Raw genomic sequence first — 56,424 nt, 5'->3', positions numbered from 1 at the left:
AAATATGCTCATAACACCAATGTTCCAAGGCTTGAAGTTGTTCATTATTGTCATGTTCTACATTCAAATTCAGTTGGGTAGACAATTCTTTAAAACGTATTGACATGATGGCCTCTCTGTAGACGATTATATATCCATTTGATCAATGGGCCTTTCTTCTTGTTCAGATTCAGATCGAGTGTTGTCATTAGTATCAGCAAATTTTCCCTTAAAAAGTTTGTAAGTCTGTGCGGCTTTTTTTTCATCTATAGCTCCATCTTTTGTTAGAGGAGCCTCCTTTTTTCCAAAAAATGTACGATGAGAAGCCATTTCGGTTAATACCTGTTTTGTTGTTGCTATCTTGCCCTGAACAATATTTCCTCTTTCCATGATCGGTACGTTTGCCAGGGCAGCTTCAATTCGACTTGCTTTTGCTTGCATGCCAACAGTAAAAAAGGAGCTCCTTACTCGCAAAGACTTAACTACTTCTTGAATCTCCTTTATGACTGGATTGTCTTTGACGATAGCAAGAGCAGAAAATAAATCATGTTCTATTTCTATAAATGATGCTTCATCGTTTTTCGTTTTTAGTTCTTCTCTTTTTTGTTTTATAAATTGCTTCATTGCAACATCGTTTTTACAGCATTTATATTTTTCAATATCTTGGAGAATCAGCTCACAGTTCGTTTGTAATTCATGCCGTCTTATCTCTTCTTTTATGTCTAGCAGGCTGGATTGTAGTTCTTCCTTAATTTCTGCCAGTTCTGTTTGCGTTGTTGCCGCTTTGATTTGCATCTTTTTTTCACGGATAAGGGCATCTATTTCTCTATCATTATGGCCAAGTTTGTAGAGTTCTAAGCCGTTTAGAAATTGACGGCAATCCTTTCTAGCTGTTTCAGTCACTTCTAATTCAGCTGCCATTTTCTCTTGCTGCAACAAATAGACCTTCTTTTGTTCTTGTTCCAATAATTCAGCCTTTATTTGGTGCAACTTAGAGATCGCCTCCTGCACTGTAATACGGTCTGATGATCGATAAGTTACCATCTCCTGGATGAGTTCTTTCAGTTTTTTTCCAGCTTCAGTTTGAAAGACAGGTGCATTGAAGTCTTCCTCTGTAAACTGGTGCTTAATTTGCCATGTGCCTTGGGATCCCAGTTTAAAGAAGGCTGTATGATCACAGCCAGTTAGAAATTGATACAGATTTTTTCCCAGCATATAGGAATGAATTTTATCCGCATTAAATCCTAATTCCCACATACCAAATTCAGGGGGATCCATATACTTTGAGGATGATAATGTGTGCCAACGATTTTTATCAGCACCAACCTCTACCCTGCCGCTTTTATCCGTAAATAAAAATGACTTGGAATCAGCTATCTTTAATGAGCCAGCTCTGCCTATGAGCCAGTTGGAGTTTTTCATATCAGGAAATACGCAACCGTCAGCCCTTATCCCTTCTATTATCTCACCCATCTGACTATAAATAGTTAACGCGGATTGAGTTCTATCATCGTCTGAGGTCTGTTTTCGGGCATAACTTAGCAGATCGCCACCTTCACAATATTCTGTAACGAGCAAAGTCCTTGTTGTGATCTTCCCTGTGCTCCTGTTTTCCGATCGGATTTGTCGCTCAACGGTAATCGGTGTTAGCACATCCTTTAAGGAGCGCTCTCGCAAATGAATATCGGGGCTTTTGGGTTGCTCCAGACGGTTCTCTACTTTTAAAACAAATCTTTCACTGCTCGTTAGCTTTTTTATTTCAAAGTTCTTAGAGTTTTCTCCACCTAAAAAACTGATGGAATAGCCACTTAAAAAGTTTCTGAATTCCATATAACCAGGTTCTTCAGGGAGGAATAGATTTTCGAATTTCGATTTATTGAAATTGGCACCTTTAGATAAAATTTCAATCATTCTATTGGCTTTCTGAGGTGCCATATTAGCAATGATTCGCTGTATCGTGCCTGAGGGCCATAAATCGGTTGTGATCTCTAAATGCTCTGCTGCTGTCTGAAGGTTAAAATTAAAAAACTGCTCTTTGATGGATGATAATAATTGAACGTTAATTTTTTCTCGGTAATCCTGGCAGGCTTCGATATAAACAGTGGGGAAAAGGCCGTCAATTCGTTTTTGCTCTCGGTATATTTCATTTAATAGGTTTAATTTTTTTTCGGGAATACTTTCCTGATTATAGGCTTCGATTAATTGATTGAGGTTCTTTAAATTTTCATTGACTTGGTTAACGAATCCCAAGAGCTCATAACTGGATACTTGAGTCAGTTCGAAACTGCTAACGGTGATTTCTGCAACGATAGGTATGGGAAAATAAGCGGCAAATGTTTTTTGACGAAAGTCCACACCCTGCTGACTACAAAATTCCTGTAGTTGATGATTATCGGTTCTGATAGCTATCGCTGCGGGAGTCCAGCCTTTACTACCTCGGGTATACACAGAAGCTCCTGCTTCAATGAGTGCTTGAATCACTTTACCGTCGGCTTCACTGCCTCTATCCAATTCTTGTTTTAACAAAATCTCTGAATTGACTATTTGGTTACTAATTAAAACCTGCCATGCTGGTTCACCAGCCTTATTGGTTGCTGAGAGACTGGCTCCTCCTGCAAGCATTAAGTTTACGATTTGCGGCTCAGTCGCATAAAAAAGAGAGGTCTTAGCATTTAAATTAGAGCGTCGATTAAAATCCGCCCCTTTTTCTTGCAGGGTTTGCATGACTGCAAAATTATTTTGTACCGCTGCAACATGCGCTGCTGTCCAACCACTGTGCTCTCCCTGGGTGTTAATTTCTGCTCCCATCTCAAGCAAAATGTTGATTTGAATCAGATCGGCTGCAGTGGTTTTATCAAGCTCTGTTTGTAAAGCTTGGTTTAATGCAAGTTGTCTCTGGGAGGAAAGAGCTTGTTTTGTCCCTGAAGGATTTAAATGAGCTCGCTCTAAGGTACGATCAATCTTGAATATTGCATCAATATCATCTCTGCAACGTTGCGGTATTTTTCCTTTGTAACTGTGATAACCGTCTAAAGCTGAAATCGCAGCTTGCAGGTTGTTATGGTCAGAAAGATTTAATTTTAACTCAGAACAGTTACCTGCCAAATCAAATCCTTCTGTTAGTGTTACCTCTTGTAGAAAAGGAAAGAGCCTTCTAGCGTAGTCTTCTATCTCTTTTTTTGCCGCTATCGAATTCTCCTCAAGTAAGAAGGCAAAACTAACTATCTTATTCTCTGGGTCAACGTCAATTCGTCCCAGTCTTTGCTTCCCTGTTTTTAGCTCGTAGGAGATAACCATGGGGAATTATTGCTAGTAAATATTAGTTTAATTATAGTTAAAGCAACCTTAAGGTTCGCTGAACATTGTGAGCCCTCTCATTTTTGATCACTTGGTCTTCTTGCTGGGACTGGATTTAATGATGAATTGCGATGTTGATGTCCTGATTATTGGTGGTGGTCCCGCCGGTGCAAGCACGGCCTTGTTATTAGCACGAGCGGGCTGGTCAGTTGCTGTCGTTGAGAAAAAAAAATTCCCACGGCCAAAAGTCTGCGGGGAATTCATTTCAGCGACAAGTGCTCCCCTTATGCAAGAACTTGGTATTCTGGATTTCTATGAAAAACATGCCGGTCCTGCAGTGCACAGGGTAGGTTGGCTTGCTGCAGATAAAATGATAACTGCCATAATGCCGCATGCAGATAATCATTTAAGCAAATGGGGAAGAGCACTCGCACGCGACAACCTTGATGCCATCTTGCTTGATGCAGCTCGCAGCGCGGGAGCTCAGGTTTGGCAACCGTGGACTGCTTCCGAATTGATTGATAAGCAAAGTCATTTTGTTTGCAAGATTGCGACGAAAGAAGATTGTACAGAGGTTTCCGCCTCTTTGGTGATTATCGCTCAAGGTTCTTGGGAAAAGCCTCTTATAAAGGGGATAGAGAGAGGACATGAGAATTCGGATTTATTGGCTTTCAAAACGCATTTTCGTCACTGTGCATTAGACCAGGATTTGATGTCACTGATTTCTTTTCCCGGAGGCTATGGGGGACTGGTGCATAGGGATAATCAGTCTGTCACCTTGTCATGCTGTATTCGCCGCGATATTTTACAAACGATTCGATTTGAAAATCCTGGTTTGCAGGCTGGTGATGCGGTTTTAAATTACATGATGTCGACCTGTGTTGGCATACGTTCTCTTTTTTCTTCAGCACAACGCTGTGATCCGTGGCTTTCAGTGGGTCCTTTGCGTCCTGGTATTCGAAGATGCTATCTAAATGGTGTATTTTACGTTGGTAATATTGCAGGAGAAGCTCATCCTATTATTGCTGAGGGAATTAGTATGGCCATGCAATCAGGATGGCTTTTGGCTAACGCTTTAATTAAAAGAGCACCTACCTCCTGCAGAAAGGAGCTGGCGCTGATTGGCGATAACTATACAAAAAGATGGCACAAACAATTTGCAAATCGCATTCGCGCTGCTGCTTGCTTTGCCCAAGTGACTACTCGGTCATGGCCCACAAACTTGCTACTATCTTTAGTCGATCAATTTCCTTCATTATTAAGCTTTGCTGCCACGTTAAGTGGTAAGACGAAAGTGCTGCCATTTAGTTAAGGGTTTTTCTACTCTCGAATTACCGCGGCTTGACCGCGGTATCCATGTCCAGACTGACATGATGGACCCCGCGGGGTCGATGCCGCGGGGATTCGAAATCATTTAACTTAATGGCAGTGCTCTCAGGGCGAAGCACCGTCTCGAAGCCTGTCTTGAGGCGCTCGAAGGACTCAGCTCGAACGGATAAAATAAAATCCGCAATAACCCTATTCTATTGTGGAATGTCGGATCAATTTTTCTTCAAGATAATCTGCCAACGAAAAGGCCAGCACCATTTAATTTGATAATCAGCGATGTTTGCTTTTGCTAGCAATGTCTTCAATTCGGCACGTGTGAAACCACGTTGGATAGAGATTAATCCATCATGGGTAATCAGGCGATTACGAAAAAGTAACGGACTAAAGCAGGCAAAAAGCCAGTAGGCTAACCGATGCCGATGCAAATCATTAATGATCACCATCCAGTTGGTCTTTTGATAAGCTTGTTGAAAGAAGGTTACCAATTCCTCGTCACTTAAATGATGACAGAGCAAGGTGGCTAGTAAAATATCAACATTCTTTATTGCTAACACCTCATGTAACTCTTGTGTTGCAAACGCTACCTTTTGGGCTAGTTCCCGGTTTCGCCAACGATTAAGCTCTGACTGTCCTTCAAGAATAGCATCGGGATTGATGTCAATACCCAGCATGTTCATATGAGGAAAGTAGTTGCTTAAGTGTAATAAAAACAAACCACTACCACAGCCAACGTCAATAAGCGTTGCTGTTTTGGGAGCAGGCTTAAGCAATTTTTGCGTGCTACGGAAAAAGCCAAAATATTTGTTCACCAAGAATAATTTTTTTAAACAATCTTTGTATTCCGTTTTGTCATAAAATTCATGACCAAGGTCTAAGAGCTCTTTTTCCTGGGAACGTTTAGTCATCATAACCTAAGATTATTCACAATGATTTCACCACGCATTCCAAACCATAACATGGAATGATGAGTGCAGATATATTTATATCTCCCAGGTTTGGCAAAGGTATGACTAAAACTTGAACTAGGCGCTATATCTCCGGAATTAAAACCGGCATCGGAGCTTTTAACGTCATGCTCATCGCTGCCTTTGTTTACCCAGGTTACTTTTTCACCGGCTTTGATTGTCAGTGTTTTGGGTGAGAAATAATCGTCCCTCACAATGACTATGTGGTTGGCGGATTTAGCCAGAGAAGGCTGTGATGTTAAAGCAATAAGCATTGCAAGAGCGCAGAAATTAGCACTTGGTAAAAGCGGGTAATCAACATGACAAATTCTCCGTAATATTTAGACGTCAGGGTACATTGCATTAGCTGCGGCGATATCCTTTTCACTTAGATGTTCTCTTTGGCCGATTTCTACACCATCAACTAAAGGGATAATTGTTTTTTGACCATTTTTTGAAAAAGCGTAGGGTCCATAGTGCATGATGGATTGGTAATCATATTCACCGAAATCGTTACCATCAGTTAAATGCTGATCAAAGTTATATTTGTGTTCTTCATCAATGTTTTCCCAAATGATCTGTATATAATTCGCCCTATCCGAGCGAGATTGTTCATGCCACAAGCCTAGCGCATGACCAATTTCATGAACGGTGTTCATTGTCGTACAACGTGGGGCTAAATTAATTTCTTGCCGTCCTCCTTCCCTGCCCACATAAGAAGAGCAGGTGGTACCAGCCGCAGGTATGAATGCAACGTAGTCATGATATTCGTAGCGATTTTTGCTCGTTAATTCAACAAATTTGATATTTGTTTTTTGTTGCCAATGGGCTATGGCTTGCAGCACAGCAAGCTTATTCATAAAAGGTAAATCTTCGGAAATCTCAAAAGGAACAACACCATTTGGCCACCGACTTCCACCCATTTTTAGAGTAATCATTGCTGCCTTTTTTGATAAATTGGCTACCTTTGCGAGAATAATATCGCCTTCACTTATGGCAAATCCGTCGATATTTTCATAAACAACTGGACGGGGACCATAGACTGGATCGGCAATCATCACCTTTCCTAGTGTTGCTGCCATAGAGTTTGCAAAGACAAGAGCATATAACATAAAAGAGATGAGCCGGAAATTAGACATAATCCTCTACCCTCATTAACAATCTCTGAAAGCATTTTATACATACAAAATTATTTTTTTAAAGAGCAATAACTTACTTTTACCAAGAACTAGTATTTTTGCAGTAATGTTTTATGATTAACAAACTTCATTTATGGAAAGTTAGAAGCCAGGAGGCTTAATGACAGAGTTAAATCCCTATCAACGAGCCAGAGAAGCATTTACAATTTGGTACCAGCAGCTTCAAGATAACCTTTTGCCAGAAGATTCTTGCTTAATGCACAGTTATCGACATTATTTTTCCGCGGAGCCTGAGTTTCTGCAGCGCTTAAGAGCGTTTGCTAAACAAGTGGCAACAGAGCTAGAACCGCTCGTTATGGAAAATAATCTTGATGTCAATCTTCCAAAAATTGAACACTATGATGCCATTGGTATTAAGCAGGATAAGGTTATTCACCATCCTTCTTATGTGGCTGCTGGGGATATTATTTACGGCTCAGGTCTTATGCATTATTTATTAAAGCCCGGACAAATGCGTAAGACGCTGAGTTTATTTTTGCTCTCTTCTCATGCTGGGGAAGCAGGGCATAATTGTCCCATCGCTTGTTCAGCTGGGATTATTCGTGTTTTAAGTAACCATTCCGATATAAAAGAAAAAGAAGCTTATATCGACAAATTAAGTCAACCATCCTTCAGCAAAAATTACACTGGAGCTCAATTTCTAACTGAAATTCAAGGTGGCTCTGATGTTGGTGCAAATGCTACATATGCTTATCAAGATGATCATCAGCAATGGCGGATTGTGGGAGAAAAATGGTTTTGTTCAAATGCTAATGCCGACTTAATCTTACTGACCGCACGTTTTGATCAACATTGTTCGGGTACCAAAGGCTTAGGTTTATTTCTGGTGCCAACTCGCTTAGCAAATGGTGAGCACAACCATTTCAAGTTACGACGTTTAAAGCAAAAAATTGGTACTCGCTCAATGGCAACGGGGGAAATCGACTTTGAAGATGCATTCGCCTATCCCGTAGGAGAAGTCAGTGAGGGCATCCATCTGGTAATGGAAAATGTTTTGCATTTATCTCGTCTTTTTAATGCTTTTTCAGTCTTGGGTATGGCAAGACGAGCATACCAGATAGCCTATTTTTATGCACTAAATCGCAAAGCATTTCAGCACCACATCATTGATTATCCGTTAGTTAAAGAGACTTTAGCTCAGATCAAAGCTGAAAATGTTGTGATGCTGGCAAGTGTTTTCTATATGATCGATTGTCAAGATGAACTCGACAAACACCCCCTCAAGGGACAAGAAAAAGAACAACAGCTTTTATTGCGAACATTAGCCAATTTAAATAAGTATTTTACCGCCAAACGCTCTGTGGAAAATATCCATCATTGCATCGATATTTTGGCTGGAAATGGAACGATAGAAAGTTTTTCTTCTTTGCCACGTTTACTGCGTGACTGCATTGTTTGTGAAAATTGGGAAGGCACACATTTCACTTTGTGGATGCAAACCTTAAGAGATATCCACAAATTTAAAGTGGATGAAATCTTCATTACCCATCTGTGGCGATTATGGGAGGATATTCCTGGGGATTTTGATGATAAAGCGCTATTGAAAGACAACATTAATGCCTTGGTTGACAACATTAAATCCATGAAAACCCTTGCTATGGATGAGCAAAGTTTACATGCTCAAACAGTGATCGAGCACATGGCAAGTCTAAATGCGGCGTTGACTTTGGTTCTTGAGTTACATGTTGGTAACCCACCCGCTTCTAAGAAAGCAGCATTAATCCTGTTCATGCAGCGTTATCTTGGTAAGAAGCAGCAAAAAGATAGTAAGTATATTGCATTACTGGACGCAGTATTGGGGTAGATCTTTGTAGTGAATATTGCCATTTTAACTCTTTATTGCCTATTCTTTATTAAAAGGATTGACAAGAAGTGAGTTAGCGTTGCTACATTAAGTCATACCTTTAATTTTGATTATTAGAATTTAAAAAGGGGGAATTAAGTGAACACTTCATCAATGTTCATGCAAAGAGTTAAGGGAATAGTCTTATTTACTGCTTATCTGGTTCTAATAGCATTTGCAAGCGATGTGCTAGCTGGTCAGAAGAGCTTCGGGAACATGGCAAGTAGTGTAACAGACTCTTTTACCAGTGTTGCCAAGTTGATTACTGCCGGTTCTTATCTTGCAGGACTTGCTTTTGCCATTGGTGCTATTATGAAATTCAAACAGCACAAGGATAATCCCACGCAAATTCCAATTGGTACGCCGATCTCATTGGTATTAATTGCTGCTGCTTTGCTTTTCTTGCCTTCGATCTTGGGAGTTACAGGTCAATCCCTGTTTGGAGAATCCGGTAGCGTGGCTGGTCCTACTGGAAGCCTCATTGGCGTTGGTAGTGGTTAGTTCGCGATCAGGAAGTCATTGGACTACTTCTTTAGACTTTCCTATTAGCGAAAGATGCTTCATCATGTCTCTCCTGCTCTGAGACGTGAGAGCTGCTTATGGTTATGGCTACAATACCAGCCTTTGTTGGTATATCATGACCCGCTTATCCATCACGGCATGCCACAACGGTGGAATAAGTGCTAGAAGTATCATACCTAGATAGCCAGAGGGAAGTTGCGGACTTTTCTCAAGATGCTGCAAGATCTGATAAGGATGTGCTCCATGAATGTGATGATCAGAGTGTCTTTGGAGATGAAAGAGAACCATATTACTTAACCAATGATTCGCATTCCAGGAATGGCACTCAGAAACACGCTCATAATGACCATTAGCCAATTTTTTGCGAACCAGGCCATAGTGCTCAATGTAATTAACAATTTCCAAAATGGTGAAAGCGACCAAAGCTTGCGCGAGGAAAAAGAATAAGGCTGCCCAACCACCATACAAGAAACAAGCGGTGGCTAGCGCTAGAGGAGCCAATATGATCCACCAAAAATGATTATGATAACTCCAAGTTGCATAGTCTTTTTGACTTAAACGCTTTTTTTCTAACCGTAAGGCAGATTTAAATGAGCCAATGATAGAGCGAGGCAAAAATCGATAAATGCTTTCACCCAATCGGGCTGAGGCAGGGTCTTCAGGAGTGGCTACCTTCACGTGATGTCCCCTGACATGTTCAATGAAAAAATGACCATAACATACTGTTGATAATAAAACTTTGCTCATCAATTGTTGTAAAGGGTCATTTTTGTGCATCAATTCGTGTGCGAGATTGATGCCGCCGCCACCAGTAATAAGTCCTATAGAAAGAGTAAAACCAAGCCACTCATACCAAGTCAGGGAAGTATGACTGATAAGGGCAACACTGATTAATAGGAGAGTAATTTGCACAGGAACATAAGCGAGAATAATGTTGGTAAAATACTGCTCTTGCAGGAGTTTATTTTTTTGCTCGTTATCGGGATTGTATGAATCTCTGCTTAAAAAATCCACAAGTGGAATACATGCAAACAAGATAATAGGGGTCAAAAGGTTGTAAAAACCGCCTGCCCAAAAACCAATCAAGGGAAGAGGAGTAATGAAGTAGAGCAATAAGAAACTTAATTTCTTTAACCAAGGCATATAACACCTCACTTCTATTAAAAATATTACCAAAATATGATGGAAAAATATTCCATTTTTACGCCTTTTTCTCCTGCAAAGAAAGAGCAAGTTTGTAAAGCTCATTTTTATTCCCTTTGGTTAAGAGAGCGGCTAGTTTGACGGCTTGCTTGAGGGGTAACTCTTCTAGCAAAAGCGTTAAAACCGCTTGTTCATCACCTTTTGCTTTTGTTTGTGGTTTAGCAGGAAGAATGAGGACAAACTCTCCTTTAATATGTGTGCTATTAGCTAGCAGCCAAGCGTTAATCTGGGGGCCTGTCCCGCGAATGAAGCGTTCAAACGTCTTAGTCAATTCTTTCGCTAAAACAAATTCATAGTGGTTGCCAAAAATGACAGTAATATCCTCGATGCAGTCAACGATCCGATGTGTAGATTCATAAAACACTAATGTGTGTTCACCTTGCATGAGCGCTGCAAGTTTACTTCTTCTTGCGGCTTGCTTGGCTGGTAGGAAACCAGCAAAAGTAAAGCTGTCACAGGGGACTCCAGCTGCACTTAATGCGGTGATAAGTGCACAAGGGCCGGGAATAGGAACCACTGGAATATTTTTTTCATGGGCAAGACGAACCAGCGGGAACCCGGGATCGCTAATAAGAGGGGTGCCTGCATCACTGATCAAGGCAAAGGATTTCCCTTTCTCCAAGTCCTCTATGATTTCTTGACTTCTCTCATCCTCGTTATGGGCATGAAGAGAGAGTAATGGTTTTTGAATGCCCAAGACATTAAGTAATTGCAGCGAATGACGAGTATCTTCTGCAAGAATGGTATCAACGGCAGCCAACGTGTGGAGTGCACGGCTCGAAATATCTTCGCGATTGCCAATAGGAGTGGCAACAATATAAAGAGTGCCGCTAGAGGTTGCTGAACTTTTTACCATAGTTTATTCTAATACGTTGCTGCGTTTAGGACCTATCTTCATGTTATCAAATTCGCTTTTTAAAATAATTTCTTTGCTTGTTTCAGTCATTTTGCTTTCCCAATGTACTAAAGTGGCTGAGAATCAAGCGCAAGCACGGGTAAAGCAACAGCCAACAACACCTTACACCATGCCAGCATCAGCCTATCTCGCTCTCGCAAAAAATCAGGTTGGTGATGAGCAACAAAATCTTTTACTCATGGCTGCAGGCCGTCAAATCTATGATGGTCAATGGCGCGATGGTTTGGATACGCTATCCCAAATCGGCGATAATTTATCTTCCACACAGGCTGCTGAGAAAAGCATTTTACTGGCAAAAATTGATCTGATGCGTGCACAAGCAAAAGCGGCCATAACCAAGCTTTCGGCAGTACGTGACGCTAACAGTTTACCTGCTTTTTATCAACTGCAATACCATAACATTTTAGCAAATGCTTATGAGTCTGTTGGTAATGCCACCGAATCAGTCATAGAAAGAATAAAGTTAGAACGTTTGATTCCAGATGAAGAGGGTCGTGCTAATAACAGTCGCATCTTATGGCTCACTCTGACGAAATTACCAGTGGAGGAACTGAATACGCTTGCCGTGGAAGCGAAAGATGGCTCGGATATTCAGGGCTGGATGAAGTTAGCGCTTATCGCCAGAGAGCACTCTGGCAGCACCGATGCTAGCTTGCAACGTGTCGAAGAATGGCAAAATCAGTATCCTGGTCATCCCGCGAATGCCATTTTGCCTGCATCTTTATCAGCCGTGAAACCTTATTTAAATCGTGCTCCCCGCCAAATGGCTTTATTGCTGCCATTGAGTGGTCCATTGGCAGGACCTGGTGGTGCCATTCGTGATGGCTTCATGGCGGCTGCTAATAGCAATAACAATGCCGCTAATGTACGTTTGTATGATACCGCAAACGGGAACGTTGCTGAGTTATATGAGCAGGCTTTATCAGAAGGAGCAGATTATGTCGTTGGACCGTTAAGTAAGCCTGATGTGGCTGCTGTGGCTGCTCTTGATCATCCTGTACCAACCTTACTACTTAATGATATGGAGACAGGTTTAAATAACAATGCTTATCGCTTTGGGCTTTCGCCAAGTAATGAAGCGAGACAAGTGGCGATTAGGGCCAGCAAAGGTGGTTATACGAAAGCCTTGATTATTGCTCCGGCTGGGCCATGGGGAGATGAAATTGTCGCCGCCTTTACTTCGCAATGGCAAACGATGGGTGGGGCTGTGGTGGATAAATTAAGTTATGCCAATAACAGTGATCTTAATATCTCTATACGTGCTTTGTTGCGTGTAACAGATAGCCAGGCTAGAGAAAAACGGATTAAACAATTGTTAGGGCAGAAGATTCAAGTTACCCCTAGTCGTCGTCAGGATTTTGACATGATATTTTTGCTTGCTTATCCTTCAAAAGCGCGGCAAATCATGCCTTTATTAAAATATTATTTTGCCGGCAATGTCCCTGTTTTTGCTACGTCGACTGTTTACAGTGGAAGCATTAATGCCATGAAGGACAAAGATTTAGATGGTATCATCTTTTGTGATATGCCATGGGTTTTTAATCATCAAATGGGAAGCAGGAACTGGCCAGAACAACTAAACAGCTACAATCGCTTATATGCTTTAGGTATGGACAGTTATGCTTTAGCTACACAGTTAAACCAGCTATTGCTCTTCCCCGCCATGGGTATTCATGATAAAAGTGGCGTGCTCTATCTAAATCGAGCCCAACAACTGGCAAGGATTCCTGCGTGGGGACAATTTAAAGGTGGTGTAGCGGTACAGTTGACGGACCATTCCTAAAACAGAGCCGCGACTATTAGTGATTTCGAATAGAAATAATCCTTAACTTAATGATAGTGTTGGTTGTACTGGGGTAGTTTGTTCTCGCTTTTAAAGGAAAATCATGTCAAAACGGATAGGAATTGCGGCTGAAAAGCAAGCACAAGCTTATCTCATTGCCCAGGGCCTACAGTGGGTAACCAGTAATTATCGCTGTCGTTGGGGCGAAATTGATTTAATTATGCGAGATGGGGTTTGCTTGATATTTGTTGAAGTGCGTGCGCGGTCCTCTATCGCTTTTGGCGGTGCAGCAGCAAGTGTTACCCATAGGAAACAGCAAAAATTGCTCAAAACAGCATCGTATTATTTGCTAAAACATGGGCTCGGCAATAAACAAGCAACCCGTTTTGATGTTTTGAGTTTAGAGGGCAGCGGGCCACGGATTAATTGGATTAAAAATGCCTTTGGTCTTGATTTTTAGGGTTATCTCGTAAGGTTGGAATAAATACCATGACACAGATGGAAGAGAGAGTCAGACAGCTTTTTGGCAATAGTATTGAAGGACAGATCGCGGTCGCTGATGCTTTATCCTCGGGGATAGCGAAAGCCGGTACGCGATTGGTCAATTGTTTGCTTAATGATGGCAAAATACTTTTATGCGGTAACGGTGGTTCGGCTGCGAATTGTTTGCATTTTTCTACTGCCATGATTAACCATTTTGAGGTTGAGCGACCTTCTCTGCCAGTGATTGCTTTAACCAGCGATATTTCATCTCTAACTTCTGTTGCAAATGATAGCCGTTATGACCAGGTCTTTGCTCGTCAAATTCACGCTCTTGGGCATGAAGGGGATGTGTTACTCGTTTTATCCACTTCAGGTAATGCGGATAATCTCTTACAAGCCGTAAGTGCTGCAAATGATCGTGGTATGGATACTATCGCTTTAAATGGACGTGATGGTGGTTTGCTAGCCAACCATCTGGGACCGGAAGACATTGAATTAAGAGTGCAAGTTGACAATGCTGCACGCATTCGAGAAACCCATTTATTCATTTTGCATTGTTTTTGCGATTTAATCGATCAATCTTTATTTGGTCAAATGTTGGGGTAGCCATGAAAATTCGTGCAATTATTTCTTTATTGATTAGTACATTACTTACAGGTTGTGTGGCTGCAGTGGTAGCTGGTGCTGCTGCGGGCCTTGTAGTCTATGACAGACGCAGTCTACCCATGATTGAAAGCGATGCTCGCATCTTTCACTTAATCCATACACGAATAGTAACTGATCCAGCGTTTAGTGATTCACGGATCCTGGTTAGCAGTTTTAATCAGGTTGTTCTTCTGGTGGGGCAAGCACCGACGGCATCCTTAAGAGTTATGGCTGAAAAAATTGCCCGTAGCACCCCCAACGTTCGTCGTGTTTATGACGAAGTGACAGTAAATTATCCTATTCCTCTTTCACAAAGAACCAAAGATACCTGGATAACAAGCCAGGTAAGAAGCTTGATGCTTACGAAAAAAGGATTGGAATCAGGATCAATTCGCGTGGTTACCGAGGATGCGGTTGTTTATTTGATGGGAATCGCAACGCACGAGCAGGCAGATCTAGCAGTAAGTGTTGCAAGACAAGTAGATGGTGTGCGCAAGGTCGTTAAAATCTTTCAATATATCGTGTGATTAAAATAGGGCGTATGAAAAAGCAAGGAAGTATGATTTTAGCCCTGAGCATAAGTGTCATGTTGCTTACTGGCTGCCTCAGTAATGTTTGGACTGGGGCGATGCTTGTATATGATCGTCACAATGTCTATAAAAAGGTCAATGATTATCAGCTATCTGCAAATGCTCATCATGAATTGTTTGAAGATAACCTTTTTGAACAAGAAGGTTGTGCTCTTGAAGTAGCGATTTTTAATGGTGATATTCTACTTGCTGGTCATGTCCCAACTCTTAAGCTAAGGGAAGAAGCCATTAAGCGAATAAGTAAGCTTTCCGGTTATCGGCGTATTTTTAACCAAATAGATATCCGTCATGATCCGAGTCATAATGTCGAGGATACTTGGATCACAACCAAAATTCGTAGCAAAATCTTCGCCGACTCCTCAATTGATCCTAAGATTTTTAAAATCGTCACCGCAGATCGTATTGTTTATCTTATGGGCGATGTTACCCCAGAACAAGGTCGACGGGTAATTGACATTGCTAGAAATACGAGTGGGGTGATTCGCGTTGTTAAGTTATTGCAGTACTATGTTCTAACTAACAAGGATCCCCATGAGCACAGATCATTGTACAAATAAGAGGAAATGAAAACATTAAGTCGTTGAAAATTAAACGTAAATGGTAAGTTGTGGTCTGAGAAAATTCTCTCAGACCACGGCGTGCTGCTCCAACCCAGGAAGTGGCTAACCTGGAGGATTACATTACTTTATCAATGGAATCGTCCTTTATCCAGTCGTTTACGTATTTTTCTTAAATTAAAAGCACGAGATAGCCCTGTAGAGCCAGTTGATTCGTCTTCTTCTACATGACCATTTAATTGAGCTGGATGAGATCGGCAGTGTTTTCGGTAGGGGAGGTGATTTTTATTATGTTTGTGGTAAAGGTTATCGCCGTAGCGATTGGACATCTTTTCCCGCATACTAGCAGCGGTGCGTTGTTGCTTTTCAGACATACGAACTTCCTTTATTTGCAAGGTTAAGATAAGGTAAAAAAACAAAACCCCTCTATTCAAAATATATACAATTGTTGATTAATGTGCCAGATAGCTTGGAAGAACTTGCAATATTTTAACAAAAACGGTATCGGCTTAGGGATGTAGAAAATAAGCAATTTCATCAATAAATTCACAGAGTTCAAATAAATGTGATAAAATTCAAATTGAATATCTTCATCAAAAGTGAAATGCTGCGAAGCGTTTCACTTGACGGGTTAATAATTCATTTAACAAAAAATCAAATGTTCATTCAGGTAAAAAAATGAAATATGTTGTTGCCGCTTTTTATAAATTCACGCCATTTCCTAACTATGAAGCGATGAAAGAACCTCTACTTTGCTTTATGAAACAAAAAGAGATCAAAGGCACAATCATTCTTGCTTCTGAGGGGATCAATGGAACAATTTGTGGTGAGCAAGAGAATTTATCCTTTTTTACTGGTCAGTTGCAACAATATCCTGGCTTGGAAACACTTGGCCTCAAAATCAGTTACAGTGAATTTAATCCTTTTGATAAATCCAAGGTTAAATTACGCAAAGAAATTGTCACCTTGGGGATAGGAGATATTGATCCCAACAGTATCCATAATACTCATGTGGAGCCTAAGGAATGGAATCAACTGATTTCTGACCCTAAAGTCCTAGTGATTGATACAAGAAACGATTATGAAGTGAAATTGGGGTCGTTCAAAGGAGCTATTAACCCGCAAACTGAAAATTTCAGAGACTTTCCCGAATTTGTAGAACAGTATTTAAGTCAACATAAAGATAAAAAAATCGCCATGTTCTGTACTGGTGGAATTCGTTGTGAGAAATCAACTGCTTATCTGAAAAAGATCGGCTTTGAGAATGTTTTTCAATTAAACGGTGGCATCTTAAATTATTTGGAAACCATACCCAAAGAAGAATCTTTATGGGAAGGAACCTGCTTTGTCTTTGATAACAGAGTTGCAGTAGACAGTGATTTACATGGTTTGGAAGTGGGCAGTATTGATCGTGAATGGAAAAACAAAAACAGAAAGGGGCATACGGTGTCTGAGGAGAGCAATGTAGAATAAATCCTGCTATGAGTTAATCTTATTTCTTTCTACTCGTACCCATTGTTGACCCAATGAACATTCCTAGCAAAAAAATAACAATAAGTAAGCCAATTAAGGGCATGATAAAGTCCGAACTACGAAGTAGGCTAAAGGAACTAATTTGGGTCATTTGAGAAATATCTTTGATGCCGTAAATGCATAATTCGCCTTTGGGCAAAGAGCAGAATTTGTCTGGGGGGCAGGTTTTGAGAATGTTTTGTTTTTCGCCCACCCCACATTTAATATTCGCCTGTTTAAGTAAGCCAAGCACAATCTCAGGGTGTTTGGTAACAATTTCGGGCATTATTATCTCCTATTATGCTTGACTCTCAAAGATGTCATTCTGAACTAGTTAAGATTCAGGAGATTCTTCGCTACGCTCAGAATGACTAAATATCAACGATATTGCTTATTCATAAAAATCTATTTATTTTTTGTTGCCAGAACTTTTTTGTCCGCCTTGAAAACTCTCGTGTAGGCCTCTGACTTGCTCTGATCTATCTCTAACCTCTTTTGATATAAACATTAAGCTGTCTTCAAAAATAGCAAAGCTTTTTTGCATGTAATCCAAAGCCTTATGTCCATTTTCTACAAAGACATTAATTTGTTTTTCCAATAATTCTTCTGGCTTACGTATTTTTGAGAGCTCTTCTGGCTTGAGATAACTAATACTCTGCAAAGTTCGCGCATTTAATTCCATCATGGCTTGTAGGGGTCTTTGTATACGATTCATAATAGAAGTCCAATTCGACATATAATCTTGTGGCATGATAATCTCCCTTTATGTTGCGGCGCACAATAAAAAAATAGTCTTTGTTCACATGCTTGTCAACTATCTTAAAAACGGCATGGAATGTTCGAGTATAAGTATAGGCGAATTTAAGGGGCTCTCTAACTAATTGACTTTATTTGAATAAGAGAAACTTCTTAACTACACTTTTTGTGTGTTGAATCTTAAAAATGGATAGGAAATTATTAGGGGCAGCGGATGAGCTTCAGCAAAAGAATAGAACGTCTTTCAACACATTTGCTAAAATTGCATCTATTATTCCTTCTATTTCTTGCCTTAGAATTTTGCTGGGCGAGTACGTTAATATGTAAAAGCCCTTACCGAGGTCAGACCATTACTGATACACAACTCAAGGCCATCATAAATATGCACCAAGAATGGCTACAATCGGATAAAAAAGACACTACAAAGCGAGCTAATTTATGTGATACCACGTTGGCAGGTTTAGATCTAAGCAAGGTTAATCTAAGTTTTAGTAATCTTTCTGGAGCCGATCTTAGCCGAGCCCTATTAAATGGCATTGATCTTTCTAATAGTCAGCTAGTCAAAACCTTTCTCCATGGGACGAATTTGACTAAGGCTGATTTGCACTCTTCCGATATGGCTCATGCTATCTTGGAGCATGCAAACCTGTCTAGCGCCAATTTAGCACATGTCAATTTACAGCAAGCTAACCTCACGCAGGCAAATTTAAACAAAGCCAATTTGTTACTTGTCAACTTAAGGGGTGCCAATTTAAGCGGCGCGGATTTAAGTGGTGCCGATTTGCAGTGGGCAATTTTAGATAATGCGGATTTATCTGGGGCTAATTTAACAAATGCTAATTTGGAGAATGCTAGTCTACAAGGGGCCAATCTGAAACATTCTCATGTTGAGAATACTAATTTCGCTAATGCCAATCTGAGAAATGCGATATATCAGCCGCAACTAAAAGGCCTTCCTAATTTGGATACCTTCCATATGGTAAAAAACTTCAAAGATATTCAATTTGCCGATCTTGCGGGTGGAAAAGCCACATTAACGAAACTTAAATTGGCATACATGGGGCTTGGACTGCGCTCTATGGAACGGACTATCGCGGCGACCATGATGTATCATGAAATGGTAGACTCGTGGCGCAGAGGAGGTTTAGGTTATCTGGAGGCTGCTTTTAATTATATTTTACTTTACATTACTTGTGATTTTGGTGCCGCACCAGGTAGACCGTTAAAAATTTTATTCATCAGCATTTTTCTATATGCCATCCTTTATCGTATTGCACTGTCTTTCCCCAGTCGGTTTTCTGGTATTGTTACTATCTGGAGCACAAAGCGATTTGTTAATTGGGACAAAACGAAAGCGTTTCATACTCGTCCACCGCAACTTACGAGATTAATAAGAATCTCAACACATAGAAAGAAAGAATTCCTCTATCAATTGCAACTGATTCGTCTTGCCTTATTTTTTAGTTTTATGAGCTCCTTCAGCATAGGCTGGCGAGGTGTTAATATTAGTAATTGGATTTCGCACTTGCAAGCCCGTGAATACACCCTAGAAGGATTAGGGTGGGTGCGAGTGGTGGCAGGTATTCAAGCGGTAATGAGTGCTTATCTAATCATTTTATGGCTCTTTGCTTATTTTGGTCTATCCTATTAGGGAACGTCCCTAGTGGAAGTGAGCAATATGTTGGTAGTGTTTTTTTAAAACAAGGAGTGGACGATGAAAAACATGAACAAAGTTGTAAGCTCTGCAATCAAAGGAGCGTTAGCATTGGCGGCAGTGAGTGCTACAGTGATTGCACCAAATGCCATAGCAGCTCAAAATTTAGAGAAATGCTTTGGTATTGCTAAAGCCGGAAAAAATGATTGCCAAACGTCTACACATTCTTGTGCGGGTACAGCAACCCAAGATAGACAAAAGGATGCATTTATTCTAGTACCGAAGGGTGTTTGCTCTAAAATAGCAGGCGGCAGCACTACCATGCCTAGTAGCTAAGAAGAAGGGTTAATTCTTTGAGCTATCATTTTACCCCCAAAAATCCTATCCCAGTGAAAGCTGGGATAGGGCTACGCGGACAGCATTATCAAGAGATCCTAGCAAAAGACCCTCAAATCGCATGGTTTGAGGTCCATAGCGAGAATTATTACGGTGAGGGAGGTTCCCCTCTACACTATCTACGAGCCATCCGTAGGAATTATCCTTTAAGTCTGCATGGTGTTGGGCTGTCATTAGGTTCTGTGGACAATTTAAATATTACACATCTTGAAAAGCTGAAAAGATTAGTTGATGAGTTTGAGCCGGGTCTTATTTCGGAGCATCTGTGCTGGTCATCTGTTGGTGGGTATTATCTCAATGATTTGTTACCACTTCCCTATACGGAAGAGGCGATGGCAAATGTTACAGATCATGTGAATCAGGCGCAAGATTATCTAAAACGACAGCTTTTGCTTGAGAACATTTCAACTTACTTGCAGTTTGCTCACTCCACTATTCCTGAATATGAATTCATGATGGAAGTGGTTAGGCGCACCGGTTGTGGCATTCTGCTTGATATCAATAACCTCTATGTCAATAGCATTAATCATGGCTGGAATCCACAAACTTATTTAGAACATCTTCTATCGCCCTCTATATTTGAGATTCATTTGGCGGGATTTACCAAGAATGAATTTGAGGATGATGCAATTTTAATTGATAGTCATAACCAGCGCGTTGCAAAAGAAGTCTGGAGCCTGTATGCGTATGCCATAAAGATTATAGGCCCAAGACCAACACTGATTGAGTGGGACAAAGATATACCCGCTTTGGAGGTCCTCATGGAAGAGGCACGGAAGGCTAATGAGATTTTGGAGAGCGCTCATGTCTATTCCTCTATCTAAATTACAATCTGATTTTAGAGATATAATCTTTCATGATGAGGAAACGGAAATCTATTCCTTTGTAAATGAAAATGGATTAACTGCAAAACGTCGCTTGCAAATTTATCAGAACAATATCTTTGAAACATTAACAGACACGCTTAAAAGCATTTACCCAACGATATTAAAATTAGTAGGCGATAATTTTTTTATCGCCACAGCGCATGAATATATTCACAATTATCCTTCCGAATCGGGAGATCTAGCGCAATTTGGTCGTATGTTCGATCATTTTTTAGCTGAGTTTTCACCGGCACAAAGATTAATTTATCTCCCTGAGGTTGCCCAATTTGATTGGGCCTGTCATGAAGTTTTTCATGCAGCTTTTCATGAGCCATTTATTTTAGCGAAATTAGAAGCAATCCCGGAGGAATGTTACGGTCAGATCAAATTTCAATTACATCCTGCTAGCCGTGTACTCTTTTTTCAATTTCCGATTCTGAGAATTTGGCAAATTTGTCAAGATGAAGAGAGTAATGATGAAGTGCGTTTAGAAGAAGGGGGAAATGATATTTTAGTGATAAGGAGACAATTGGGAATTGAATTTGAAAAACTGAGCAAGGGAGAGGCGGTTTTTTTGCATGCTTTACTGCAAGGAGCAATTTTTGCAGACGCTTGTGCTTTAGCATTGAGAGCAGACCCAGAGTACAACGTTAATACCTATTTACAAAACTGTTTAAGCAATGGGACCATTGTAGATGTCAGCGTATAAAAGGAGTTTTCTTATGGAGAGAGTGATCAATTTTTTTGAAGCGCTTATGCGAGGGCTAACGTTTTTATCGCCATTGGTTAATCTAGCAGTTCGCATTTACGTAGGATGTATATTTTGGCGGTCAGGGCTGGTAAAGATTGCCAGCATCGATTCTACGATCTGGCTATTTGAAAACGAGTATCACGTGCCAGTTTTATCGCCAGTGTTTGCAGCTTATTTAAGTACCTGGACGGAGTTAATTTTTTCTGCGCTGTTGATCATTGGTCTTTTTGGTCGATTTAGTGCTTTTGTTTTGTTTATCGTCAATTTAATTGCCGTGTTGTCTTACCCCTCATTAATGGCGGCAGGAGTAGAGTGGCATCTGGTTTGGGGATTGCTGCTACTGGTCATTATTTTTCATGGGCCTGGAAAAATTTCCTGCGATCATTTCATTTGGGGACAATTGAAAAAGAGATTTGGTAAAGAATCAGTAGAACATCATGGACGTCGGTAATTTTTACAACGATCTAACAAGCATAGCAGGTTGGGTCATTTTTGACCCAACACAATGCAGTCAATTAATCGGTTTGGGGATCATGGATAAGATTGCCATGAACAACCTGATGGATTTTATTTTCTAATGAGCTGATGAATTGTGTGACTTGCAGTCTTTGTTGTTCGTGCTGGCGCTGACAAGTAATCAATTCATGGCTGACATTGAGCGCTGCAAGCAGTAGTGTCTGGAATTCATCAAGTTGCTTAAATTTCTTTTTAGTTTGCAATAATTGCTGATTTAATTTTTCAGCTGCCTGTTGGAGATTTTCCATCTCACTGTCAGGACATTTTATTTCATAGATTTTATTCATTAATTTGATAGAGCATGATTTTGAAATGGTCATTTTTCTTCAGCCTATGCAGAGTGACAGTGTTTCTTAAATAGTAGCAAATTTTGGCTTATTGCAGCAAATGAGTCTATTTGCCCCTCAGATCCTGAGGACCGATGATACTAATGTATTAGGGACGTTCCCGAGTAAATAAGTGAATTTTTGGCTTGCTATAGTAAATCAGTTATTATTAACTATTTTTAATAATGAGTTGATTATGCCTATGGAAAATCAGGGCTTACACCTTCCTTCTTACCAGACGTTTATGGATAACATCTCTATCTTGAGCTTACCAATTTCTGGAAGTGAACTGCATGGTGTTATGTGTGGGTATATTTGCGCCGGGGCCTCCACTGCAGGCGAAGACTATTTGCGCGCTTTAATCGTCAAGAAGAAAAAAGATGATGCGACGCGTGCTGCAGCTCTTGCCATGTTTGATGTGTTTTCAATTAGCCAACAACAGCTTGCTAATTTTGATTTTGAATTTCAGCTCTTATTGCCTGATGAGGAAGAATCGCTAGCTACGCGTGCACAAGCATTTAGTGAATGGTGTGAAGGATTTACTCAAGGTATGACCTTGGCGGGTATTAGCTATGAGCAACTGCAAGAAGAGGAATCACAAGAGGCTTTGCAGCATATGCTTGAATTTGCCCAGCTGGATTATGAATCTTTGGAAGTTGGCGAAGAAGATGAGAAGGCTTTGACAGAGGTCAGTGAGTATGCTCGCATGGCCGTTTTGCGTATCTATGGGGACTTGCTCGATGATGCAAAGCAGCGGGGAGGCTCTTCCTCCAAAACGGCTCACTAAAATGGAAAGGCTAGCAATTTGTTTTGTGCAGAGGAAATAGTCGCAAGCGAGAAGGATATAACATGATCACCAAACAAGAGTACCAGCTAAGACGTAAGCAATTAGCAGCAAAATTACCACAAGGAGCGATTGCTATTATTCCTGCTGCGAGTGAAATTTTGCGTAATGGTGATGCGCACTACCGTTTTCGCCAGGACAGTGATTTTTATTATTTAACTGGTTTTAATGAGCCAGATGCGTTGCTATATATCCTTGCTGGGGAAAAAGGTGAAAGTTATTTATTCAATCGTCCGCGCAATGCTGCTCAGGAACAATGGACAGGCAAACGACTTGGTCAAGAGAACGCTTGTGACGTTCTTGGGGTTAGTGACGCTTATTCGATTGACGATCTAGATTCTCACTTACCTAATTTATTAAGCGATAGAACGGCGATTTATTATGCCATAGGACGCCACCCTGCTTATGAAAAAAAGATTTTGCAGGCTTTGCAAATTGTAAAAGGAAAAATAAGACGAGGTATTAAGGCACCTGAAATCGTTCATGATCTGGACTCCCTGGTGAGTGAAATGCGTCTCTTTAAAAGCGAGGCGGAGCTTGCATTGATGCGCAAAGCGGCTGAGATTTCTGTGCAAGCTCATAAACGAGCTATGAAAGCTTGTCGTCATGTGCAAACGGAATATCAACTTGAGGCTGAGTTAGTTTATGAATTCGCTCGGGGTGGTTGTCGCAGTGTCGCTTATGACCCCATTGTTGGTGGCGGAGCCAACAGTTGCATCCTTCATTATACCGAGAACAATCAGCCGCTAAGAGAAGGTGACCTGGTACTGATTGATGCTGGCGGTGAGTATCAGAATTATGCTGCAGATATCACCAGAACGTTTCCAGTGAATGGCAAGTTTAGCCCAGAGCAACGAGCCATTTATGAATTGGTGCTCAAAGCGCAAACAGCAGGCATCGCTGCCATTAAGCCTGGATTAGCCTGGAACGAGATTCAGAACATCATAGTGCGCATACTGACTACAGGTTTATGCGAGCTAGGTTTATTAAAAGGGGAAATCGATTCCCTTATCGCCAATGAAGCCTATAAACCATTTTATATGCATAATTCAGGACATTGGTTAGGTCTTGATGTCCATGATGCCGGGCGTTACAAAATCCATGGCGAATGGCGTTTCCTTGAACCCGGCATGGTAGTTACAGTAGAGCCTGGTTTATATATCAGTGCTGGTATGGAAGGTGTGGACAAGCGCTGGTGGAATATTGGAGTACGTATCGAGGATGACATTCTAGTTACTCGAGAGGGTCATGAAAATTTAACGGCTGCATTACCCGTCGATATTGCAGACATTGAGGCATTAATGCGTGATTGAGAAACAGGTAGATATTCTTATTATTGGGGGTGGGCTCACAGGGGCAATTTTGCAACTCGCTTTAGTTGGCAAGGGCTATAGCATATTGCTTATCGATTCGAATCGCTTTAGTGACAAGATTGATGCTAATTTTGATGCTCGCACGCTGGCGCTGTCTCCGGCAAGTGCAAAAATATTGGACATGCTGCAAGTGTGGCCTTTATTAGAACAAGACGCCACGCCAATTCACGCCATTCACGTTTCAGATCAGCATTATTTTGGGGCAACCCGCCTTCATGCGCAAATGGATAAACCCCTAGGTTATGTCGTGGAAATGCAATACATCAACCGTGCTCTCTATCAGCTTATTGAACAAGAAAACGTTTTGGCACCAGCGCAATTAATTGAGCTTGATAAACATAGCGGGCTGGCTATGGTTACCACGCAAGATGAAGAAGTTAGAATTCAAGCAAAATTGGTTGTAGCAGCTGATGGTGCGGATTCCACAGTGCGTCGACTTGTGGGATTAAGTGCTAAAAATAAAGACTATAATCAACATGCTCTTGTGGCCAATATAGAATTGGCACGCTCCCATAATTATCAAGCCTATGAACGATTTACCTCTGCCGGTCCATTGGCTCTTTTGCCTATGACCAAAAACCGGGTATCTTTAGTATGGGCCCAGGGATTTGAGGCAGCTAAACGGTTGACAACAATAACTGAGAAGGAGTTTTTGCGGGCGTTGCACCAAACTTTTGGTTATCGGTTAGGCCGTTTTTTAAGAGCCGGACAACGGACGCTTTTCCCCTTACGTCAAGTGGTGATGCAACAACAAACGAGATGGCCTTTCGTCTTTGTGGGTAATGCTGCCCATGCCTTACACCCAGTGGCAGGACAGGGTTTTAACCTCGGCTTGCGTGATGTGGCAACCTTAGCTCAATGCATCGTTCACAAGGGTCTTGATGAGGGTATGCTAAGGCAATATGAAGCGATGCGTCAGCATGATCAGCGCTCTATTATTGCTCTAACGGATGGGCTGGTTAAAATTTTTACAAGCCGGTTGCCTGGTATGGCCTTTGCTCGCAATTTGGGACTGATTGCCATGGATAATTTTTCTGTACTAAAAAAAGGCTTGAGTTATTACACACGTGGGTTTGCAGGCATAACCCCAGACTTGGTTTGTGGTATTGACCTTCATGTTGAGGAAGCAAAATGACTGGGCACTTTGATATCATGGTCGCTGGTGGTGGTATCGTTGGCTTAACCGCTGCCCTTGCAATGGCATCACGGGGATTTAAAGTGGCTGTGCTCGATGGCAGTCCACTTACAACGGACTGTAAAGAGTTCGACCCTCGTGTTTATGCCATCAATCTTGCCTCACAAGAACTGCTAGAAAAACTAGGAGTTTGGCAGCAGTTAGACAAATCTCGTCGCTCACCTTACAGGCACATGCATGTTTGGGATGCTATGAACAAGGCATCCATTGATTTTGACGCGCGCATGATCGTAGCTAATGCTTTAGGTCATATACTTGAAGAGTCCATCCTCAAAACCGCGTTATTAAAACAAGTAGAAGCACAAGAAAAAATCACTGTTTTTGCTAGAACTAAAGTCGAAAAGGTAGAGCAGAAAGAAGAAAATATTGCCATTGAAAGTACTAGCCATACATGGACAGCTCAATTATTAATGATCGCTGATGGTGCTAATTCTTTCTGCCGTCAGCTTCTCAAAGTGCCTTTAATCACCTGGCCTTATCATCAAGAAGCGATTGTTGCTTTGGTGAACACGGAAAAACCCCATCAACAGACCGCTTATCAAGTCTTTAATCCAGATGGTCCTTTGGCATTTCTCCCGCTTGCGGATGACCATTTATGTTCGATTGTCTGGTCAACGACACCTGCTCACGCAAAACGCTTAATGCATGCTGCCGAACATGATTTTAGTGAAGAGTTAACTATTGCTTTTGCTCATCGATTAGGACAGGTGAGCGTGCGAAGCACCCGTTATTGTTTCCCATTAACAATGCGGCATGCCAAGAACTATAGTGGAAAAAGCTGGATCTTGTTAGGTGATGCTGCCCATACCATTCACCCTTTGGCAGGTCTTGGTCTTAATGTGGGTTTGGCTGATGTTGCTACTTGGCTTGGCTGTCTTGACAACACGGCCAATAAAATAAGCAATAGAGCCTTAGGATCTTATCAACGCCAGCGTAAATCTGCCGTTTGGCAAATTATCGCGTTGATGGGAGGATTAAAGACGCTGTTTAGTAACCCGCTCTCACCGGTAATCGCGCTTAGGGGTGCTGGTTTACGGATTTGTAATAACATAAACGCCTTAAAAAAATTCTTTATTGCTCAAGCTGCTGGAAAATCCGTTGAACCCTAATAGACCTCTTTCGAAACTCTACTTGCAGAGCAAGTGCTAGGAGGTTACCGAATTACCGTGGCTTGACCACGGTATCCAGCGAGCTTCAATGAACTATGGATACCGTGGTCAAGCCACGGTAATTCGGTGACTGACGACGCAATACTTTCTGCAGCGAGTTTCGAAAGAGGTCTAATGATTAAAACGCTTCAGTCTTGAGGAATTATGTGGTTTAATTTTAAACACGAATTTTGATAAGGTTTTGGGCTTGGTTTCATTTGTAATGAATGCACGCGGGAGGCAATGGCTTACTCTTCTCTTAAGCTTGAACTTCGCGACTAACATGGCTGTAGCCGCGTCTTCCAAGCCTTCTAGTATCGACGAAGGCCTCTCTCTCTATTCTTGGACGGATGCGTCTAAAGCGGAGGCATCGCGTGTTATTGAAGCTTATGATCGTCTACAGCAGGCTATCAGCAATCCCGAGTATTTGCTTGACCACTGGGTGGATTTGCCCACAGCTCCAGACTCGCGCAATAAAAAACCACAACGTTTAAGTCTGCGAGAGGCAATCCTTTTGGCCTTGCGCTATAACCCTAATATTCAAAATGCTGAATTAGATAGAATTATTCAGCGTTATCAATTGCGCTTAGCTCATAATGAATTCGAATTACAATTCGCGCTTGCTGGTTCAGCAGTCGCCGAAAGAACCCGTTTTAGTGGAGTAGGAAGCACGAATAACAGTAGCGCTTTAGCAACCCCTGAGCTTAATCTCAAAACCAAACTAGGGACACAGCTAGGGTTAAATTTAGATAACAACGTGTCTAATTATAACAGCTTTACGCCCGTGCTTAATTTTTCTATTACCCAACCGTTACTCCGGGGATTCGGTAAAGATGTCAATGAGGCAGGTCTTTTGGATGCCATGGACAATGAATGGCTTAACAAACTCAGCCTGCAGCAGTCTATTAGTGATCAAATCACCCAAGTGATCATCGCTTACCGTGCTTTGATTTTAAGTGGTAATAATTTGGAAAACCAACGCCTGCAACTAAAAGAAGCGCGCAAGACCTACGAGATTAATGAGAAGAAAATTAAAGCCGGCCAACTTGAGCCCACAGCAAATGTTCAGCAGTCCTATCAAATTGAATCGTTAAGCTTAATGGTGGAGCAAGCTGAAAATGACTTTAAAACAGCAGCACAGGATCTTCTACAAGCCATTGGTCTTGATCCACAAATGCGTTTGTCCGTTCCCAGCGATGTGGCGCTGGATAATCTTGTTATCCCTGATCTGAAGGAATCTATTAACATTGCGCTCAATCACAACACGCAATTTTTAGCACAAAAAATGCTTTTACGTGCCGATGAAAGAGCTTATAAGGTGGCTAAAAATCAACAGCTTTGGCAGCTTGATGTTGGCGCCAACGTTCAAACTGGTCGCGTTAGTGATGTTGATGGCAACAATGGTTTCAACAATATTTATAATGGGCATAACCTTACTGAGGCCGCGCGCGTGACGTTAACTATTCCCATGAATGACATCAGCAGAAAGAGCCAACTCATTAATGCCAAGGTCAAATTGGAGAAAGACCGTTTAAATTTGATAGCGACTAAACGTGCCTTGGAAACCAACATTACCAATATTATTAATAACATTAAAAGTTTGGCCAAACGTTATCAATTGGCACAGAAGCAGGTCAAATTGGCAGCACAATCCTACGCTTTGGAGAAGAAAAAATTAGCAGCCGGTATCTCTACAGCATTGGATGTCAACAATACTCAAAATCAGTTAATTCAGGCGCAAGCTGGTTTAATTAATGCGAAAATTGCTTATCTCAATCAGTTGTCAGCGCTTCAGCGTCTTCTTGGAACAACGCTTGATTCCTGGCAAATCAAACTCAGGTACGGAAAATGAAAATAAAATTAACTTTTTTACTTAACCTCTTGTTGGCTAGCTTATTAACCGCCTGTGGCAGTGATCACCAGCAGCAAAAAAAAGAATTACAGACATATACTGTAAAGCCAGAAACGGTACATAAGACCCTGTTTTTCACAGGAACGATTCAGCCTTTGCATGAGAGTGCTATCACGAGTCCTTTGGATGCAGTGATTGAAACGATGCACTATCATTATGGACAATTTGTAAAAAAAGGTGATGTGGTGATGACCTTAAATTCCAGCGAATTACAAAAACAATACAACGACACGCTGACGGATTACCTTAAATCGAAGGACAATTACAGTGTCACTAAAGCGAGATTTGCTGGTACCCAGGAACTTTGGGATGCAGGTTTGCTATCCAAGAACAATTATTTAAGCGAAAAATCAGGTCTTGATACGGCGCGCATGACTTTAATGCAAGCTACTCGCAAGCTCGGCGAAATGTTAGAGAGAATGGATGATGGCTCAAATCAAAAGTTATCTTCCCTAAGCATCGCGGAGTTTGATAAGGTCAGGCAAGCCCTGGCAACCAATCATCATCTCATCCGTCTTAAAGCGCCTGCTGATGGAATCCTACTTTATCCTCCCAAAGCAAGTGATGATAAATCCAGTAAGCTTAATGTAGGTACTGCTGTTAAGCCAAATCAAGTCATTGCCTTGGTTGGCGATTTAACAGGCATTAGTGTAGAAATTGATGTGCCAGAGGTCGATATTGATAAGATTCATACTGGTATGCCGGCAACAATCACCGGGATAGCGCTTGGCAGGCAAGCTCTCAAGGGCGAGTTGGTTGCTGTCAATGCCCAGGCTACTGATACCGGCAGCGGGGGGCTGCCTTCTTTTAGTGCCGTGGTTGAAGTGAAGAGTTTGACGCCTGAGCAGCGCAATTGGATTAAAGTGGGTATGAGTGCTTCTATCGCTATTGACATTGATACCAGCAATCAATTGCTCATCCCCATTGCCGCGGTCAAACAGGAAAAAGGAAAGAGTGTCGTTAAATTACGCGCCAATGACGGTTCCTTAAGTACAAGGATTGTTTCTACAGGGGCTGCCCAAGCCGATAAAGTCATTGTTGCCTCTGGTTTAAAATCGGGGGATGTGGTGGCTTATGACTAAGAAGTCATTAATTCAATTAAAAAATATAAGCAAGACTTACGACGTGGGTGGACTTCGTTCCAAGGTTCTGAAAGATGTCTCATTAAATGTTGATGAAGGGGAGCTTTTGGCTATTGTTGGTGCCTCTGGTTCCGGGAAGTCAACGTTGATGAATATCATTGGTTTACTGGATAAGGCGGATACTGGGGAATATTTGTTAAGAGAGCACAGGGTCGCCGCTTTAAACGAAGATGAATTAGCAGCGTTGCGTAACCAAAGCATTGGTTTCGTCTTTCAGCAATTTAACTTGTTACCGCGTTTTACTGCTGAACAAAATGTCGCTTTACCGTTAACGTATCGCCATATGCCAAAGGCAGAGATTAAAGAACGTGTGCGGGTATCTCTGGAGCGTGTAGGTATGGCTACCTTCATGCATCATCGACCAACACAATTATCTGGTGGCCAGCAACAACGGGTAGCCATTGCCCGATCCTTGGTTGGGGAGCCACGCGTTATTTTAGCTGATGAACCAACAGGTGCTCTTGATTCTCGGACAGGTACAGAAGTCATGAACCTCTTTCATCATTTGCATACTGAAGGATGTACCATCATTTTAGTGACTCATGATGAACAAGTTGCAGCGCAATGTGCTCGCCGGATAACGCTGGCCGATGGTGAAATTATTGCTGAGAGGTATCAATGAGCTGGTGGCACCATCTTCCCCAAGCTTTAGTGAACTTGACTGCAGCAAAATTACGATCATTGCTGGCTGTATTAGGTATTCTTGTGGGCACGGCGGCAGTTGTTGCTCTGCTTTGCTGTGGAGAGTTAGCTACGGAAAAGGCTTTAGAACAATTTAAAGCTTTGGGGACTGATCTCCTTGCTGTTTCGGTTTTTCAGCAGACTCCAGGAAAATCAAGTGGTGGGGATGACTTATCCCTTAGTTTATGGCGACAACTGCCCGAAAGAATTCCTGCGATTAAAAAAATTGCCCCTTATAGCACGACGTATCAGCCTATGAGTTTCGAAGGTAAGATTTTACAAGGTGCGGTGATTGGTGCTGATGAATCGTTGGCCAATATCATCCATATTCAATTGGCGCGAGGTCATTTTGTTTCTTTTGTTGAATCCTTCGAGCATTTTTGTGTTATCGGCGATGGCTTGGCTAAGCAGTTACAAGACATTCATTTTGATGATCCCATTGGTAAACAATTACGAATCGGCCAAGCACTCTATACGATTATTGGTGTCGCTCAGCCCTGGAAAGAAAACGGTTTTTTTAATGAGGATATAAACCAGGCAGTCATTATTCCCATTGCAGGGGTAGCTTTGATTAGCAAAGAGAACAAAATCAATAATGCCATTTTGCAACTGGAGGAGGATAGTCCAATTGATGACATCATTGAGCAGGTTAAGCAGCTCATCATAGCGCAAAATCCCAAATTAAATGTCTTTTCGCGTAGTGCCAAACAAATCATCGCAGGCATGGAAAGTCAAGGTCATATCTTTACTTTGTTATTGGCGGTTATTGGTGGTATTTCCTTGCTCGTGGGAGGCATTGGGGTTATGAATGTCATGTTGGTTTCTGTCAGTGAGCGTAAAAAAGAAATTGGTATACGCAAGGCTGTAGGGGCAAAGAATCATGAAATCCAAATCCTGTTTCTTATCGAATCAGTGATGCTATCATTTTTAGGAGGCGTTCTCGGTGTGATTTTAGGTCTGATTTTTACCTGGGTAGTTGCTTATTTCAGTCATTGGACCTTTACCTTATTGCTCACACCTCCTCTTGCAGGTTTTGCTGTTTCCGTTGCAACAGGCATCTTTTTTGGTTTCTACCCTGCAAGAAGGGCTGCAAAATTAGAGCCAGTGGTCTCTTTGCGCAGCGAATAAGAAGTCTATTGTGCAGCCTTGATCGTCTGCGTCGTGATCTTGAATGAGATTTGTTATTGATGGCTTTAAAGGATAGTCTATAAATAACTTATTTATCTTGTGGTTAAGATGCCAAATAATACGAAAAAGACTTTGCCATTGTCACTAGGCGCTCTTGGTGTTGTCTATGGCGATCTTGGGACTAGCCCGCTTTACGCGCTTCAGCAAGTCTTTCCTAACATGCCGCTGACTTTTGAAAACATTCTTGGTGTTTTATCCTTAGTCTTCTGGTCCCTCATTTTAGTGATTTCAATCTGCTATATGACGGTTTTCTTACGTGCCGATAATGAAGGCGAAGGTGGTATATTGGCTTTGCTATCTTTACTTAAGAGACATGAGCGATCATACCCGCAATTGCTTTTTCTTATTGGTATTGTTGGTGCAGGACTACTTTTGGGAGATGGCATGCTTACCCCTGCCATTTCAGTAATCAGTGCCATTGAAGGCTTGAAAGTCATTTCCCCCTATTTTAGTTATCTCATTGTTCCACTTTCATTCTTTCTTCTTCTTTGTTTATTCCTTTTTCAGCGTTTTGGTACAGGTAAAATTGGTTCTACTTTTGGGCCTATTTTATTTTGCTGGTTTATTACCATAGGAATATTAGGTGGTGTTGCATTATTTCACAATCCAGTCGTCCTCTATGCCATTAACCCTTATTATGCCTTTAAATTTTTTTATCATGGTGGCTGGCATGCCTATATTTTATTAAGTGGTGTTTTTCTTGTTATCACGGGAGCAGAAGCAATGTATGCTGATTTAGGGCATTTCGGTAGAACGCCAATCCGTGTAGCCTGGTTTGTTGTTGTGTTTCCCGCCTTGTTCTTGAATTATTTTGGACAGGGTGCTTATTTATTGGAGAATCCGCAAGCAATATCAAATTCATTTTATGCCCTTGCGCCTTCCTGGTTCTCTTATCCGTTAATTATCATCGCAACGATTGCTACCATCATTGCATCACAAGGAATCATTTCAGCCAGCTTTTCACTCGCCAAACAAGCCATCTTACTTAATGTGTGTCCGCGGCTATCGATCATTCATACCTCTAGAGATGAAAAAGGTCAGGTCTATGTTCCACAAATCAATTTCATTCTTGCTTTTGGCACCCTTTTATTGGTTGTCATTTTAAGAAGCTCCGGGGCATTGGCTGCAGCCTTTGGTATGGCTGTTAACCTAGTGATGATTATTGTGACGATACTCGTCATTTTTGTGGCTCGATTATTTTGGAATTGGTCGCTTTTCAAAATAATCTGGGTTTTTAGTCTGTTTATGTTGATTGATTTAATGTTTTTAGGGGCGAATTTGCACAAGATAAATCAAGGTGCCTGGATCCCTCTGGTGTTTGCTTCATTAACGGGGGTGATTATGATCACCTGGAATAAGGGGATGAAACTTCTACGTTCCTCTTACTACATGAACAAAATGGCATTGCCTGAAATTATCAAAAAATTTGAGCATGAGAAATTGAATCATATTGAAGACTTAACTGCCATTTTTATAACCGATCCCTACGATAAAAGCGGAGGAACTTTTCTGCATTATCTCGATTTGAATCATATGGTCCCTAGAACAGTATTAATTGTAAGTATTGTCATCGAAAATTATCCCTATCTTCCGATAAAAAAACGATATGAACTTGAAACATTGACCTCGGAAATTTATGATTTGAAGCTGCATTACGGCTTTATGCAGAGAATTAATGTCCCTTACGCACTATCGCTGTGTGATGAACATGATGTCTTACCTTTCTCCCTGGATGTGGATAAGGCTACATTTTTAGTAGAGAGGATCAACATCACCAAGAAGAAACGCCCGCGTTTATTTTATTGGCAGAAAAAAATGTTTGTTTTTCTCTTAAACAATTCTGCTTTTGACATTGATTTTTTTCACTTGCCGCACGATAGAACCATAACTATTGGTACTTATTGTGAAATATAAAACCGTAGGGATGATTAATGATGGAATATGTTAATATTGTTCTAAAAACACTCGATGGTTTCGCGAAAGAGTTTGCTTCTCGCTCACCCTATATCCTCATTGCCATCCTTTTTTTAATCATTACCCATTTCGTTGCCAAAACGAGCGCTTTTTTGTTCAGAAAATATCTAAGGCGCATGTGGATTCGTTCGAATTTAGTGATTGTTCTCCAAAAAATGATGACGATTCTGATTTGGTTGGTTGGTATTCTAATCGTAGCAACCATTCTTTTCCCATCGGTAACTCCAGCAAACGTTTTGACGGCATTAGGTATTTCATCGATCGCCATCGGTTTTGCCTTTAAAGATATTATTGAAAATTTCCTGGCTGGAATTTTAATTCTGCTGCGCGAGCCGTTTCATATAGGCGATTACATCGAGACAACTCAGCAGGATGGCACAGTAGAACATGTGTCTGTGCGTAATACGCATATTCGTCGCACGGATGGTGTACGCATTGTCATCCCAAATGCATTATTATTTACTAACTCAGTTCGTGTGCTGACAGATCAAAAATTCAGAAGAATACAGGCAATTTGTGGTTTTAATTATAATGATGACCTGGAAAAAATACGCAACGTGCTCAAAGATGCCGTCACTCAATGTGAATCGGTTAATAAAGATCAGTACATTCAAATTTATGTACAGGAGTTAAGTGCTTCAGGTGTTAACTTCGAAATTACATGGTGGACAAAGCCCAAACCCGGTGATATTCGCTATTCACGTGATGAAGTATTATCAGGTATCAAAAAAGCCTTAGATAGCGAGGGAATTGAAATCTCTCATGCCTATACTGTGGATCTTTTTCAAGACAAACTAATTCAGTTCATTGAACAGAAATCAGAAGAACCAAAGAATAAAGAAGAACCAGAGAATAAGCATGGAAATGAAAATCAAGACAGATGAACTAAATATTATTCGAGTTAAGCATCACTGCCATTGAGTTAAGGATGGGTGTTGAGTTATTCCAAAGCTAGCCCCTAAGTACGCGCTTGATAAAAACGATATCCATTAAATCCTTAAGCGTAATCATTCCATAGAGCTTGCCATGTTGCGTGACAATCAAACGATTTACATTGTGAGCCTGCATGATCTCAAGAACCTTTGCGACGTCTGTTTCAACGTCGACGACATTCTTTTCTGAGCAGTCAGACATTACTTGCTTGACTCTAACACTAGGCCATTCTTTCTTTTCTATTTCGCCTACAGTATCAAAGGAAATACTGCCTACCAATCTACCATTTCGCATAACCGGATAGAGTTTGTGGTAGTACTGATAGAAATAATTATCCACTAATTCTTGCAGCGTCATATCAGATTCCACCCAGATTGGGTTCGTTTTGACGTATTTCTTTATAGCCTCCCCACGAAACATTTCTTTAATAAAGAGCTCTTTATAGGACATCTTCGAAAGGGATTGCAGAAAGAAACCAATTAAGACCATCCAGAGCCCAGCGATGAGTGCTCCTTGAATAAATTGGATGATCCCAAAGAAAATCATGCTGAAGCCTAGCCAGGTTCCGCCTTTGGAAGCAATGCGGGTAGCCCATTTCAGATCATTAGACCACCACCATAGGATGGAACGCAGTATCCGCCCACCATCCAGAGGGAACCCAGGTAGCAAATTAAAGACCGCCAGAACAAAATTGATCATGCTCAGATAGCTTATTACGCCATTGAACAAAATAGGCCAGTTCGCCTGAGTACCGATTTGCAAAAGAATATAAAAAGCTACTCCTAAACCAATACTAAGCAAGGGGCCAGCACCGGCCATTAAGAACTCTGACTTAGGGCTCGGTGGCTCGGCGCTCATTTTCGCTATTCCGCCGAAAACAAACAGTTTAATTCCTGAAATAGGGATATCATATAGCCGTCCGACTAAGGAATGACATAACTCATGCAATATAATTGATAAAAAAAGTCCTATTGCTCCAGCGATCCCCATAATCCAATAATGGCTTACACTAAAACCCGGAAATCTTAGGGGGAAATAACCAGCAGCAAGTGTCCACGTAATAAGAATGGCTGGGAAAAACCATGTCCAATCAAGTCTTACCTCAAAACCAAATAATTTGAATAAGTAAAGGCCATCTTCCTTTATATTAGAGTCCATCTTATTCGCTCATAAGATAATTGAATGTTCTCTAGCAAAATTTGATCCAGGACGGTGATTTTGCTTTGACGATGTATAGGGAGAATGGATATAGTTAAATTCATTATGCAAGTGCATGGACTAGTAAGAATAAGATTTGGAGATCACCATGGTGCAACAATATGACGCTATTATTTTAGGGGGCGGTAAAGGCGGAAAAACCCTGGCAATGGATCTCGCGAAAAGCGGACAGCGAGTAGCAATGATTGAAGATAATCAGATTGGTGGTACTTGTATTAATGTGGCTTGTATCCCTACTAAAACACTCGTCCAATCCGCAAAAGTTGCTCATTATTGTCGGATAGCACAAAACTATGGTGTGCGGGCCAAGTTAGAGCCTATTGATTTTAAAGCAGTACGGGCTCGCAAAGATAGCGTTGTTAATGCTATGCGTGAAGCTAACCTTAAGCAGTTTTTAGATTCAGGCATGGATTTGATGCTTGGTAGAGCTCGTTTTATTGGTCATAAACGGATCGAAGTTAATCTTTCTTCACCTCGCCAAGGACAAAGTAAACTGGAGATCACGGCGAATAACATTTTTCTCAACACAGGTGCATTGCCTTTTATTCCTCTAATCCCTGGGATCGATAAAATCAAGTATTTCACTAATGAAAGCTTAATGAAATTGGATGAAGTACCCAAACATTTGTTAATTATTGGTGGAGGCTACATTGGCTTGGAATTTGCGCAAATGTTTCGCCGGTTTGGTGCTGATGTCACGGTTATCGAAGCCAGTCCAGAGTTTTTAAATCGTGAAGATAAAGATATTGCTGAACAAGTCCTTAATCTGTTAACCCAGGAGGGCATCCGTTTTGCTTTGAATACCAAGATCAATCATATCCGCGAGGCAAATGGTGATGTAGTCATTGAGATCAGTCACCAAAACAAAACGGACATTGTTAAGGGTAGCCATGTTTTAGTTGCTGTGGGACGGGTGGCTAATACAGAAGGATTGGATTTGCAGCAAACCAATGTGACTTTGGATGAGCGAGGATTTATTAAGGTTAATCAATTCCTTGAAACTTCCGTGCCTGGTATTTGGGCAATTGGGGATGTTAAAGGTGGGCCGCAATTTACCCACTTATCTTTGGACGATTATCGTCTTTTAAAACATAATTTGAATAACCCCACACAAAAACTATCTTCTCAGGACCGATTAATTCCTTATACCGTATTTCTTGATCCTGAGTTGGCTCGTATAGGGTTAACAGAAACCCAAGCTATAGCCCAGGGCTATACAGTGAAAATTGCCAAGATTCCTGCGGCTGTTATTCCTCGGGCTAAAACGCAAGGGGAAACTGCGGGGGTACTAAAAGCGGTGATCGATGCAAAGACGGATTTGATTATTGGGGTTTCTATCTTTTGTGCAGAAGCGGGTGAAGTTTTAGGAGTGATACAGTTGGCCATGGAATTAGAGATGCCCTATCAAAAGCTACGTGATGTCATGTTTGCTCATCCAACCTTGGTTGAAGGTATTAATCTATGGTTTGCGCAAGTTTCTTGAGCTTGAGAAATCAGAACAAGATTTAAGAACTAGCTGGGATGGACGATTCATCGTCCATCCGGCTGAACCATTTCTTGCCTTCAACTAAACGGGTGATCATCATACTACTCACACTATCCCCAGTCACATTAAGCATGGTTGCTAAGGGATCGATGACGATGCTGATGGTGGCAATGGCAAGTAAAACAGAAGGTGGGAATCCGTAGACAGTTAAAATTAATAATTCGCCAAGCATCCCGCCACTGGGGATTGCCCCCATCACTGTACCAACCAGTAAGGAAACACCAAGAGCAGTGAGTAAAACCGAAGCGCCTGTAAAATTTAAATGAAAAATCCCAAACAGAAATGCTATTTTAATCATGCCGCCAATGACTGATCCATCTTTATGGATAATAGCCCCAAGGGGAATGGTGGTTTCATAAATGTCTGGAGTAACACGCATTTTTTTCGTTACGACTAAATTTGCTGGAATACTTGCGGCACTGCTGCATGTGGCGATGGCAGTAACCATGGAAAGAAATACATTATTCCAATATAACTTAACTCCCTCCATTTTTCCGGCCAAATAGGCATAGCAGGTAAATGCGCAGATGAAATAAATGAGTGCAGCAACATAATAAATGATCGTCAGGCGAACATAGCTTTCTATGAGCTGAGGTCCAAGTTCGCTCACGGTTACAGCGAAGTAGGCAAAAAAGCCTATCGGAGCATAATACATAATCAACGAAAAAACCCTCATAAAAACCTCTTCACCCGCTTGAAGAAATGAGGTAAATACTCTGGTTTTTTCATTACCAGCAGTTACAGCAAGACCAACCAAAATTGAAAATAGGATTAAAGCTAATATATGTTCATGTGAAAACAACTTTGAAAAATCAGGCAATGTGAAGATGCCCACAATTTGACTAGAGAAGTTAACGGTTGATAGTTTTTCTGGAGTGGTTAATTGTAAATAAACACTATCTGCCGGCGGGAAAAGCTTCACAATAAAAAGCATATAAATTCCAGCTACCAATCCTGTAAACAGAAAGACAACAATCATATAAAAAATAATTCTCCCCAGTTTTCCTAATGAGCCAGTGCGTGCAATCGCTGATGACACACTGAAAAAAATGAGAGGAACGATTGCTGTGAGGATCAAATTTAGAAAGATATCACCAAAAGGTTTTAACCATTTGGCTGCTTGAGCGAAGAAATAACCAGTTAACCCGCCTAGCAGAATAGACAAAAACAAGATAATGGGAAAAAGGTAGTTTCTTAATGTCTTATATTGAGTCACTGGGGGGAATTTCCTTTAGCAATTTCACGTACTAGTATTTTGATTCAAGCTTGATTTTTAAACAACAAATATGCATGATACCTGCATTTTAAATGCAGAAACAATTATTATGAGTCTTTTCCCAATCAAATGGCTATCTTCACTGGTCGTTATTGCAATCTCTTTTAGTGTCTGTGCACCATTATTTGCAGAAGTACAAAAAATTAGCCAACCAATTTCCATTGATAAAAAACTGGCGGAGCTTGAAGCGTCTTTTGGCGGGAGAATTGGTGTCTATGCAATCAATACAGCAAATAATACACATCTGCAATATCGTGCAAATGAACGCTTTCCTATGGGGTGTACTTCAAAGGTTATTGGTGTTGCGGCTATCCTCAAAAAGAGCATGAATGATAGGACACTTCTCTCGCAAAAAGTAACTTACACAAAAAGTGATTTAACAAACTGGAATCCTATTACTGAAAAACACTTGGCCGATGGAATGACGGTCGCTGAATTATGCGCCGCTGCTATCCGCTATAGCGACAATACGGCCATGAATCTTCTGGTGAGAATATTGGGAGGGGTGGAAGGCATGAATGCTTTTGCACGCAGTATTCGGGACCATTCTTTTCGTCAAGACCATGAGTGGCCAACCGAGGCTATGTCAGGTGGTCAGGGTGATTTGCACGATAGCTCCACACCTTCAGCGATGGCAAACAGTTTAAAACGATTGGCTTTGACGAATACCCTGGCCAAGCCACAACGTGAACTATTGTTGTCTTGGTTAAAAACCAATACAACAGGTGATAATCGTATCAGGGCAGGTGTACCTAAAGGTTGGACAGTTGGAGATAAAACGGGAACCGGCTTTTATTATGGGACGACCAATGATATTGGAATTATTTGGCCACCAAAATGTGCTCCAATTGTCGTGGCAATTTATTACACAAGTAATGATAAAAAAGCGGTTAAACGAGAAGATATTGTTGCAGCAACTATACGTATATTGATTAATGAATTCGCGCAAGGTGATAAGTGCATTAGAAGTGGCTTACCCATTTAATGGAAAAGTTTTCATTAATCTAGGGAACGCTCCCTAACGAAATCTCTTCCCAAGGGAATGCTATGAGACTCTACTATTTATTTCGCTGCTTGGTACTGGCTGTTCTTGGAAAAAAAACAGTTGGTGTCAGGATCCTGCTTATCGATAATGATCATGTTCTACTGGTAAAACATACCTATCAACAAGGCTTTTGGTATACCATAGGGGGTGGTGTTGAGCGAGGAGAAACACCACGGCAAGCGATGGAGCGAGAGCTACAAGAAGAAGTAGGTGTCACTTTAACTTCCCCCTTAGAGCTATTTTCTGTTTATCATCATAGGGAGCAGAAAAGAGACGATTATGTTATCTTCTACATAGGGCGTGGTTGTATCCAGAAAACAGTTACTTCTGATGAAATCGCACAGCAACAATGGTTTCCATTGGATCAATTACCGGATGATCTTTCACCAGCAACGCGTCGGCGCATTCAAGAATATCTAGGAGAAAGAGAGATAAGTGAATGTTGGTGAATTATCCATCCTGTAGTTGCTCCCAACGAAAGCAACAGCGAAGATGGTCATTGACCATACCCACTGCTTGCATAAAGGCGTAACAGGTTGTTGGACCCATAAAAGAAAAGCCATCCTTCTTTAGCTGCTTTGCCATGGCTATTGATTCAGTGGTAACGGCTGGCACATCGGCCAATCGCTGCCATTTATTTTGCATAACTTTGCCACCGGTAAATTGCCAGAAATAATCAACAATGTTTTCTCTTTCAGCAACATTTAAAAAATGTCTGGCATTGTTACGCACCGCATTAATTTTTAATTTGTTACGAATGATGCCTTCATTGGTTAGTAATTTTGCGATATCTTCATCGGTTAAACGAGCTAATTTTTCTGGTACAAAATGTAAAAAGGCCTGCCGCATGGCTTCTCTTTTCTTTAAAATCGTTAACCAATTTAATCCTGCTTGCATGCTTTCAAGAATAAGCATTTCAAACAATTTTTTAAAGTGTCTTACTGGCACTCCCCATTCTTCATCATGGTAAGAAATATAAAGAGGATCTGTTGTAGCCCAACTGCACCGTTCCTGCATCTCTAGACTCGCAGAGAGCACGGAAAATTTTTCCGTGCTGTTTAGGTCTGTTGACAATGGCAACAGACCACAATGAATTAACGTTTTTTAGAAAAATAATGCTTCATTCTATAGGGTGAAGGTAGGTTATCAGATTGTAGGGCTACAGCAAAATGATCACCCATCTCATAGAGGCATACCCAGCCGCCTTGATCGGGTTCAGCAGCTGGACTGCCGGACAAATAGCGAAGCGCTTTGTTACCTTCTTCCAAGGCTTCTTCCTCGGAATCTCCTTCAAAAGGACCAGCAGCAAAGATCCATGTCATGTCACTCTTATAATTACTAATTTGATACCCAAAATAGAGGTGTTCCATTAACTTTTCCGCATTGGATAAGCCTTCAACCTTGATGTCAGCAATGCTTGGACAAGTTGGAGGTGTTTTAAAGGCAAAAGAGGATCCAGCAATTACCAAAGCGCCTGCAAAGGCGATAAGCTTGGATTCAAACTTCATATAATACTCCCTGTTTATGCTTAGTGAAAATTTCCTTGCCAGACTAGCAAGCGATTATGCTTCTTGCAAGAAATAATTTCTGATAAAAGGAAAACTTAAATCCCATTAAAAAGTCCACTTTGCCAGTAAGAAAAGTACATTGCCTGCTCCTTTTGAGCCGGGGATATAGGTTCCGGAAACAGTTAAGCTGCGGTAATTTAATGAAAGCCATGGTAGGGCGCCAGGAAAGGGGATTCCATCGTAAATATCGGGACGTTGTGTCACCAGAACCGTAAAACCAGCACCCAGACGCGTGTTTATACCCAGGTGCGCAACTTTAAGAAAGGCATAACCCACAGCTGGTTCAACATTTTTGTGTGAATCAAGGAAAGCCAAGGCATAAATTCCATGCCAATCACCATCTTCATCATATAGTCCTTTGCCCAACCCCCCACCCCAGGCCAGCTCATTGTAGCTATCGATTTTATGTTTCTCGTAGGTATAGCGATTGTGCCAAGCATAGCCTGTCATATAGAGTTCATTACTCCCCTCATTCCAGAGTTGATGCATTCTGTGACATATCGGCTTAAGCAATGAACCCCAGGTAGAGCAAGCTTCAGAATATTGCCCTGAGATAGCAGAATTTAAGTGGAGTAATAAAAGCAAGCTAATAAGATTTTTCTTCATCAGTTTGTCAACATACTCTGTCTCTGGCATGCTTCATGCAGAGTGAATGCATATTAATGATGGGCTATGGATTATGTATAGTCATCTATCTGAGAGCATACTATCATGGACTTATTCCGCAAAAAAGCCGTCACCGATATTCAACCAGTAGATGACCGCTTATTAAAATGCCTTTCTGCTTTTGATCTAATTTTTTTAGGTGTGGGAGCAATTATCGGCGCGGGTATTTTTGTACTAACAGGTATTGTTGCTGCGACTCAGGCTGGGCCTGCCATTATTCTATCTTATGTGATAGCTGGTTTCGCTTGTGCCTTTGCGGCCTTGTCCTATGCTGAATTGGCCGCATCAGTGGGTGGTTGCGGTAGTGCCTATGGTTATGCCTATGCTGGTTTTGGTGAAGTTATTGCCTGGATCGTGGGTTGGGATTTGTTACTTGAATATGCGGTTGCTGTTTCCGCGGTTTCCGTAGGATGGAGCGGTTATTTCAATGATTTTCTTCGGGCGATGCATCTTGGGTTGCCGCAATATTTATTACATGGACCGGCTGGAGGTGGTGTTTTTAATTTATCGGCTTTTAGCATCATTGTTGTTTTGGGGCTGCTTTTGTGTTGGGGCGTTAAGTCAAGCTCTCGCTTCAATAATACAATGGTTCTTATTAAATTGGCGGTTATTCTTCTGTTCATTATCATCGCGATCATTGAGGTTAAGCCATACAATTGGTCTCCTTTTATGCCTTTTGGATGGACAGGGGTTGTTGAAGGAGCCTCACTCATCTTCTTTGCCTATATTGGGTTTGATGCTGTATCAACCGCAGCGGAAGAAGCAATCAATCCCGAACGTGATTTGCCGATAGGCATTGTTGGTTCACTGTTGATTTGTACGGTCTTGTATATGATCGTATCAGGATTATTAACCGGAATAACGAATTACAGTACGCTCAATGTGGCTTCTCCGATAAGCCATGCTCTGTTGCTATTAGGACATCGAATCGTTGCTGGCTTGGTTGGCGTTGGCGCTATTGCAGGTTTAACAACGGTCATGCTGGTTTTATACTATGGTTTGACCAGAGTATTTCTTGCTATGTCTCGTGATGGTCTGTTACCAGCCTTTTTCGGAATGACAAATCCATATACAAAAACCCCCATTAGAGTCATCGTGTTATGTGGTATTATCATGTCGTTAGCGGCAGGCTTCGTGCACATTGATGCTTTGGCAGAATTAGTTAATGTAGGCACTCTGTTTGCTTTTATTGTTGTTTGTGTAGGTGTACTTATTTTTCGCTATACTCACCCTGAGATGCCAAGGCCATTTAAGACTCCTTTTTCGCCGTTGATCCCAGCCTTGGGTGTGCTTAGCTGTTTATATTTGATCGTGCATTTGCCTTGGATAACGTTGGTGCGCTTTACGGTGTGGATGATTGTCGGGCTTATTATTTATTGGGTATATAGCCGATTCCATAGCGCGCTGAATGTACAAGACAAGCCTGGACGCTAATTTGTGAGGGTGGCAATTGGACAAAATCAACAACAAAAAGCGCACAAGCATATGTGATCTCTTACTGAAAACGGTAGAAACTCATCAGGGTGATGCCACCATAAGTTTTGGGGAATTGGTTAAGACGTTTGGTGATCGAGCATTTGGGTTGATTATCATTCTTTTTGCTTTACCCAGCGCTTTGCCTATTTCTGCTATTCCTGGATTTTCCTTCATTACTGGATTACCCATTGTCTTCATCGCGATTCATATCATTATTGCCAGGCGCGCCTTGTGGTTGCCAAAAAGCTTGGCCAACCGACGTTTTGAATTTGCTAAATTTGCCAAAGTTGTCGAACAAACAGTCCCTTATCTGAGATCCATAGAAAAATTGCTGAAACCTAGATGGCTTTTCTTTACTCATCCTGCCATGGAGAGGCTGCATGGTTTGGTGATGTTGAGTTTAAGTCTTCTATTACTCCTACCCATCCCTTTTAGTAACTTTATTTTTGCCTCGTTAATCATTTTGTTTGGATTGGGTTTAGCGGAAAAAGATGGTGTGATCTTATTCTTGGCTTATGTGGGGGCTGGCTTATATGGATTATTTCTGACAACGATGGCGCAGGGGTTAATACACTATATCAATGAATTGTTAATATAGGGACGTCCCCTAATTGCTGTTGCGTCTCGCTAGACACGTTGTTTGTATTGTTGGTTGTGATGGTTTCTAGCCAGGAGTAAACTATTTACGATTTTCAATGTTATCTGGGAAGCATAGTGAAAACTTCAACATTTAAAATGATTCTGATTTATTCTCTGGTTTTATTCGCCCTCCCAACACTTGGTCTTGCTGAGGCGATATCACAGTCAGAATCAGATGCGGCTCGAATTTTAATGCTAGAAAAAGCGTTGGCCCCCAAAACACCAGATGCTGTGGCGTCTATGTTTGCAGAGGCAAATAAAGATCGTAATGGGGCGGTGCAATTTATGTTGTTTTCTGATCAATTAAAAAATAAATATAAAGATAATTGGCCCTATTGGGTTTCAGGAGCTTCTAGCCCATGGATAACCTCTTATAAAATAAAAAAAACGGCTCAGAAAAAGAATTCTTGGCAATTTCAGATAACTTATGAATGGGCAACATCAGCTGGTCCTTTTCAGCCTGCGCTATTACAAACCATCGTTGTGGAGCCTGTGCCTAAAAACATACACGCTTCACAACAATGGTGGATAACCCAATTTAGCGAAGGCTAAAAACAATTTTAAGTTGGCTTGTGCTCTTAAAAGAATTTGTCAACAAGACCCTAATGGATGGTTAACATAATTGCTGCTGCCACAACCCCTGCTGACGGAATGGTAAATAGCCAGGAAAGAAAAATACGTCTCAGGATGGGCCAATATGTTCCTCTCATTCCATTGATAAGGCCCACGCCTGCAATGGATCCAGTTACGGTGTGAGTGGTAGAAACAGGGATACCGTATTGCGTAGCAACAAAAATCATAACGGCGGCCCCCGTTTCTGCCGCGCAGCCGCGCATGGTATTAAGTTCAGTGATCTTGTATCCCATTGTCTGTACAATGCGCCATCCACCAGCCAGGGTGCCTAAGCTAATAACTAAATGACAGGAAATCACTACCCAAAAGGGGACATAAAAAGATTCTCCTAGCCAGCCAATTGAAAATAGTAGCACGGCAATAATGCCCATGGTTTTCTGCGCATCATTACCTCCATGGGTTAGGCTCAATAACGCTGAAGAAGCCAATTGAAATCCTCTAAAGGACTGATTAAGTTTTTCCTCACCGTAATATTTCAATAAGCGACTGAAGACGAAGGTCAGAAGGAGCCCTAGGATTAAGCCCATAGACGGGGAAACAAAAATCCCGATGATAACTTTTATAAAGCCGGAAATTTTAAGTGATGTTATGCCACCTTTAGCTACTGCAGCCCCCGCAAGACCACCAATTAATGCATGGGAAGAGCTTGAAGGCAGGCCATAGTACCAAGTAACAATATTCCAAAAAATGGCTCCGATTAACGCAGAAAAAATAAGTTTAGTATCAACAATATCCGTATCGATGAGACCGCTGCCAATGGTTTTTGCTACCATCAAATTAAAGACCATAAAAGCGATAAAATTGAAAAATGCAGCCCAAATAACTGCTTGATGAGGAGTTAGAACACCAGTGGTAACTATGGTTGCTATTGAATTCGCCGCATCATGAAAACCATTAATAAAATCAAACAGAAAGGCTACCATTATAACTGACAAGATAAACAAAATGTCTGAAGTCATGATAATCCTTACTGAATGATGTTTATGGGTTCTCTATGTTACTTCTCCGATGATAGGCATAACGCGAACCTGTCTAATCCGAGCGCCCTCTATACGTTCTATAGTGGCAAAAAAATCAGGGAATGCAATGGTTTCACCTGGTTTGGGTGCGCGACCCAGTTTATGAATGATTAAACCGGCAATTGTCGCCATTTCTTCCTCTTCTTCCGTAGTAAATGTTAGTTCACGCTGTAACGCTCTTTCTATAGTGTACAGTGGACAATCTCCTTTTACAGTGATACTGCCGTCATCATGAGTTATCCACTCATCCTGTGTTTTGTGAAATTCATCTTTAATAACGCCAATAACCAAATGCAATAAATTATCCAGCGTCAAGAAGCCTACAGTAGCGCCACGCCGCCCATAAACCAAGGCAAAATGTGGCATCCCTGCTTGAAATTGTCGTAACAATGCGAGTGCAGGAAGTCGATATGAAATTTTAGGCACAGGTCTTGTAATCTCACTCAAGGATAATTCAGATTCTGCTTTCGCTTCATGTAACAAAGGCTGTAAGTCTTTCACGTGCACAATGCCAATGATTTGCTTTTTTGCTTTATCGTAAACTGGATAACGACTGTAGCGATAATGGTTTAAGGTTTCAACCAATTCGCTATTGCGAATAGGTGTTTCTAACATGACCATATCGTCATAAGAGCGCATGACGTCCATCGCGCGTACATCGCCTAGCTCTAAGGTATGTGCAAGGATACTGCGTTCTTGTTGTGTTAATTCCCCGTGTACTTCACTGGAACGTAAGATCAATTTGATTTCTTCACTAGAGAAGAATTGCTCCGCTTCATGAACCATATCAATCCCTAATTGCCTTAAAAGAAAATTGGAACAGCTATTTAGGAGCCAAATGACAGGGTACATGAACCAATAGAATAGATATAAGGGCACGGCGGTCCATAAGGAGATAGGTTCACTTTGGCGAATGGCTAGCGATTTAGGCATTAATTCGCCAACGACAATATGCAAGAAAGACAATAAAGAAAAAGCAATGATAAAACTGATGAATTCATTTAATGTCGGATTGACTAAACCAAGCTGGTGGAAAACTGGAGCAAGCAAGCGCGTAAAGGCAGGCTCTCCAATCCAGCCTAAACCAAGAGAGGCCAGGGTGATGCCTAATTGGCAAGCAGATAAATAGGCATCAAGTTGTTGATGAACTTTAGCCAGGATCCCACCACGCCAGGGATATTCTTCTTTAATGAGGGCGACCCGTGTTTGCCGTAATTTTACCATGCCAAATTCGGCAGCAACGAAAAAGGCATTCAATAATACCAGTGCGAAACCTGCGAGAATGAGCAGAAAGTTAATCATAATTAAAAGTAATAACTAGAACGAGTCATTATTTTAGACACCTTGCGCATTAAATTTTTAATAAAATCAGGTAAGTCTACTGCTCCGGCCCTGATCGCAACATCGGCATGATGAGCTTCATCTTCATGCATTTGCTCTAGGATGCGTTTTGTTTTGCGATCTTGCTTAGGTAATCTTGCAATATGTTTTTGCAAATGCTGAGAAACCTGCTGTTCCGTTTCAGCCAAAAAACCTAAGCTTAAGCGATCACCTGCCAAGCCAGCGGCCATCCCAAGTACAAGAGAGCCAAAATACCACACAGGATTTAATAGGCTGGGCTGACTATTTAAATCGTGTAATCGCTCCTCACACCAGGCCAAATGATCAACTTCTTCAGCTGCAGCCTTGTCCATTTGATTTCTCACTTCGGCAAGGCGAGCGGTTAATGCTTGACCGCGATAGAGTGCCTGGGCGCAAACTTCACCTGCAAGATTGACGCGCATGAGGCCCGCAACATGGCGCTTTTCTTCATTGGTTAAAGGATTTTCAGGGATATCATGCGCTGGGGTCAGCCGCTTACTTACACGTGGCCGAGGCGGCATTAACGTGCGTAAAGCAGTATCGAGTTCACCTAATAGACTCTCAAAAAAAGGACGTCTGCGCATGCATCTTTTCTCAATGACATGATCTAGGCCTTAATAGTATCCTGAATAAGTCCATGATTAAAGCATCGAACGGTTTATAAAAATGCTATGCTATAAAGATGAGCTTTAATAAGGAGTGTTAGATGACTTTCCTATCCAAAGAAGCATTGGAAAAAATAAAACAAGAACGTGCCGCTCGCAATGAAGAAGAGCCAGAGGATATCAATGCATTGTTCAGAGAGTTGGATGTTAAGATCCAGGAAAAGAAACAAGAAGATATAGAAGCTGAGGAAGAATACAATCCTTTTGCTGAGGGGGACTTCAAAACTTTCGATCCCGAAAAGAAATGAGGTTTTTGTAAATCTGTTTAAGAGGTTGCAATAATCCCATAAAAAGAATTTCAACAACCTCTTAAGTGAAAACGCGTTAGCTTGAACAAACCATATCTTGGCCACAGCAAACGGGTGATTTAATCATCCCACAGCCATGCGGACATTTTGCGACCTGCACTTTGTTATTATTGCTGGTTGTGACTGTATCTTTAACCAATGCTGTATCGCACTTACCACAGGACAATCCTTTAACACTCATCCCACATTTATTGCATTTGCATTCCATTACAGTTTCTCCTATTAAATTTAGCAATTTGAGTATAGGCAATCTTTTCACAAAAACAAATAGGGTGAGAAAGAACCCATGCCGCAAGCGTAGGCTGGACTGTCAAGCCCAGCCTACGCTTGCTTCATGGTCTAAAAGTTTCTTCAGTTCTCGGTAAAATCTCAAAAAAAACACCCATAGTTTTTCTCTCTTTTTCAAGAAAATCCATAAAGCCATTATATATTTTTTTATCTCCAAATTGAGGGTCGATAACTTCAAACTGTCCGTCGCATTTCTTTCCTAACAATGTATGAAGTACCCCGGTATTTATAACAATAAGTGTAGTTGTTCCTTGAGGAAAATCCGTTTCGCTTAAGGTGGTCAGGGTTAATTTTTTTCTTATGGGTACATCTTTCCTGAAAAGTGAATAAAGTGAAGTAATCACTGTGTCTCTAGAGTACTTATTTAGCGCAGATTTAGATAATTCTTTAATTTCAATACCAATTACATTGAGTTGATGTTTTTGGAAGTAGGATACGATCTTTTCTGGCGACGCAACTTTGCCAGGCTCTAGCCAAATTTCTCTATATATTTCTAATTCTTTGCTTGGAGTATAGTTGCTTTGATCAATATACCCTCTTTCAAGAAGTATTCTCATTATCGCTCTTGCAGTACAAGAGTTTTTAAATTTTTGCTTATCTATCAAGGGTTCAATATTATCAAGTTTGGCTTTTAGTTTCGGATTGTTTAGCGCAAAATCTGCAATTTCGTCGGAAGTTACGATTAATTTTAAGAAACTTTGAGGATCAAGCATGTTAATAAAGTCTTCTGAAGAAAGAAGCAATTTTATGGTCTTTGAGGAAAGATGTTTCATTGAACCTAATGTAACAATCCCTTCAATAGGCTTATCATGAGTACTATGAATTTTTTTAAATTTATTGACAAACTTCTCTAAACTGGCTTTATTTATTGCGATATTTGCATCTTTACCAAAATTAAAGTCAATACTTCGATAGATATTTTGGCTATATTTAATATCTTTGAGCGTCTCATCTGGAAATTGAGCTACTGTAATATTTAAAATCATAATAGACATCAAGGTTCTTCATTTGCTTCATTATAGAACAAAAGTCGAACAAAAAATTGATTTTATCGCAACAGATTCGTTTACTGTAGGTCATCAACAGATGTAAATGATCAGCAAACGTAGGCTGGGCTGTTAAGCCCAGCGGATGTCGAACTGATTTACTCTCCAAAATGCCCATCATGAAACTCATCATTACAAGCCCAATTGACAGGAAGTATTCCCGATTGAATGAATCGATGAATACTTGAATAAGGCCATCTAGATGGACTAGAGACATAGTGATGTTTTACGGGATTGTAATGAATATAATTGATATGCTGTTCATAATCTGCATTATTTCGAATACAGTGTTCCCAAAACCGTCTTTGCCAAATCTCCCGTTCGCGCTTTTTCTGACGAGATAGTGAAATTGATTCATAAGGCGCAATTTGCCTTGAAAACATGCCTTTTATTAAATTCAATCGTTTTGAGTAGTCAACATCCCCTATAGGCAAGGTCATCATCAGATGTAAATGATCAGGAAGAATAATAATCGCATCAATTTTAAACGGGTGATTAACTTGGACTTTTTTAAAAGCAAAACGTAATTTATCAATATGATTGATTAGGATGGTACTTTTTCTATTTTGTAAATTTAAAGTGAAAAAATAAGTTGCTCCTGCAACAGTAGAGCGTCTGTATCGTCGCATTGGTTTGAACTTGCTGTTATGTTTCCATTTGATAATTTTTATATTTTATCTGTATGGTGTTTGCAAGAAGGGTACTTTAGAAGTGTTGACATGTTAAATGCTGGGCTTGTCAGCCCAGCCTACGCTTGCTTGCTGAGTATAAGGAAAATAAATTATGAGTAGTCCACGACAATTTAATACAAATTATTTTTTAGAACAGTATGAAAGAGTAAAGCGGTGGTATGATAGATGTAATAATATCTCTCGTAATGACAAAGGTAGTGCGGAGCATTGTGATGATTATCTTGCATTTTTTATTAACATCAATCATTTAAAGGACTGGGTTGATGAGTGGCTAAAAAAAGAAAAAAAGAATAAATTGCTGAAACAATTAGAGTCACAAATAAAAGGGGATATTAATTTTGAGATAATTAGAGTTATTTGCAACGGGAGTAAGCATTTTAATTTGACTAGGAAAAATTATTCCATTCCTCGAAGATTCTCAATTTTTCGAGAATATAATATCCTTAATAAAACTCATGAACATTGTGCAATGTTTTTGGTAAACAATGATTTTGTAAAATATCGGTTATCTGATTTGGCATATCATGCCATTAACTTTTGGAATTGTTGGTTTCTTCAAAATAATTTCGAGAAATTAAGAAATAAAATATCAAGTCATCCTTATGAAGGCAATGGATATATTGACGATTTGACAGTAGAGGATAAAGTTAGAAAGGAATTAATTGAATTTTCCAAATATGCACCTAAACGTTTCCATGTTCACATTGAAAAAGATGTAAAAAAATTAATTTTAACGGCTTTTGAGAATAAGTATATTAAGGTAGCGCAGTATTTATGGAACAAGTTTTCTGATGAAGAAAAACGAGATTTTTCCGAGACAGTAAAGGATAATGAAAAATTAATAGAATTTCTTAACAATCTTTAATACAGAAAATTTGTTGCTAAGTGTACCCAAGAATATAGATAAGAATTGAATTTCGCCAAAACCCAGACTGGATTTGGCTCCCCGGACAGGACTCGAACCTGTGACCTAATGATTAACAGTCCTGTGCGAATTATATACCACAATAAATAGCAATCAATAAAAGAAATTAAATCAAAAGGTTAATGAAATTTATGTATTGCTATTTATCGTGATTTATTGGAGTTATTTTTTTCTGAGTGTCCCACCAGTGCCCCATGGAAATTTCATTTTAACCACGATGCAATCTAAGTTTATGTTGTGTTGATAGATATTTTATCATAGCCTCATGTACCCGTTGCTTTTAGGATTGATGGTATGAGCGCAACCCCCAAAAACAAAACAGGTCGGCCAACCGATTACACCCCCGAGTTAGCAAAAGAAATCTGTGACACCATTGCCTCGAATAGCGCAGGGGTTAAAAGGCTTTGTAAAGAAAACCCTGACTGGCCTAGCCACAATACTATATATCGTTGGTTGGCCAATTTTCCTGAATTTCGTGACCAATACGCACAAGCAAAAAAATGCCAAATTGACCTATTAGTAGATGAAATATTAGAAATTGCTGATGACTCATCTAATGATTATCTAGTTTATGAACAAGGCAATGTAAGTTGTAATAGTGAATGGATTGCTCGTTCTCGATTGCGGATTGATACTCGCAAATGGTTGGCATCTAAACTTGTACCTAAGGTATATGGAACTTTAAAACAGATTGATAATCCTCCTCCCCTAAGCGTAATTGAAAGATTGTTATTTAATGACATCAAACATAGCTCGGATTAGACGAAGATTGTAGACCTGTTTGATTAAACCAACTTCTCATGTAGCCGCAAATTCAATCATATTACAATCGAATTTATTGCTAAACAATTGTCAAAGAAGGTTCTGGATTTGAATCTAACAGGTTTATGCTTGCTTAAATTGCTTCTGTTAATTCAAGCTCACACAGACGAAGTTAACAAAGCAATAGCTCTGCCAACCAATAATAAAGTAATTCCTATTATAAAACATACCCAGTAATGAATGTTTAAATTAAACAAAAAATACAAAGGAACATATTTAAATTTGTCGAAGATTTTCAACTTTGAAAAGTCACTCAAAGGTGTTTTAATTTTGACTCCACTTAAATTGAATAAAAGAAGCAAACCTGAAATTAAAATAAAAGCTAGAGCCACTATTTCAATAATTTTAATGTATTTTAATGACGTAGAAACAGGGTGTGAACCTATAAAAGAGAGAATAGCAAAAGCTAGGCCTGTAAAAAACATTTTAAACTTTCTATAAAATTCTATATCTGCTTGATTTCGTTCATGTTCCATTCTTTCCCGCTCAATAACCAGTGGATTATGATCTCTTGTCATCCCTTTTTTCCTTGTTTTTGAGAATATTTACATACTAAATATAGGACTATACAAATTATCAAAAAGTCAGCAAACATAGTCCAGGTTAGACAACATCGAAATCCGCGATTTTTTCTCATTGGACGAATAATCATCTTTTTGATGGTAGCTACAATACATGAAAATGCTCTTACAAAAAACATACAATAGAGTTAATTTTGTATAGAGCGAATCATTTAGTATTTCAGTCATCCTATCGGTTCGAATTACTTTAATAAGCACTTAAGATCAACTTCTGTTTTTGTTGAATAATCCACCATTCTTATGGGTTTGGAATCAGGCTGACTTAAATATTGTAATGAGGCAGCATGAAACCAAAACCCAAATTTACCTTCCCAATCCCCATTACGTTGCTTATCACAGCTCCATAAGCAGTCTGAACCCTTCAATTTCTCCAATTCCTTATCAGATAACCTGATGCCATTTGCTTGTTTCTGGCTGAGCTGTTCTTTTTCCTTATTTCGCCAAACGCTAAAACAGTTATCTGCTAAATCACTGATTGCGCCTGTGCCTTTATTATCAAGTTTACCTGGAGGTAGTAATTCGTTAGCACCTTTTCGGGGATGAATCACAATATGAATATGGCAATTGTGTTGATTCTTAAAGTCGCACAGTTGCTCCATAAAAGCTTTCTGCGTTTTATAGTCGTCCTCCGCTATATCCAACTTCATCAATGAATCAATAACAAATACATCAATACCATATCGCTGCCGAGCATAGAGAAAGACCTCTAGTAATCGTTGAGATTTTGCAGTTCCAACTAAATCAAATAACCATAACTTATCTTCATACCATTCGTGAATAGCGCTTATATATCCTGTTGACGGCTCAGCAAGGGCACTAGCTTGGCGAGTTAAGCGCATTAATAGCCGCTTTGGTTTGATCTCCAAGCTTGCAATACAAACTCGGGCATCTTGTTTCATTGCATGAAGAATGATTTGACCTAAAAATTGGCTTTTTCCATGGCCATTTATGCCTGTCCATACGGAGAGCTCATCTGGACGAAAAATAATTTTACCGTGAGTTTTATTCCATGGAGCTTCGTAACCAAGATGAACACCAAGAGGCGGGTAAAACTCCTCTATTACTTGTTCAGTAAATTCTTTAGCAGACTTTAGTTCTTCTGGATCAAGTGTTTTTGCTTCAACAAAACAACGCTTAATTTCATCTGCAGAAATCCCTGCCTGCAAACATGCATTAGCATCTTTAAGAGGTAATTTAACTACGCGACAACGATGCCGCCCTAAACGGTTAACTAATTCATTCGTAGCAAGTCTGCCTTCTTCATCATCGTCCATACATAAAAAAATTTCATCAAAAATTGCCAATCTATCAAATTCATACTCAAGCCATTTTTGCTTATTCCCCCCACCTCCACCAAAAGGAACAGAAAGGGCAGGTAATCCATATTGATACAAGCTCATTGCATCAATTTCGCCTTCACAAATAATGACTGTTCTGGAGTTATCTGGAAGCATGTGCCAGCCAAATAGGCAAGGCTCACAACCCGCCTCAGTCCTCATTGATTTTTTATTGTTCACTCTTTCTAGTTTCAGGTACTTAATAAAAACCAGTTCTTCATTTCGCCAATAAGGGAAGATGATTTCTTGACCATGCTGTCCAATCTTGTAAGCCAATAGGGTTTCTTTGGTTAATTTTCGATCATTTATTAGGTAAAGCATTACAGGCGATAAGTTATTTTCCTCAATGGCTATTGGAAGATCTGGTTTAACGAATTTTGGAGATCTATACGCCTCGAAATGAGGCGAGGATATATCTAGGTAGCGGGTAGCTTCTTTAATTGCTTCAGAGATCTTTAAATTGCGTGATTTTGCCCATAAATCAAGAAGATCTCCTTTGTCCCCTGTTGCAAAATCACACCATAATCCAGCCTTCTCGCCAGTTAGATGAACTCCAAGTGATTGGCCGGACTGCCCATAGATATTACCAGCACGCCATTCATTGCCTACTTTCTTGCCTTGGGATAATAAATACTGAGCCACGTCTTCCGCTCTCTGTGCTAAGTTTCTTGCAATTTCCTTTGCCATCATCGTTAAATCACCCCCGCCATTAAATCATTGCTAGCGATATATGTGCTTTCCGTGTTCTTCCTAACACCATTATTTATAAATCGCTCAATGTGTTCAGCATCACGGAGGATGAGGCAAATATCATCGTAAACTTGGCCACTGTCGTTTTTGCCCATGTTATAGGGAGTATTTTTACAGCCATCAATCGCTTGCTTTAGCTCGGATGTTGAGTAATTGCGCAATGCTGTAGTAATGACACGCTGTCTCTTGCGATCAAACTTAGCACGTGGATGATTCATGGTAGTTTGCCAATACTCAAAGATTTGTTTGCTGGCGAAAGAATTAGCCTCTAAAACACCAACAGGTGAAGTTTCAACTTCACGTATGTGTTTTTCTTTTCCTTTTCTCTTTTCTTTCTTTTCTATTTCGTCGCAACCCTTCAATAAGTTCTCACTGACTGGTGATGTAGGAGTTGTTGAATAGTCACTAATGCTTTCGTTAGTGTTCATTAAATGATTATGAATTAGTTTAGTAGGAATCAGACTGGCCTCTACTGGATATCGGTACGTTGGCTTGTTAATTTTTTGATGCCTACTCCAGCCTGTAACTATCCAGTAGGCTTGTCCATCAACAGTGTACTCATGTAAAAGCTTCTGTTGTATAAGCTCAGAAATCCAATTTTGAATATCGTCCAACGAGTAATCATCATAAGGAAAAACTTCAGCTTTGAGTTTTTTATATGAAGCTTTGTGAATGCCTCGGTCATCAGCATAATTCCAAAGCCCAATAAACATCAGTCTAGCTAGAGGCGAACAGGACATGACCTGTTCGCTAGTCCAGAATTCACTTTTAATCATTCTATTTCTAGCCATGTTAATTAGCCTCCATTACTTCTTTTTTGAATTGCTCTAACAGTTCTAGTGCCCTTGATAAACATCGTTCGCATGAGGCTACACCTTGCTCATACAATTCTGGAGGAAGCGATGCCAGTGTCGTTACAGCATCGCAAAAACACTCTTCAGTCATGTCTAAAGCTCTGTGCAAGTCGCCCAAATTAGCATTAATCTCCATAACTCCCTCCGCTTTTCTTTTTAAAAACGTCCTTCTCAGTACTACAGTACAGTTTTTAAGCAATTTAATACCTGGGCTTTTAGTAGTGAACGGATATTTTTTCGTTAATTTAATAGCGTCGTCGACGCCTTGAATGGCATCTAATAGAAAATCGAATGGCTTACTATTTACCATCATGGCAAGCCTCCTATTTTCCCTGATAAACATACAACCCTACACGATGTAATACACCATTTGCGTCAGGCTCTTCTACCCAGTGAGTATCGATGCGGTAGCCTTTTTTGCGCAACTCCATGATCCGCCCCCCAGGGTGTAATATGCCTAACACCTCACGTGCTTCTATAGTTGAGATCCGAGGAATCGATTCAAAAAACTTCAAAAGTCTTGCTCTTTGTGAGGAAGCTGAATTACCATACAAATGATTTTTGGATTTAGGATTGCCCAGTAATCCGACTGGGCGATTTTTTTCTGTATCTTTAATCATTTTGTACCTCCTTGTGCAAGCCATACATCCAATTTATCAAGATCAAAGATTAATTTTTTTCCAAGGCGAGAAATCACTTTCTCTAGACCATTTGTTGTTGAATGAAAGACATAATGTCTAAGTGAGCTGCTACTAGAAAATACATGGTTGTATAACTTCACTGTATTATTAAAATCAGCGAAGCGTTTTCCAGAGACGAGATTATTGTTTAAATCAGATTCAGCTGTCATAACTTCTCCTTCAATGTTAGGCACCGCAGACATTTGCGTAATGCTGTAGTAAACATTGAATCATTGTTATAACTTATTGAAAATAAAGAGAATTACATACTAAATACGTACTATGCATCTAGTATGTACTTAGTATGTATTAGTGTTAAGCGATGGAAATCAACTTATTAACGCAAAAGAATCATCAAGCAGTTGTTCAATAACATTTAGCTCAAAAGTGCAGCCAATTATTTCCCGTTTCTCAAATATTTTTTTGGCTATTGTTACTGTAGCAGTGGAGCGGTTACTTATTTTTGTTTCTTCTTTGCTAAAAATAATAGATAGAGCGGACCCGAATAATTTTTCTTCCTGAGATTGCTCATAGTCTTTTCTGTTAAAGTCACATTCCTCAAGTGGTCGAA

General features: G+C 40.5%; 62 protein-coding genes (2 of these 62 running past the window's edge). 33 read left to right on the top strand and 29 right to left on the bottom strand.

The genetic code is table 11. The features are described 5' to 3' along the window. Both CKV79_RS13645 and CKV79_RS13640 read right to left on the bottom strand, forming a co-directional pair. On the bottom strand, positions 1-106 hold the beginning of the coding sequence (locus CKV79_RS13645) for an ankyrin repeat domain-containing protein (RefSeq protein ID WP_028372489.1). It extends 863 nt beyond the left edge of the window; 106 of the gene's 969 nt are visible here — the first part of the coding sequence; it begins with the start codon at positions 104-106; the stop codon falls past the left edge of the window. A gap of 20 nt (positions 107-126) precedes the next feature. Further along, positions 127-3,276, bottom strand: coding sequence for an ankyrin repeat and protein kinase domain-containing protein (locus tag CKV79_RS13640; protein ID WP_028372488.1), 3,150 nt, complete (start codon positions 3,274-3,276; stop codon positions 127-129). 118 nt (positions 3,277-3,394) lie between these two features. Here CKV79_RS13640 and CKV79_RS13635 point away from each other — a divergent pair, with 118 nt between their 5' ends. After that, the gene (locus CKV79_RS13635) at positions 3,395-4,588 is read left to right on the top strand and encodes an NAD(P)/FAD-dependent oxidoreductase (RefSeq protein WP_231950143.1); all 1,194 of its coding nucleotides are present in this window, start codon (positions 3,395-3,397) and stop codon (positions 4,586-4,588) included. A gap of 229 nt (positions 4,589-4,817) precedes the next feature. Here the strand turns inward: CKV79_RS13635 and CKV79_RS13630 are convergent, their stop codons facing one another. The 3 genes from CKV79_RS13630 to legP all read right to left on the bottom strand — a co-directional run bounded on the left by CKV79_RS13630 (position 4,818) and on the right by legP (position 6,631). Next, positions 4,818-5,513 carry a methyltransferase gene (locus CKV79_RS13630; protein ID WP_028372486.1) on the bottom strand — a complete coding sequence of 232 codons (696 nt, stop codon included), beginning with the start codon at positions 5,511-5,513 and terminating at the stop codon, positions 4,818-4,820. Further along, positions 5,510-5,824, bottom strand: coding sequence for a cupredoxin domain-containing protein (locus tag CKV79_RS13625; protein ID WP_051546080.1), 315 nt, complete (start codon positions 5,822-5,824; stop codon positions 5,510-5,512). The genes CKV79_RS13630 and CKV79_RS13625 overlap by 4 nt, the downstream gene beginning before the upstream one ends. Before the next feature lie 66 nt (positions 5,825-5,890). After that, positions 5,891-6,631: a Dot/Icm T4SS effector Zinc-dependent metalloprotease LegP gene (gene legP, locus CKV79_RS13620; RefSeq protein ID WP_269457316.1), complete on the bottom strand. Its 741-nt coding sequence runs from the start codon at positions 6,629-6,631 to the stop codon at positions 5,891-5,893. Positions 6,632-6,848: 217 nt separating this feature from the next. Between legP and CKV79_RS13615 the strand changes: the two genes are divergently transcribed. Next, positions 6,849-8,552 (top strand): acyl-CoA dehydrogenase family protein, encoded by a 1,704-nt coding sequence (locus tag CKV79_RS13615; RefSeq protein WP_028372484.1) that lies wholly within the window; start codon positions 6,849-6,851, stop codon positions 8,550-8,552. Between the two features lie 153 nt (positions 8,553-8,705). Continuing rightward, positions 8,706-9,092, top strand: a complete 387-nt coding sequence (locus CKV79_RS13610) for a hypothetical protein (RefSeq protein WP_051546079.1) — start codon at positions 8,706-8,708, stop codon at positions 9,090-9,092. A gap of 108 nt (positions 9,093-9,200) precedes the next feature. Here the strand turns inward: CKV79_RS13610 and CKV79_RS13605 are convergent, their stop codons facing one another. Both CKV79_RS13605 and rsmI read right to left on the bottom strand, forming a co-directional pair. Next, positions 9,201-10,256 carry an alkane 1-monooxygenase gene (locus CKV79_RS13605; RefSeq protein WP_028372482.1) on the bottom strand — a complete coding sequence of 352 codons (1,056 nt, stop codon included), beginning with the start codon at positions 10,254-10,256 and terminating at the stop codon, positions 9,201-9,203. Between the two features lie 58 nt (positions 10,257-10,314). Continuing rightward, complete coding sequence (gene rsmI / locus CKV79_RS13600) at positions 10,315-11,172, bottom strand: 16S rRNA (cytidine(1402)-2'-O)-methyltransferase (protein WP_028372481.1); 858 nt, start codon at positions 11,170-11,172, stop codon at positions 10,315-10,317. A 40-nt stretch (positions 11,173-11,212) separates the two neighbouring features. Between rsmI and CKV79_RS13595 the strand changes: the two genes are divergently transcribed. The 5 genes from CKV79_RS13595 to CKV79_RS13575 all read left to right on the top strand — a co-directional run bounded on the left by CKV79_RS13595 (position 11,213) and on the right by CKV79_RS13575 (position 15,290). After that, complete coding sequence (locus CKV79_RS13595; protein WP_028372480.1) at positions 11,213-13,015, top strand: penicillin-binding protein activator; 1,803 nt, start codon at positions 11,213-11,215, stop codon at positions 13,013-13,015. Positions 13,016-13,118: 103 nt separating this feature from the next. Continuing rightward, positions 13,119-13,475, top strand: coding sequence for a YraN family protein (locus CKV79_RS13590; RefSeq protein WP_028372479.1), 357 nt, complete (start codon positions 13,119-13,121; stop codon positions 13,473-13,475). 29 nt (positions 13,476-13,504) lie between these two features. Further along, positions 13,505-14,104, top strand: a complete 600-nt coding sequence (locus CKV79_RS13585) for a D-sedoheptulose-7-phosphate isomerase (RefSeq protein WP_028372478.1) — start codon at positions 13,505-13,507, stop codon at positions 14,102-14,104. A 2-nt stretch (positions 14,105-14,106) separates the two neighbouring features. Continuing rightward, on the top strand, positions 14,107-14,670 hold the full coding sequence (locus tag CKV79_RS13580) for a BON domain-containing protein (protein WP_028372477.1): 564 nt from the start codon (positions 14,107-14,109) through the stop codon (positions 14,668-14,670). Positions 14,671-14,684: 14 nt separating this feature from the next. After that, positions 14,685-15,290 carry a BON domain-containing protein gene (locus CKV79_RS13575; RefSeq protein WP_028372476.1) on the top strand — a complete coding sequence of 202 codons (606 nt, stop codon included), beginning with the start codon at positions 14,685-14,687 and terminating at the stop codon, positions 15,288-15,290. A 131-nt stretch (positions 15,291-15,421) separates the two neighbouring features. Here CKV79_RS13575 and CKV79_RS13570 read toward each other — a convergent pair whose 3' ends face one another. Continuing rightward, a complete protein-coding gene (locus CKV79_RS13570; RefSeq protein ID WP_028372475.1) occupies positions 15,422-15,664 on the bottom strand; it encodes a hypothetical protein in 243 nt (80 codons plus the stop codon). A 304-nt stretch (positions 15,665-15,968) separates the two neighbouring features. Here CKV79_RS13570 and trhO point away from each other — a divergent pair, with 304 nt between their 5' ends. Next, complete coding sequence (gene trhO / locus CKV79_RS13565) at positions 15,969-16,763, top strand: oxygen-dependent tRNA uridine(34) hydroxylase TrhO (RefSeq protein WP_051546078.1); 795 nt, start codon at positions 15,969-15,971, stop codon at positions 16,761-16,763. A gap of 19 nt (positions 16,764-16,782) precedes the next feature. On the opposite strand, the gene CKV79_RS13560 is transcribed toward trhO, so the two are convergent. Beyond that, complete coding sequence (locus tag CKV79_RS13560; RefSeq protein ID WP_051546077.1) at positions 16,783-17,088, bottom strand: hypothetical protein; 306 nt, start codon at positions 17,086-17,088, stop codon at positions 16,783-16,785. 123 nt (positions 17,089-17,211) lie between these two features. Further along, positions 17,212-17,553, bottom strand: coding sequence for a hypothetical protein (locus tag CKV79_RS13555; RefSeq protein ID WP_051546076.1), 342 nt, complete (start codon positions 17,551-17,553; stop codon positions 17,212-17,214). A 219-nt stretch (positions 17,554-17,772) separates the two neighbouring features. Between CKV79_RS13555 and CKV79_RS13550 the strand changes: the two genes are divergently transcribed. From CKV79_RS13550 to CKV79_RS13530, 5 genes are all read left to right on the top strand, one after another. After that, positions 17,773-19,209 carry a pentapeptide repeat-containing protein gene (locus CKV79_RS13550; protein ID WP_051546075.1) on the top strand — a complete coding sequence of 479 codons (1,437 nt, stop codon included), beginning with the start codon at positions 17,773-17,775 and terminating at the stop codon, positions 19,207-19,209. 63 nt (positions 19,210-19,272) lie between these two features. Then, entirely contained in the window at positions 19,273-19,548 is a 276-nt protein-coding gene (locus CKV79_RS13545) for a BufA1 family periplasmic bufferin-type metallophore (protein WP_028372474.1), read from the top strand. A gap of 17 nt (positions 19,549-19,565) precedes the next feature. Continuing rightward, positions 19,566-20,432 carry an MNIO family bufferin maturase gene (gene bufB / locus CKV79_RS13540; protein WP_028372473.1) on the top strand — a complete coding sequence of 289 codons (867 nt, stop codon included), beginning with the start codon at positions 19,566-19,568 and terminating at the stop codon, positions 20,430-20,432. Then, a complete protein-coding gene (locus CKV79_RS13535) occupies positions 20,413-21,183 on the top strand; it encodes an HvfC/BufC N-terminal domain-containing protein (protein WP_051546074.1) in 771 nt (256 codons plus the stop codon). The genes bufB and CKV79_RS13535 overlap by 20 nt, the downstream gene beginning before the upstream one ends. Before the next feature lie 13 nt (positions 21,184-21,196). Beyond that, positions 21,197-21,676 (top strand): DoxX family protein, encoded by a 480-nt coding sequence (locus CKV79_RS13530; protein WP_028372472.1) that lies wholly within the window; start codon positions 21,197-21,199, stop codon positions 21,674-21,676. Between the two features lie 64 nt (positions 21,677-21,740). On the opposite strand, the gene CKV79_RS13525 is transcribed toward CKV79_RS13530, so the two are convergent. Beyond that, positions 21,741-22,061, bottom strand: coding sequence for a cell division protein ZapA (locus CKV79_RS13525; RefSeq protein ID WP_028372471.1), 321 nt, complete (start codon positions 22,059-22,061; stop codon positions 21,741-21,743). A 202-nt stretch (positions 22,062-22,263) separates the two neighbouring features. On the opposite strand from CKV79_RS13525, the gene CKV79_RS13520 reads away from it, so the two are divergent. From CKV79_RS13520 to CKV79_RS13475, 10 genes are all read left to right on the top strand, one after another. Beyond that, positions 22,264-22,854 carry a UPF0149 family protein gene (locus tag CKV79_RS13520; RefSeq protein WP_028372470.1) on the top strand — a complete coding sequence of 197 codons (591 nt, stop codon included), beginning with the start codon at positions 22,264-22,266 and terminating at the stop codon, positions 22,852-22,854. Positions 22,855-22,916: 62 nt separating this feature from the next. Further along, positions 22,917-24,224, top strand: a complete 1,308-nt coding sequence (pepP, locus tag CKV79_RS13515; RefSeq protein WP_028372469.1) for a Xaa-Pro aminopeptidase — start codon at positions 22,917-22,919, stop codon at positions 24,222-24,224. Next, positions 24,217-25,419, top strand: coding sequence for a 2-octaprenyl-6-methoxyphenyl hydroxylase (gene ubiH / locus CKV79_RS13510; RefSeq protein WP_028372468.1), 1,203 nt, complete (start codon positions 24,217-24,219; stop codon positions 25,417-25,419). Before pepP ends, ubiH begins: the two co-directional genes overlap by 8 nt. After that, the gene (locus CKV79_RS13505) at positions 25,416-26,588 is read left to right on the top strand and encodes an FAD-dependent monooxygenase (protein ID WP_028372467.1); all 1,173 of its coding nucleotides are present in this window, start codon (positions 25,416-25,418) and stop codon (positions 26,586-26,588) included. Before ubiH ends, CKV79_RS13505 begins: the two co-directional genes overlap by 4 nt. A 322-nt stretch (positions 26,589-26,910) precedes the next feature. Then, entirely contained in the window at positions 26,911-28,479 is a 1,569-nt protein-coding gene (locus tag CKV79_RS13500) for a TolC family protein (protein WP_051546084.1), read from the top strand. After that, positions 28,476-29,621 carry an efflux RND transporter periplasmic adaptor subunit gene (locus tag CKV79_RS13495; protein ID WP_028372466.1) on the top strand — a complete coding sequence of 382 codons (1,146 nt, stop codon included), beginning with the start codon at positions 28,476-28,478 and terminating at the stop codon, positions 29,619-29,621. Before CKV79_RS13500 ends, CKV79_RS13495 begins: the two co-directional genes overlap by 4 nt. Further along, the gene (locus CKV79_RS13490; protein WP_028372465.1) at positions 29,614-30,303 is read left to right on the top strand and encodes an ABC transporter ATP-binding protein; all 690 of its coding nucleotides are present in this window, start codon (positions 29,614-29,616) and stop codon (positions 30,301-30,303) included. Before CKV79_RS13495 ends, CKV79_RS13490 begins: the two co-directional genes overlap by 8 nt. After that, positions 30,300-31,490: an ABC transporter permease gene (locus tag CKV79_RS13485; protein WP_028372464.1), complete on the top strand. Its 1,191-nt coding sequence runs from the start codon at positions 30,300-30,302 to the stop codon at positions 31,488-31,490. The genes CKV79_RS13490 and CKV79_RS13485 overlap by 4 nt, the downstream gene beginning before the upstream one ends. A 108-nt stretch (positions 31,491-31,598) precedes the next feature. Then, positions 31,599-33,464 carry a potassium transporter Kup gene (locus CKV79_RS13480; RefSeq protein WP_028372463.1) on the top strand — a complete coding sequence of 622 codons (1,866 nt, stop codon included), beginning with the start codon at positions 31,599-31,601 and terminating at the stop codon, positions 33,462-33,464. A gap of 17 nt (positions 33,465-33,481) precedes the next feature. Next, positions 33,482-34,408, top strand: a complete 927-nt coding sequence (locus tag CKV79_RS13475; protein WP_051546073.1) for a mechanosensitive ion channel family protein — start codon at positions 33,482-33,484, stop codon at positions 34,406-34,408. A 67-nt stretch (positions 34,409-34,475) separates the two neighbouring features. Here CKV79_RS13475 and CKV79_RS13470 read toward each other — a convergent pair whose 3' ends face one another. Continuing rightward, positions 34,476-35,615: a site-2 protease family protein gene (locus CKV79_RS13470; protein WP_035914971.1), complete on the bottom strand. Its 1,140-nt coding sequence runs from the start codon at positions 35,613-35,615 to the stop codon at positions 34,476-34,478. A 148-nt stretch (positions 35,616-35,763) separates the two neighbouring features. Between CKV79_RS13470 and CKV79_RS13465 the strand changes: the two genes are divergently transcribed. Further along, positions 35,764-37,158, top strand: coding sequence for a mercuric reductase (locus tag CKV79_RS13465; RefSeq protein ID WP_028372460.1), 1,395 nt, complete (start codon positions 35,764-35,766; stop codon positions 37,156-37,158). Positions 37,159-37,180: 22 nt separating this feature from the next. Here the strand turns inward: CKV79_RS13465 and CKV79_RS13460 are convergent, their stop codons facing one another. Then, positions 37,181-38,437 carry a dicarboxylate/amino acid:cation symporter gene (locus tag CKV79_RS13460; RefSeq protein WP_028372459.1) on the bottom strand — a complete coding sequence of 419 codons (1,257 nt, stop codon included), beginning with the start codon at positions 38,435-38,437 and terminating at the stop codon, positions 37,181-37,183. Positions 38,438-38,507: 70 nt separating this feature from the next. Between CKV79_RS13460 and bla the strand changes: the two genes are divergently transcribed. Together bla and CKV79_RS13450 are read left to right on the top strand one after the other, a co-directional pair. After that, positions 38,508-39,482 (top strand): class A beta-lactamase, encoded by a 975-nt coding sequence (bla, locus tag CKV79_RS13455; RefSeq protein ID WP_197697231.1) that lies wholly within the window; start codon positions 38,508-38,510, stop codon positions 39,480-39,482. A 62-nt stretch (positions 39,483-39,544) separates the two neighbouring features. Further along, positions 39,545-39,991, top strand: a complete 447-nt coding sequence (locus CKV79_RS13450) for an NUDIX domain-containing protein (protein WP_028372458.1) — start codon at positions 39,545-39,547, stop codon at positions 39,989-39,991. Between the two features lies 1 nt (position 39,992). On the opposite strand, the gene CKV79_RS13445 is transcribed toward CKV79_RS13450, so the two are convergent. The 3 genes from CKV79_RS13445 to pagP form a co-directional block, all read right to left on the bottom strand. After that, positions 39,993-40,559: a DNA-3-methyladenine glycosylase I gene (locus CKV79_RS13445; RefSeq protein WP_028372457.1), complete on the bottom strand. Its 567-nt coding sequence runs from the start codon at positions 40,557-40,559 to the stop codon at positions 39,993-39,995. Positions 40,560-40,636: 77 nt separating this feature from the next. Beyond that, positions 40,637-41,050, bottom strand: a complete 414-nt coding sequence (locus CKV79_RS13440) for a DUF4949 domain-containing protein (RefSeq protein WP_028372456.1) — start codon at positions 41,048-41,050, stop codon at positions 40,637-40,639. Positions 41,051-41,155: 105 nt separating this feature from the next. Continuing rightward, positions 41,156-41,716 (bottom strand): lipid IV(A) palmitoyltransferase PagP, encoded by a 561-nt coding sequence (gene pagP, locus CKV79_RS13435; RefSeq protein ID WP_028372455.1) that lies wholly within the window; start codon positions 41,714-41,716, stop codon positions 41,156-41,158. Between the two features lie 105 nt (positions 41,717-41,821). Between pagP and CKV79_RS13430 the strand changes: the two genes are divergently transcribed. The 3 genes from CKV79_RS13430 (at position 41,822) to CKV79_RS13420 (ending at position 44,443) form a co-directional block, all read left to right on the top strand. After that, positions 41,822-43,210 (top strand): amino acid permease, encoded by a 1,389-nt coding sequence (locus tag CKV79_RS13430; RefSeq protein WP_028372454.1) that lies wholly within the window; start codon positions 41,822-41,824, stop codon positions 43,208-43,210. Between the two features lie 16 nt (positions 43,211-43,226). After that, entirely contained in the window at positions 43,227-43,850 is a 624-nt protein-coding gene (locus tag CKV79_RS13425; RefSeq protein WP_065236370.1) for an exopolysaccharide biosynthesis protein, read from the top strand. A 116-nt stretch (positions 43,851-43,966) separates the two neighbouring features. Continuing rightward, entirely contained in the window at positions 43,967-44,443 is a 477-nt protein-coding gene (locus CKV79_RS13420) for a hypothetical protein (protein WP_028372452.1), read from the top strand. A 50-nt stretch (positions 44,444-44,493) separates the two neighbouring features. On the opposite strand, the gene CKV79_RS13415 is transcribed toward CKV79_RS13420, so the two are convergent. The 3 genes from CKV79_RS13415 to coq7 are packed head-to-tail and all read right to left on the bottom strand — an operon-like array spanning position 44,494 to position 47,489. Next, positions 44,494-45,483: an inorganic phosphate transporter gene (locus tag CKV79_RS13415; RefSeq protein WP_028372451.1), complete on the bottom strand. Its 990-nt coding sequence runs from the start codon at positions 45,481-45,483 to the stop codon at positions 44,494-44,496. A gap of 33 nt (positions 45,484-45,516) precedes the next feature. Continuing rightward, positions 45,517-46,845 (bottom strand): hemolysin family protein, encoded by a 1,329-nt coding sequence (locus tag CKV79_RS13410; protein WP_028372450.1) that lies wholly within the window; start codon positions 46,843-46,845, stop codon positions 45,517-45,519. Between the two features lie 2 nt (positions 46,846-46,847). Beyond that, positions 46,848-47,489: a 2-polyprenyl-3-methyl-6-methoxy-1,4-benzoquinone monooxygenase gene (coq7, locus tag CKV79_RS13405; protein ID WP_028372449.1), complete on the bottom strand. Its 642-nt coding sequence runs from the start codon at positions 47,487-47,489 to the stop codon at positions 46,848-46,850. Between the two features lie 122 nt (positions 47,490-47,611). On the opposite strand from coq7, the gene CKV79_RS13400 reads away from it, so the two are divergent. Next, a complete protein-coding gene (locus CKV79_RS13400) occupies positions 47,612-47,818 on the top strand; it encodes a hypothetical protein (protein ID WP_028372448.1) in 207 nt (68 codons plus the stop codon). A gap of 76 nt (positions 47,819-47,894) precedes the next feature. On the opposite strand, the gene CKV79_RS13395 is transcribed toward CKV79_RS13400, so the two are convergent. The 3 genes from CKV79_RS13395 to CKV79_RS13385 all read right to left on the bottom strand — a co-directional run bounded on the left by CKV79_RS13395 (position 47,895) and on the right by CKV79_RS13385 (position 49,841). Next, positions 47,895-48,086, bottom strand: coding sequence for a hypothetical protein (locus tag CKV79_RS13395; RefSeq protein ID WP_081778026.1), 192 nt, complete (start codon positions 48,084-48,086; stop codon positions 47,895-47,897). 124 nt (positions 48,087-48,210) lie between these two features. After that, positions 48,211-49,152, bottom strand: coding sequence for a hypothetical protein (locus CKV79_RS13390; protein WP_028372447.1), 942 nt, complete (start codon positions 49,150-49,152; stop codon positions 48,211-48,213). A gap of 158 nt (positions 49,153-49,310) precedes the next feature. Then, on the bottom strand, positions 49,311-49,841 hold the full coding sequence (locus CKV79_RS13385) for an REP-associated tyrosine transposase (RefSeq protein WP_028372446.1): 531 nt from the start codon (positions 49,839-49,841) through the stop codon (positions 49,311-49,313). A gap of 154 nt (positions 49,842-49,995) precedes the next feature. On the opposite strand from CKV79_RS13385, the gene CKV79_RS13380 reads away from it, so the two are divergent. Continuing rightward, the gene (locus CKV79_RS13380; protein ID WP_028372445.1) at positions 49,996-50,769 is read left to right on the top strand and encodes a hypothetical protein; all 774 of its coding nucleotides are present in this window, start codon (positions 49,996-49,998) and stop codon (positions 50,767-50,769) included. 354 nt (positions 50,770-51,123) lie between these two features. After that, complete coding sequence (locus tag CKV79_RS13375; RefSeq protein WP_028372444.1) at positions 51,124-51,591, top strand: terminase small subunit-like protein; 468 nt, start codon at positions 51,124-51,126, stop codon at positions 51,589-51,591. Positions 51,592-51,749: 158 nt separating this feature from the next. Here the strand turns inward: CKV79_RS13375 and CKV79_RS13370 are convergent, their stop codons facing one another. The 7 genes from CKV79_RS13370 to CKV79_RS13340 form a co-directional block, all read right to left on the bottom strand. Continuing rightward, positions 51,750-52,169, bottom strand: coding sequence for a hypothetical protein (locus CKV79_RS13370; protein WP_028372443.1), 420 nt, complete (start codon positions 52,167-52,169; stop codon positions 51,750-51,752). Positions 52,170-52,414: 245 nt separating this feature from the next. After that, positions 52,415-54,259: a bifunctional DNA primase/helicase gene (locus CKV79_RS13365; RefSeq protein ID WP_028372442.1), complete on the bottom strand. Its 1,845-nt coding sequence runs from the start codon at positions 54,257-54,259 to the stop codon at positions 52,415-52,417. Positions 54,260-54,261: 2 nt separating this feature from the next. After that, positions 54,262-55,110, bottom strand: coding sequence for a hypothetical protein (locus CKV79_RS13360; RefSeq protein ID WP_051546072.1), 849 nt, complete (start codon positions 55,108-55,110; stop codon positions 54,262-54,264). Position 55,111: 1 nt separating this feature from the next. Further along, positions 55,112-55,486, bottom strand: coding sequence for a hypothetical protein (locus CKV79_RS13355; RefSeq protein WP_028372441.1), 375 nt, complete (start codon positions 55,484-55,486; stop codon positions 55,112-55,114). Between the two features lie 10 nt (positions 55,487-55,496). Continuing rightward, positions 55,497-55,793 carry a helix-turn-helix domain-containing protein gene (locus CKV79_RS13350; protein ID WP_081778025.1) on the bottom strand — a complete coding sequence of 99 codons (297 nt, stop codon included), beginning with the start codon at positions 55,791-55,793 and terminating at the stop codon, positions 55,497-55,499. Continuing rightward, positions 55,790-56,023, bottom strand: a complete 234-nt coding sequence (locus tag CKV79_RS13345) for a hypothetical protein (RefSeq protein ID WP_028372439.1) — start codon at positions 56,021-56,023, stop codon at positions 55,790-55,792. Before CKV79_RS13345 ends, CKV79_RS13350 begins: the two co-directional genes overlap by 4 nt. Positions 56,024-56,182: 159 nt before the next feature. Continuing rightward, positions 56,183-56,424 carry the final stretch of a hypothetical protein gene (locus tag CKV79_RS13340; protein WP_028372438.1) on the bottom strand. It continues 793 nt past the right edge of the window, so only the last 242 of its 1,035 coding nucleotides appear in the window; its start codon lies beyond the right edge, outside the window; the stop codon is at positions 56,183-56,185.

The sequence above is a fragment of the Legionella lansingensis genome, from assembly GCF_900187355.1.
In the GTDB taxonomy this organism is placed as follows: domain Bacteria; phylum Pseudomonadota; class Gammaproteobacteria; order Legionellales; family Legionellaceae; genus Tatlockia; species Tatlockia lansingensis.
This window is presented reverse-complemented; position numbering and strand designations above follow the sequence as displayed.

Coding starts and splice junctions, on each gene's coding strand:
- CKV79_RS13640 (WP_028372488.1), bottom strand. CDS start 3,276: ATGGTTATCTCCTACGAGCTAAAAACAGGGAAGCAAAGACTGGGACGA.
- CKV79_RS13635 (WP_231950143.1), top strand. CDS start 3,395: ATGATGAATTGCGATGTTGATGTCCTGATTATTGGTGGTGGTCCCGCC.
- CKV79_RS13630 (WP_028372486.1), bottom strand. CDS start 5,513: ATGATGACTAAACGTTCCCAGGAAAAAGAGCTCTTAGACCTTGGTCAT.
- CKV79_RS13625 (WP_051546080.1), bottom strand. CDS start 5,824: ATGCTTATTGCTTTAACATCACAGCCTTCTCTGGCTAAATCCGCCAAC.
- legP (WP_269457316.1), bottom strand. CDS start 6,631: ATGGCAGCAACACTAGGAAAGGTGATGATTGCCGATCCAGTCTATGGT.
- CKV79_RS13615 (WP_028372484.1), top strand. CDS start 6,849: ATGACAGAGTTAAATCCCTATCAACGAGCCAGAGAAGCATTTACAATT.
- CKV79_RS13610 (WP_051546079.1), top strand. CDS start 8,706: ATGTTCATGCAAAGAGTTAAGGGAATAGTCTTATTTACTGCTTATCTG.
- CKV79_RS13605 (WP_028372482.1), bottom strand. CDS start 10,256: ATGCCTTGGTTAAAGAAATTAAGTTTCTTATTGCTCTACTTCATTACT.
- rsmI (WP_028372481.1), bottom strand. CDS start 11,172: ATGGTAAAAAGTTCAGCAACCTCTAGCGGCACTCTTTATATTGTTGCC.
- CKV79_RS13595 (WP_028372480.1), top strand. CDS start 11,213: ATGTTATCAAATTCGCTTTTTAAAATAATTTCTTTGCTTGTTTCAGTC.
- CKV79_RS13590 (WP_028372479.1), top strand. CDS start 13,119: ATGTCAAAACGGATAGGAATTGCGGCTGAAAAGCAAGCACAAGCTTAT.
- CKV79_RS13585 (WP_028372478.1), top strand. CDS start 13,505: ATGACACAGATGGAAGAGAGAGTCAGACAGCTTTTTGGCAATAGTATT.
- CKV79_RS13580 (WP_028372477.1), top strand. CDS start 14,107: ATGAAAATTCGTGCAATTATTTCTTTATTGATTAGTACATTACTTACA.
- CKV79_RS13575 (WP_028372476.1), top strand. CDS start 14,685: ATGAAAAAGCAAGGAAGTATGATTTTAGCCCTGAGCATAAGTGTCATG.
- CKV79_RS13570 (WP_028372475.1), bottom strand. CDS start 15,664: ATGTCTGAAAAGCAACAACGCACCGCTGCTAGTATGCGGGAAAAGATG.
- trhO (WP_051546078.1), top strand. CDS start 15,969: ATGAAATATGTTGTTGCCGCTTTTTATAAATTCACGCCATTTCCTAAC.
- CKV79_RS13560 (WP_051546077.1), bottom strand. CDS start 17,088: ATGCCCGAAATTGTTACCAAACACCCTGAGATTGTGCTTGGCTTACTT.
- CKV79_RS13555 (WP_051546076.1), bottom strand. CDS start 17,553: ATGCCACAAGATTATATGTCGAATTGGACTTCTATTATGAATCGTATA.
- CKV79_RS13550 (WP_051546075.1), top strand. CDS start 17,773: ATGAGCTTCAGCAAAAGAATAGAACGTCTTTCAACACATTTGCTAAAA.
- CKV79_RS13545 (WP_028372474.1), top strand. CDS start 19,273: ATGAAAAACATGAACAAAGTTGTAAGCTCTGCAATCAAAGGAGCGTTA.
- CKV79_RS13535 (WP_051546074.1), top strand. CDS start 20,413: ATGTCTATTCCTCTATCTAAATTACAATCTGATTTTAGAGATATAATC.
- CKV79_RS13530 (WP_028372472.1), top strand. CDS start 21,197: ATGGAGAGAGTGATCAATTTTTTTGAAGCGCTTATGCGAGGGCTAACG.
- CKV79_RS13525 (WP_028372471.1), bottom strand. CDS start 22,061: ATGACCATTTCAAAATCATGCTCTATCAAATTAATGAATAAAATCTAT.
- CKV79_RS13520 (WP_028372470.1), top strand. CDS start 22,264: ATGCCTATGGAAAATCAGGGCTTACACCTTCCTTCTTACCAGACGTTT.
- pepP (WP_028372469.1), top strand. CDS start 22,917: ATGATCACCAAACAAGAGTACCAGCTAAGACGTAAGCAATTAGCAGCA.
- CKV79_RS13505 (WP_028372467.1), top strand. CDS start 25,416: ATGACTGGGCACTTTGATATCATGGTCGCTGGTGGTGGTATCGTTGGC.
- CKV79_RS13500 (WP_051546084.1), top strand. CDS start 26,911: ATGGCTGTAGCCGCGTCTTCCAAGCCTTCTAGTATCGACGAAGGCCTC.
- CKV79_RS13495 (WP_028372466.1), top strand. CDS start 28,476: ATGAAAATAAAATTAACTTTTTTACTTAACCTCTTGTTGGCTAGCTTA.
- CKV79_RS13490 (WP_028372465.1), top strand. CDS start 29,614: ATGACTAAGAAGTCATTAATTCAATTAAAAAATATAAGCAAGACTTAC.
- CKV79_RS13485 (WP_028372464.1), top strand. CDS start 30,300: ATGAGCTGGTGGCACCATCTTCCCCAAGCTTTAGTGAACTTGACTGCA.
- CKV79_RS13480 (WP_028372463.1), top strand. CDS start 31,599: ATGCCAAATAATACGAAAAAGACTTTGCCATTGTCACTAGGCGCTCTT.
- CKV79_RS13475 (WP_051546073.1), top strand. CDS start 33,482: ATGATGGAATATGTTAATATTGTTCTAAAAACACTCGATGGTTTCGCG.
- CKV79_RS13470 (WP_035914971.1), bottom strand. CDS start 35,615: ATGGACTCTAATATAAAGGAAGATGGCCTTTACTTATTCAAATTATTT.
- CKV79_RS13465 (WP_028372460.1), top strand. CDS start 35,764: ATGGTGCAACAATATGACGCTATTATTTTAGGGGGCGGTAAAGGCGGA.
- bla (WP_197697231.1), top strand. CDS start 38,508: ATGCATGATACCTGCATTTTAAATGCAGAAACAATTATTATGAGTCTT.
- CKV79_RS13450 (WP_028372458.1), top strand. CDS start 39,545: ATGAGACTCTACTATTTATTTCGCTGCTTGGTACTGGCTGTTCTTGGA.
- CKV79_RS13445 (WP_028372457.1), bottom strand. CDS start 40,559: ATGCAGGAACGGTGCAGTTGGGCTACAACAGATCCTCTTTATATTTCT.
- CKV79_RS13440 (WP_028372456.1), bottom strand. CDS start 41,050: ATGAAGTTTGAATCCAAGCTTATCGCCTTTGCAGGCGCTTTGGTAATT.
- pagP (WP_028372455.1), bottom strand. CDS start 41,716: ATGAAGAAAAATCTTATTAGCTTGCTTTTATTACTCCACTTAAATTCT.
- CKV79_RS13430 (WP_028372454.1), top strand. CDS start 41,822: ATGGACTTATTCCGCAAAAAAGCCGTCACCGATATTCAACCAGTAGAT.
- CKV79_RS13415 (WP_028372451.1), bottom strand. CDS start 45,483: ATGACTTCAGACATTTTGTTTATCTTGTCAGTTATAATGGTAGCCTTT.
- CKV79_RS13410 (WP_028372450.1), bottom strand. CDS start 46,845: ATGATTAACTTTCTGCTCATTCTCGCAGGTTTCGCACTGGTATTATTG.
- coq7 (WP_028372449.1), bottom strand. CDS start 47,489: ATGCGCAGACGTCCTTTTTTTGAGAGTCTATTAGGTGAACTCGATACT.
- CKV79_RS13400 (WP_028372448.1), top strand. CDS start 47,612: ATGACTTTCCTATCCAAAGAAGCATTGGAAAAAATAAAACAAGAACGT.
- CKV79_RS13395 (WP_081778026.1), bottom strand. CDS start 48,086: ATGGAATGCAAATGCAATAAATGTGGGATGAGTGTTAAAGGATTGTCC.
- CKV79_RS13390 (WP_028372447.1), bottom strand. CDS start 49,152: ATGATTTTAAATATTACAGTAGCTCAATTTCCAGATGAGACGCTCAAA.
- CKV79_RS13385 (WP_028372446.1), bottom strand. CDS start 49,841: ATGCGACGATACAGACGCTCTACTGTTGCAGGAGCAACTTATTTTTTC.
- CKV79_RS13380 (WP_028372445.1), top strand. CDS start 49,996: ATGAGTAGTCCACGACAATTTAATACAAATTATTTTTTAGAACAGTAT.
- CKV79_RS13375 (WP_028372444.1), top strand. CDS start 51,124: ATGAGCGCAACCCCCAAAAACAAAACAGGTCGGCCAACCGATTACACC.
- CKV79_RS13370 (WP_028372443.1), bottom strand. CDS start 52,169: ATGACAAGAGATCATAATCCACTGGTTATTGAGCGGGAAAGAATGGAA.
- CKV79_RS13365 (WP_028372442.1), bottom strand. CDS start 54,259: ATGATGGCAAAGGAAATTGCAAGAAACTTAGCACAGAGAGCGGAAGAC.
- CKV79_RS13360 (WP_051546072.1), bottom strand. CDS start 55,110: ATGGCTAGAAATAGAATGATTAAAAGTGAATTCTGGACTAGCGAACAG.
- CKV79_RS13355 (WP_028372441.1), bottom strand. CDS start 55,486: ATGATGGTAAATAGTAAGCCATTCGATTTTCTATTAGATGCCATTCAA.
- CKV79_RS13350 (WP_081778025.1), bottom strand. CDS start 55,793: ATGATTAAAGATACAGAAAAAAATCGCCCAGTCGGATTACTGGGCAAT.
- CKV79_RS13345 (WP_028372439.1), bottom strand. CDS start 56,023: ATGACAGCTGAATCTGATTTAAACAATAATCTCGTCTCTGGAAAACGC.